Here is a 57,054-nt window from a genome sequence, read left to right on the forward strand (position 1 = left end):
TCTTGCCATGGTCAACGTGACCGATGGTGCCGATGTTGCAGTGCGGCTTATTACGTTCGAACTTTTCCTTGGCCATCGTCTCTACCTTCGCGCCGGCGGCTGATTGTTACGGGTATCACTTCGGGGGGAGCTGGAGCGGGTAGCGGGAATCGAACCCGCATCCTCAGCTTGGAAGGCTGCTGCACTACCATTGTGCTATACCCGCCCTGTAGGACCAAGAATGGGCCTAGCTGGCAGCGGGGTCGCGATCGGCTCCCGTCTCTTGGCTCGGGGGCCTCGCCCACCTTCCGGTCGTTCAGTTCATCGCGCGTGGTGGGGGAAGAAGGACTCGAACCTTCGAAGCTTTCGCAGCGGATTTACAGTCCGCCCCCTTTGCCGCTCGGGACATTCCCCCACGGCGCGATGTGAACTCCGGAAGAGGCGGCCGTATCTTCGATCTTGGCGGCCGTGTCAAACGGCTGCTGTGGATCGAGGAACAAAAGCTCTTTGAGCAGGTTCGGACGGTGCTAAGCAGCGCCGGACCGGCTCGCGGAACCTCGTGGCCCCCAAATCGGAGCGCGTCTTATAGTGTCCTCTCATTCTGAACGCAACGACCGTGGAAGGCCAAAAGCGCCAGAACGTGAAAATCGCGGCAAGCCTCAGAAAAACAAGCACTTTTCCAAGCCTCACAGCGACGAAAAGGACTGGATCTGGGGGAATCACGCGGTCGAGGCGGCGCTTTCGAACCCCGCCAGACCCGCGCCGAAGCGCCTTCTGGTCACCCCGGACCGCGCCAAGCGACTCGCGCCGAATCTCCAGCGCCACCCCGCCCTGCAGGTGATGGAGGCGCAAGATATCGCCCGCCAGCTGCCCCAGGGCGCCGTGCACCAGGGAATCGCCATGAAGGTGGACGAGCCCGAGCCGCTGTCGCTGGCCGAACTGGGCACGCCGGCCAAGGGCGTGATCGTCATGCTCGACCAGATCACCGACCCGCAGAACGTCGGCGCCATCTTCCGCTCGGCCGCCGCCTTCGGGGTGAAGGGCGCGGTGCTGCAGGACCGCCACGCCCCCGTGCTGTCCGGCGTGCTGGCCAAGACCGCCGTCGGGGCGGTGGACAAGGTGCCCTACGCGCGCGTGGTCAATCTTTCTCGGGCGCTCGAGGAACTGGCCGACCTGGGCTGGCGGGCCGTGGCCCTGGCCGGCGAGGCCGAGGAGAGCCTGGAAGCGGTGCTCGACGGCGGTCCGACCGTGCTGGTGCTCGGTTCGGAGGGCGAAGGCGTGCGGCGCCTGGTTGCCGAACATTGCGACGCGATGGGAAAAATCCCCATGCCCGGCGGCTTCGAGAGCCTGAATGTGTCCGCCGCGGCGGCGATCGCGCTCTATGAAACGTCCAGAGTTCGCGCCACGGGGGAAATCGGTTCGTAAAATACGATTAACCGTTTTGATTTCGTCGCAACGACGTGTTTTCCTCGCGGGCGATTGGCTTCGCGAGCCTTCAAGTACGACAGCTCGCGAGGGATCATAGGCATGGGATCGGGGGACCCGATGTTGCAGGTGAAGTTCAGGACGGCGGCTCTTGCCTCGTCCGCGGTGTTGGCGCTGGCCCTGACGGGCTGCGGCGCGCGGGAGCCGGCCGACACGCCGCCGACCGCCGCCAGCGAACCGGCGCCCGCGCCGGCGCAGAAGCCGGAGCTGCTGGGGGCAGCTCCGAGCGAAGCGCCGCCGTCGGAAGGCCTGCTGGGCGGCCCGGTCGCCCAGCCGCAGCCGGTGGCCGTCACCAGCAGCGATTCGCGTATCAAGACCTGGCGCCGCGCCGACGGCACCCTGGTCACGGCCATGCGGCCGATCGCCAATCCGCGCGGCTCGGGCAAGGTCGAGACGCGTCCGCACGCCAAGCCCCAAGCTACGGCAAAGCCGCACCATGCGCGCACCACCACCGTGGCCGCCGCGCGTCCCGCGCCGGTCGCGGTCGCCAAGCCGGCTCCTAAGCCCGCCGTGGTCGCCGCCAAGCCTGCGCCGAAGCCGGCCGTGGTCGCCGCGAAACCCGCGCCGAAGCCGGCTCCGGTGGTCGCCAAGGCGCCGCCGCCCGTGCAGGTCGCCAAGCCCGAGGTCCTGAAGCCCGCCGCTCCGCCCGCCAAGCCGACGGTCGTGGCCAAGGCTCCGGTGGTTCCGCCGGTCGTCGCGCCGGTCGCGGCTCCGGCCGCCGTCAAGCTGCCGCCGAAGGTCGAGAAGCTGCAGGCCGCCGTCGCGCCCGCCGCCACCAGCGGCGCGGTGCTGGCCACGGCCGAGAGCCTGAAGACCGGCAAGGAAGGCCAGGTCACCCTGTCGCTGCCCGCGACCCTGGGCGACCTGATCAAGGAACAGGCCGCCAAGTTCGGCCTGGGCAAGCCGGCCAAGAAGGTCAGCGCCTACGCCGACCTGGAAGGCCAGGGCTACGAGATCACCCCGAACGGCCGCCAGACCGCGACCGTCAAGCCGGGCGAGCCGACCACCTTCGCCTGGCAGGTCAAGCCGACGCCCGACGCCAAGGGTCAGCTGACCACGCAGTTCGGCGCGTCGCTGGACGGCGGCAAGGCGCCCCAGCCCTTCTCGCTGGGCGCGATCACCAAGCAGGTGGCCGCGGTTCCGGAGAAGGTCGAGGCGGCCGCCAAGGGCTTCAAGCTGCCGGCCTTCCTCGACCAGCAGGTCGAGGTGCCGGGCATCGGCAAGGTGCCGGGCAAGTCGCTGCTGGGCGCTGGCCTGCTGCTGCTGGCCCTGATCATCATCGTCGCCATCTCGCGCAACGCCGCCAAGGCCAAGGCCCAGGCCGAGCGTCGCCGCAAGTTCCGCACCCTGACCGACTACGGCCGCAACGAGGCCGAGTTCGACACGCCCAAGGCGCAGGACGTGGCCTATGTGAACCCGATGGTGGCCGCCGCCGGCGGCGCCGTGGCGGGCGCGGCGGCCGTGGCCGCCTTCAACCACCACGAGGAAGCCAAGGCCGAAGCGGTCGCCGAGCACGAGCCCTTCCCGGCTCCGGCCGACGACAGCCCGCAGGTGCAGCACGTCAGCGACGTCAGCCACGCCGAGCCGGTCGCCCACGCCGAGCCTCATGACGATCACGGCCACGCCGAGGATCATCATGAACCGGCCGCCGAGCACCACGATGGCCACGGGGACGACCACAAGGCCGACCATCACGAAGCGGCGGATCACCACCACCGCGAACCGGAACCGGTCCACTAAGATCGAGGGCCCGTCCAGCAGGACGGGCCCTTTTTCGTTCGCTCCCGTGCAGGGCGCGCCTCGATCGCCGTCCATGCCGCCTTGAGCGCTTGCCAGGGCGCGCCGCCTGCCCCATTGAGACCGCATGCTCGACGCGCTCTTTTCCTCCGCTAGCGGCCCGCTGACGGCCTTCCTGCAAGTCCTGATGATCGACCTGGTCCTGGCCGGCGACAACGCCGTGGCCGTGGGCCTGGCGGCGGGCGGCCTGCCGGTCAAGGACCGCAAGAAGGTCATCCTCTACGGCCTGGGCGCGGCCGTGGTGCTGCGCATCGGTTTCGCTTTGATCACCACCTGGCTGCTGGGCGTGGTGGGCCTGCTGCTGGCCGGCGGCTTCCTGCTGCTGTGGGTGTGCTGGAAGATGTGGCGCGAGCTGCGCGAGCAGGCCGCCCAGGACGCAGCCGACGCCGCGGCCATGCTCGATTCCGACCCGAACACCGAACCCCAGGCCCGGGCGCCCAAGAGCTTCAAGAGCGCCTTCCTGCAGGTGCTGATCGCCGACGTCTCGATGTCGCTGGACAACGTGCTGGCCGTGGCCGGCGCGGCCCGCGAGCATCCGGCCATCCTGGTGTTCGGCCTGCTGCTGTCGATCGCCCTGATGGGCCTGGCCGCCAACGCCATCGCCAAGCTGCTGCACAAGCACCGCTGGATCGGCTTCATCGGCCTGGCCATCGTGCTCTACGTCTCGCTGCACATGATCTGGGAAGGCCACCGCAGCGTCGTCATGGACCTGCACAAGACCGAGCAATACAACGCCGCCGCCCCGAACGTGATCGACATCAAGCCCGACGAAGTGGCCCAGCACGAGAAGCACCGCTAACCCGATGGCCAGGATCTGGACGCCCAGGACGTACCTGCCGCTGGCCGCGCTGAGCGGTTTCGTCTCGGTGGCCGTCGGGGCCTTCGCCGCCCACGGCGTGCACGAGGCCCGGCCCGTCGAGCTGCTGAAGACCGGCGCGCTCTACGAGATGACCCACGCGCTGGCGGTGTTCGCCGCCTTCGCCGTGGCGCGGGCGGCGGGGCGTTCAGGGGGCCTCACGGCCGGCCTCTTCCTGTTCGGATCGCTGGTGTTCTCGGGCACGCTCTACGCCCTGGCCTTCGGCGGGCCGAGGATCCTGGGCGCGATCACCCCGATCGGCGGCGTGGCCTTCCTGGCCGGCTGGCTGGTCCTGGCCTGGACCGCGCGCAAGGTCGGCGACGAGGGCTAGTAGCGCAGTAGCGCGACGTCCACGGCGTCGCTTCCCATGGCCTCTACGAAGGCCGTCCTGACGGCCGCCTTCAGGTCGGCCGAGGACTCGGCCTCGGGATCCATCTCGTCCGCGATCAGAACCAGGACGGCGAACCGATCCGCGTCGATGATCCCCTGCGGGGGCAGCAGATCTTCGACGTGCAGCGGCGTTCCACACAGCCCCAACTGCACGCAGAGCTTTTCCATCAGCGCCGGATAACCGATGGGCGTCATCGCGGCGCGGCCTTCTTCGGAACCGCCAGCAGGAAGATAGCCAGGGCCGAGCCGACCAGGCAGGCGAACATCACCGCCGCCACCGGGCGCGGGGTGCCGTCGTGCAGCATGCCGCCGGCCCAGGAGGCCACGGCGCCGGCCGCGAACGAGACCCCGCCCATCAGGGCCGAGATCGAGCCCGCCCGGCGCGGATCGACGCTGAGCGCGCCGGCCATGGTGTTGCCCGACATCAGGCCGTAGGTCGACAGGGCCAGGAACAGCACCGGCAGCACGGTCCACTCGCCGCCCAGGCCCGTCCACGAAAAGAAGGTCAGCACCAGGGCCAGGACCACCGAGGCGGCGCTGGCGCGCATCAGCACCTGGTCGGGCTTGAAGCGGCGCAGCAGGAAGCGGTTGACCTGGCTGGCCCCGATGATGCCGACGGCGTTGAGCGCGAAGACGATGTTGAACACCAGGGCCGAGTGGCCGTAGGTGCCCATGACGAGGTCGGGCGCGGTCGAGATGTAGGTGAACAGCACCGAGCCGTTCAGCGCCCCGGCCAGGCCGTAGCCCAGCAGGCGCTTTTCCCGCAGCAGCAGGCCGAAGGCGCGCAAGGGGTTCTCGGCGCGGGCCTGGGCGGCGGTCTCTTCCGAGCGCGACTCCTTGAGGCCCAGGGCCACCCAGACGCCGATCGCCAGGCCGAAGGCAGCCATCACCCCGAACACCCAGCGCCAGCCGGCCACGGCGTCGATCGCCCCGCCCAGCTGCGGCGCCAGCACGGGGGCGAGACCCATGATCAGGGTCATCAGCGACAGCACCCGCGCGGTCTCGGCATGGTCGAAGCGGTCGCGCACCACCGCCCGGGCCACCACCGCCCCGGCGCAGCCGCCCAGGGCCTGGACGAAGCGCGCGCCCAGCAGCACCTCGATGTTGGGGGCCAGGGCGCAGGTCAGGGAGGCGACGGTGTAGATGCCCACGCCCAGCAGGATCGGCGCGCGCCGGCCCAGGCGGTCGGAGGCCGGACCGTAGACGAACTGGCCCAGCGCCATGCCCGCGAAGAAGGCCGCCAGGGTCAGCTGGGTCTGCTCGGCGCCGACGTGCAGGCTGCGGCCGATGGCCGGCAGGCTGGACAGGTACATGTCGATCGACATCGGCGCGAAGGCCGTCAGCGCCCCCAGCAGCAGGACGAGCCGCCAGGGCGTGGCGGGCGGGGAAGCGGGAGGAGCCGAAGTCATCCCGGCCTTCTACTCCCGTCTGCCGCTACGGAAAGCCCTTATCGGTCTTGCGAGGCTGCTTCCCCGCCCGCAATCTGACCGCAGATAACATAACAAGGGAGACGCTCATGGCCGCCCATTGGCCGCAGCCGCGGTTCGCGCAGATCAACGGCGTTCGGATGGCCTATTACGAGGCCGGCCCGCGAACGGGCGTCCCCATCGTCTTCTCCCACGGCTTTCCGGAGCTGGCCTACAGCTGGCGCCACCAGGTCGCCGCGCTGGCCGAAGCCGGCCACTGGGTGATCGCCCCGGACCAGCGCGGCTACGGCCTGACCGACAAGCCCGCCGCCGTCACCGACTACGACATGGCCCACCTGACCGGCGACCTGGTCGGCCTGCTGGATCACCTGGGCGTCGAGAAGGCGATCTTCTGCGGCCACGACTGGGGCGGCATCATCGTCTGGGCCATGCCGCTGCTGCATCCGGACCGGGTGGCCGGGATCATCGGGCTGAACACCCCGTTCGTGCCGCGCCTGCCCATCGATCCCATCGAGATGTTCAAGGCGGCCTATGGCGAGGACATGTACATCGTCCACTTCCAGACGCCCGGCGCGGCCGACGCCCTGTTCGCCAAGGACGTCGACAAGACCATCCGCTTCTTCATGCGCCTGCCCGGCGACGGCGTGGTCGGCTTCTCGTCGCGCCCCGCCGAGCGGCGCTCGCTGGCCCTGCAACTGGCCCTGGAGCACTTCGACCCGGCCGGCGACGACAAGCAGTTCCTGACGGACGCCGAGCGGGCGGTCTATGTGGAGGCCTTCGAGAAGGGCGGCTTCACCGGGCCGATCAACTGGTACCGCAACTTCACCCGCAACTGGGAGCGCTCCGAGCCCCTGCCCCGCCGCATCGATGGCGTCCCCTGCCTGATGATCATGGCCGAGCACGACGTGGTGCTGCCGCCGTCGCTCGCCGACCGGATGGGCGAGCAGATCTCGGACCTGGAGAAGGTGCTGGTCGAAGGCAGCGGCCACTGGACCCAGCAGGAGAAGCCGGCGGAAGTGAACGCGGCGATCCTGGGGTGGCTGGAGCGGCGGTTTCCCGGTTAAGGGGGCGTTGGCGTCCGCTGGGCCACGCGGTACTCGCTTTTTCACCGAGCATCCCCGCGAAGGCGGGGACCCAAGCTGGCTCTCGCGATGAGGCGCGGCCGTGGATCAGCGGACTCGGCTTGGGTCCCCGCCTTCGCGGGGATGCTCGGATTAAAGTAGGGCGACCCCTCCCCCTCGCCACACGACGGCGACCGCCAGGGTTGCTAGCCTGACCTCCTTCCCCGGATTCGCCTGAAGGAACCGCCGTTGCGCGCAGCCGTCGTCCTGGCCGCTCTGATCGCGCTGGCCGGCTGTGAGCCGTCGGGACGGCCGCCCTCGACCCTCGTCGTCTGGGCCTGGGAGCGGCCGGAGGATCTGCGCTTCCTGGGCGATCGGGCCGAGGTGGCGGTGCAGACCGGCTTCGTCGAGTTGTCGGGCGATGCGGTGGAGGCGCGGGGACGGCGGTTTCCGCTGAAGGTCAGCCGGCCGCCGACCACCGCCCTGGTGCACGTGCAGATCGACCCCGACCGTCCCCTGGCGTGGACGCCCGCGCTGCGCGCCCGGACGTCCGCGGCGATCCTGCACTACGCCGCCGCGATCCCCGCCCGCCGGGTGCAGGTCGACTTCGAGGTGCGCGCCTCGCAGCGTCAGGTGCTGCTGGACGTGCTGGCCGACGTGCGGGCCGGACTGCCACCGGGAACCCTGCTGTCGATGACCGCCCTGGCCTCGTGGTGCGATACGGAGACCTGGCTGGAGCAGGCCCCGGTGGACGAGATCGCACCCATGCTGTTCCGCATGACCCAGGGCGGCGAGCCGCTGCGCCGGCGCCTGGCGAAAGGGCGCGATTTTCGCAACCCGAAGTGTCGCCAAGCTCTGGCGGTCTCCACCGACACGCCTATAGTTCGAGCGCCTCCCGGACGCCGCGTCTATCTCTTCGCCCCCCACAGCTGGAGCGAAGCCGACTTCGAGACGGCGCGACGGCAGGTTGGGGGATGGCGGTGAAGCGGCGTGTTGGGGCGGTCTTGGCCGCCGCGGTTTTCGTGGGCGCTCTGGGGGGCGTTCTGGCGGGCCAGGCCCACGGCTCGGGCTATGACGAGGACGTTCCCTGGTATCTGGATCCGCGCGGCGGCGACGCCCGCGACCTCCAGCGGCTGTATGCCGGCCAGCAGGGCGTGGTCATGGCCCGCGCGCCCCGGCCGATGCTGTTCCTGAACTGGCGGCTGCTGCACGGACTGAAGGTCGGTCCCCAGGCCGGCGCGGCGCTGTCGGACGACTGCTGCACCCCGCCGCCGGTGTTCTACGACGACAAGGGCGGCGTCTATGGCTGGCAGCGGGCGCGCGAGACCCTGCCCGGCGTCAAGTCCGAGCTGTCGTACCTGAGCGTCGAGCGCGACATCGGCAACTACCAGACCCGGCAGAACTGCTTCCGCGAGGCCTTCGACACGGCCATCGTCACCCTGCGCGACCGGACCAGGCGCTATGGCGCCTCGTCGCCCGCCGTGCGGGCCTGGCTGGACGGGCAGGACTCGGTGTTCGCCGCCTGCGGCCAGGCCGGGGTCGAGATGCCGCCGATGCTGGCCGACCAGCCCGGCTGGCTGCGCGCGGACCGGGCCTACCAGTCGGCGGCCCTGGCCCTCTACAACGGCTTCCACAACGCCGCGGCCGAGCGCTTCGGCGACATCGCCCGCGATCCCAACTCGCCCTGGCGGCCGATGGGCCTCTATCTGAAGGTCCGGGCCTTGCAGCGCGAGGCCCTGGCCAAGCCGAGCCCCGCCAGCTTCGCCCGCTCGCGCGCGGCCATCGCCGAACTGGCCGCCGCGCCGGACGGGACCTTCGGCAAGGGCGAGACCCGGGGCATGCTGCGCGCCCTGGCCTATCGCGACCAGCCGGGCCAGACCCTGGCCGATCTCGACCGCGACCTGAACCGGCAGGCGCCCTACCCGCAGATCGCCGTCGACCTGCGCGACTACCTGACGCTCGGCGCCAAGGCGTCGTCCCGGCCCGACGCGGTCGACTGGATCGAGACCCTGAAGGCGCTCGAGCCCGCCGCCCCGCTGGCCCACGCGCGCGAACGCTGGACCAAGACGCGCGACGTCGCCTGGCTGCTGGCGGCCCTGGCCCTGGTCTCGCCCGACGATCCGGCCGCCAAGGCGCTGGCCGCCGACGCCGAGAAGGTTCCGGCCGGCCCGGCCTGGCTGAGCGCGCAGTATCACCTGGTGCGGCTGACCATCGCGCAGGCCCCGCCGGCCGCGACCCGCGCCCGCCTCGACGCGATCCTGGCCCGCAAGGACCTGTCCGGCAGCGATCGCGCCCTGTTCGCCGCCGAGCGCCTGCAGGTCGCCTCCAGCCTCGCCGATTTCACAAATCACGCTACGCGCCGCCGCCTCTGCCTGGGCGACGCCGAGGCCTGCGCGCATGACGGCGCTGTCCCCTCGCGCGGCCAGGCCGACGGCTACAACGCCGAGATGATCGCCCCGCTGGCCTGGTCCGTCGGCTTTGGCGAGGAAGCCCGGGCGATCATCGACCGCCTGCCGCAGGAGCAGCGGATCGCGCTGTCGCGCAATCCCGCCCTGCCGGCCCATCTGCGCCTGGACGTGGCCCTGACCAGTTTCGCGCGGGCGGTGCAGCTGCAGGACGACGCGGCGATCGACGCCCTGGCGCGGGACCTGGCCAAGACGCTGCCCCAGCTGAAGACCGACTGGGCGCGGATCGCCGCCACCCCGCCGGGCGAAGCCAAGCGGTTCGCCGAGTTCTTCGTGCTGGCCAAGATCCCCGGCCTGCGGACCGACCTCATCGACTACATCCGCCCCACCGGCTCGCTCGCCAATTTCAGCGGCTCGTGGCCCCGCTGGATCATCGTGCCACGCGACCAGCGGCCAGCGACGGCCGCTCCGCCGAAGCTGGTCCGCTACCAGTACACCGGCGTCATCTACGGCGATCGGGACGACGAGCAGCGCTTCGGCGACCTGACCTGCCTTGGCCAGTGCGGCGCGGGCGCCTTCCCGCTGCGGCTGCCGCAGTTCGCCGCCGCCGGCCAGCCGACGGCCCTGGCCGAGCGTCGCGCCTTCCTCCCCGACAACGTGGCCGAACCGCCCAAGGGCTCGCTGAACGTCTGGGAAGAAGTGCTGGCCTACGCCCGCGCCCATCCGGAGGATCCGCGCTCGCCCGAGGCGCTCTACTGGCTGATCCGCGTCACCCGCTGGGGTCCCAACGAGGACGACATGAGCGGCCGCGCCTTCCGCCTGCTGCACGCCCGCTATCCGAAGTCGAGCTGGGCCAAGCGGTCGCCCTATCACTACTGAGCGACGCTCAGCGCCAGCGGTCGCCAGGGCCCGCGAAGAAGGTCGCGGCCAGATGCCGCCAGGGGATCACGATCGGGAAGACCACGACGAGCAGGCAGGCGAAGGCGGTGGCGGCGGTGTCTTCGTCCATCCCGCCGCTGGCCCACTTGGGGGCGGCGACGACGGCCAGCCAGATCGCCTTCCAGGCCATCTCGAACATCAGCAGCGGCAGCATGCGCAAGGGATGGCGCAGGCCCAGGATCGCCAGCAGCGACAGCGCCCCCAGCATGCACTGGACGACGCCCTCCATCAGCTCCCAGCCGGCGTGGCGCAGGACGATGCCCGGCCAGACCTGGATGCCCAGACCGACGATCAGCAGCAGATAGGCGCAGCGCAGGGCGTTGAGCCGCCAGGCGGGCAGGTCCGTCCCGTGGCTCGGGATCGAAGGCGCGAGGGCGACCATCACTCGACGTCCTTGAGGATCTTCTCGATGGCGCTCAGGCGGACCTTGATCTCGTCCAGGCCGTCGAGCACCGCCTGCTGGGCGGCGCCGCCCTGGTGAGCGGCCTTCGCTTGGGCTTGGGCCTGGGCCGCGCGGGACCAGTAGCGCATGGCGAAGATGATCAGGACGGTCGCCAGCGGCAGGCAGATCGTCAGCAGATAGATGTGCGCTTGCATGCAAGCCCCCTTATTTTTCGGGTTTCTCGGACAGCGTCGCGGCGGCGGCCGCGACGGTCTCGGGCGTGAGTTCGAGGCGGAAGTCGACGACCTCGAAATAGTTCAAGGCCTTGCCGTCGGCCGACAGCTCCAGCTGGCTCCTGACCAGGCCCGCGTCCTCGAGCTTGTTCAGGTGCAGGTGCAGCAGCGGCCGGCTGATGCCGATCTCGCGCGCCAGGCGGCTGACATAGTTGCGCCCGCCGACCTTCAGCGCCGCGAGGATGCGGAGCCGATGGGGGTTGTCGAGCGCCGACAGGATCGCCGCCAGCTCGTCGCCCGAGATCATGCTGCAAGTCCGTATTTCATATGTCAGTTATTTCTGACACATGAAACAGAGTCAAGCGGGGTTTGCCAACGGCGCCGCTCGGCACTAGCGTCCGCGCCATGATCCGTCCCTCGCTCCTGGCCCTGTCGGCCTGTCTCGCCCTGGCCCATCCCGTGATGGCCGAAAAACTCACCCCCGAGCGCCTGTTCGCCGATCCCGACATCAACGGCCCGACGGCCAAGGGCGTGGCCCTGTCGCCGGACGGCAAGCGGGTGACCTATCTGAAGGCCAAGGCCGAGGCCGCCAACGTCCAGGACCTGTGGGCGGTCGACGTGGCCGGCGGCGAGCCCTATCGCCTGATCGACGCCAACGCCCTGTCGTCGGGCGACAAGGAACTGTCGGAGGCCGAGAAGGCCCGCCGCGAGCGCGCCCGGGTGCTGGCCCGCGGCGTCGTCGAATACAGCTGGGACAGCGAGGGCCGCTTCGTGCTCGTGCCGCTGGACGGCGACCTCTATGTGGACAGCGTCGCCGACGGCAAGGTGCGCCGCCTGACCCAGACGGCCGGCGACGAGGTCGACGCCAAGGTCTCGCCCAAGGGCCAGTTCGTCTCCTACGTCCGCGACCAGAACCTCTATGTGCGCCCGCTGGCCGGCGGCGACGAGACGGCGGTGACGAGCGAGGGCAAGGACGCCGTCTCGTTCGGCGTGGCCGAGTTCATCGCCCAGGAGGAGATGAACCGCGACACCGGCTACTGGTGGTCGCCCGACGAGACCCGGATCGCCTACACCCGCGTCGACGAGAGCGGCGTCGACATCGTGCCGCGCGCCGACATCGGCCCGACGGGCGCGACCGTGGTCGAGCAGCGCTATCCGCGCTCGGGCCGCCCGAACGCCGTGGTCGAGCTGTTCGTCAAGGACCTGGCCTCGGGCAAGGTCGTGCAGATCGACCTTGGTCCGAACAAGGACATCTACCTGGCCCGCGTGGCCTGGTCGAAGGACGGCAAGACCCTCTACGTCCAGCGCCAGAGCCGCGACCAGAAGACCCTGGAGCTGATCGCGTATGACCCTGCAAAGGGTGCGGGCAAGACCATCCTGACCGAGACCGATCCGCACTGGATCGAGCTGCACGACGACTTCCGCGCCCTGAAGGACGGCAGCTTCCTGTGGTCGTCGGAGAAGTCGGGCAACAACCACCTCTATCACTACGCCGCCGACGGCAAACTGCTGGCCCAGGTGACCAAGGGCGACTGGCCGGTCGACAAGGTCGAGGCGGTCGACGAGAAGCGCGGCCTGGTGTTCTTCGGCGCCTCGATCGACACCCCGATCGAGCGCCGGCTCTATTCGGTGTCGTACGTCAAGCCCGCGGCCCCGGTCGCCATGACCCCGGCCGGCGGCTGGTGGACCGCCAAGGTCGCCGCCACCGGCGCTTTCGTCGGCTCCTACTCCGATCCCAAGACCCCGCCGCAGACCGCGCTCTACGACCCGGCCGGCAAGCGCGTGCGCTGGATCGAGGAGAACAAGCTGGGCGCCGGCCACCCCTACGCACCCTATGCCGAGAGCCACATCGTGCCGGAGTTCGGCACGCTGAAGGCCAGCGACGGCCAGGTGCTGCACTATTCGCTGCTGAAGCCGGCCGACTTCGATGCGGCCAAGAAGTACCCGGTGATCGTCTCGGTCTATGGCGGCCCGCACGCCCAGCGCGTGACCAGGAGCTGGAGCGTCAACGACGAGGCCTTCCCCAACGCCGGCTACGTGGTGTTCAAGCTGGACAACCGCGGCTCGGCCAACCGCTCGGCGGCGTTCAAGACGGCGCTGGATCGCCGGATGGGCACGGTCGAGGTCGAGGACCAGTTCGCCGGCGCGGCCTTCCTGAAGACCCTGCCCTACGTCGATCCCGATCGCCTGGGGGTGATGGGCTGGTCGTACGGCGGCTTCATGACCCTGATGATGCTGACCGCCGAGGGCACGCCCTTCACGGCCGGCGTCGCGGGCGCCCCGCCCACCGAGTGGGGCCTCTACGACACCCACTACACCGAGCAGTTCATGGGCAAGCCGGACGAGAACAAGGCCGGTTATGCGCAGTCCGACGTGCTGAACCGCATCGACCACCTCAAGCCGGGCAGCCTGATGTTGATCCACGGCATGGCCGACGACAACGTGATCTTCGAGAACAGCACCCGCGTGCTGGCGGCCTTGCAGAAGAAGGGGATCGCCTTCGAGACCATGCTCTATCCCGGCGAGCGCCACAGCGTGATCCGCAGCCGGGCTAAGGGCCTGCACGTCATGAAGACGCACCTCGACTTCTTCGACCGCAAGCTCAAGGGCGAGTAATCGAAACGAGCGGCCCCGGTTCTCGCCGGGGCCGTTTTCGCATGGAGGGTGGAGCGTGAAGCGTCTGTTGCTGCTCGGCGGGGCCGTCCTGCTGCTGGCCGTTCCGGCCCATGCCGCCCCGCAGGCCAAGCCGGGCGCGCAGGCCGAATTGCCCGCCACCCAGTCCGAAGCCGCCCAGGACGACATGTATGCGGTCGGCTTCATCGGTCCGCAGTCGGATCTGGTCGAGGAACAGGCCCAACAGACCGCCGGCGAATTCTCCGCCGAGGACTCCGTGAAAGGCTGGCTGTCGGTGCAGCACGCCATCGGTTCCGAGGTCAACGCCGTCCTGGCGTTCAATCCCGACGCCCTGGAGATCGCCCGCGCCCTCGACGCCGAGCGCAGAGCCGGCAAGGTGCGCGGCCCGCTCCACGGCCTGCCGATCCTGATCAAGGACAACATCGAGACCCTCGATCCGATAGCCACCACCGCCGGCTCGCTGGCGCTGAAGGACAATGTCACCGGCCGCGACGCGCCCCTGGTCGCCCGGCTGCGGGCGGCGGGCATGGTGGTGCTGGGCAAGGCCAACCTGTCGGAATGGGCCAATATCCGCTCGTCGCGCTCGACCAGCGGCTGGAGCGCGGTCGGCGGCTTCACCCGCAATCCCTACGCCCTGGACCGCAGCCCCTGCGGCTCGTCCAGCGGCTCGGCGGCGGCGGTGGCGGCGGGGCTGGCGCCGGCCGCGATCGGCACCGAGACCGACGGTTCGATCACCTGCCCCGCCGCCATGAACGGCCTGGTCGGCCTCAAGCCCACCGTGGGCCTCGTTTCGCGCACCCATGTCGTGCCGATCAGCCACAGCCAGGACACCGCCGGCCCGATGACCCTGACGGTGCGCGACGCGGCCCTGCTGCTGACGGCGCTGGCCGGCTCCGATCCCGCCGATCCGGCCACGGCGCAGGCCGACGCCCGCAAGAGCGACTACGCCGCCACGCTGTCGAAGGATGCGCTGAAGGGCGTCACCCTGGCGGTGGCGCGGTTCTATGCCGGCGGCTCGCCGCAGACCGACGCGGTGTTCGAGCAGGCGCTGGAAGATCTGAAAGCCCAGGGCGCGACCCTGGTCGAGGTGGCGACCTTCGACGAGGACCCGATCGGCCGGGCCGAGGGGGTGGTGCTCTACACCGAGTTCAAGGCCGACATCGCCGCCTATCTGGCCTCGACCGACCCGGCGAAGGTCAAGCCGCGCACCCTGGCCGACCTGATCGCCTTCAACGCCGCGACGCCGGCCGAGACCCACTGGTTCGGCCAGGAGACCTTCGAGAAGGCGCAAGCGTCCAAGGGACTCGACGATCCGGACTACCTGAAGGCCAGGGCCGACGCCAAGCGGCTGGCCGGTCCCGAAGGCATCGACAGGATCCTGAAGGAGACCGGCGCGGTCGCGATCATCGCCCCGACCACCGGCCCGGCCTGGACCATCGATCCAGTCAACGGCGACCACTACGGCGGCTCGGCCACCACCCTGCCCGCCGTCGCCGGCTATCCGCACCTGACCGTGCCCATGGGCCAGGTCGAGGGCCTGCCCGTGGGCCTGTCGTTCATCGGCCCGGCCTGGAGCGAGGCGCGGCTGCTGAGCCTGGGCTATGCGTACGAACAGGCGACGCTGCGGCGGAAGCCGCCGGCGTTGAAGGAGACGGTGGGGCCGTAGGCTTGACCCCTCTCTCTTTGAGAGAGGGAGGGGCCCGCCGCGAAGCGGTGGGAGGGTGAGAGGTTACACTCTCTCCGGATGAGGCGCGGACCTGACGAAGCCCTTCAAAGCTCAAAGCCAAATCCATCGTCATCCCGGAAAGCGCGCAGCGCTTATCCGGGACCCAGGGGACTGGACTGGGCGGCTCGATCAAGCGTCCCAGCGGTCGCCGGGGCATTGCGGCGGCCCCTGGGTCCCGGCTCTACGCGCTTCGGCCGGGATGACGGCATGGGGAAGTTGGGGTTTTCCTGCCAGCGGTGAAACCTCTCACCCTCCCACGCCTTCGGCGCGGGCCCCTCCCTCTCTCTATGAGAGAGGGGTCGCACGGCGCGTCACACCTTCGGGCGGATCACGTCGATCGGCGGCGGGGGCGGCGTTACTTCGGAGGACCGGGGCGGCGGGGGCGGGCTGTGGCCGTGCGGGGTGGCGCAGGCGGTCAGCAGGGCGGCGGCCAGACCCAGCAGCGCGAGACGCTTCAGCATCCGCGGGTTCCGGGGAAGAGGCCAAGGCCGGCGCGGAAGCAGCGGTGTTCGCCGCGCGGATCCCAGTATTCGGTCGAGCCGTCGGTGCGCTTGATGGCCCAGCGCTCGCCGGTCTGGCCGTCGCGGCCGACCACGGCGATGTCGCCCGGGCCGCGCGAGGTGACCGCATAGCCGTCGCCGGTGAGGGCGTCGGAAGCGCAGGACTCCGTCACGCCCGGCTTGGACAGGTCGCCGCGCAGGCCGGCCGACGAGCCGGTGCGCTGGTTGTAGGCCGAGACCTCGGTGCCGCCCTGGCCGCTGACGAACACCTGGGTGCCGGTGGCGCGGTCATAGGTCATGACGTCGGGCGCCTGGCCTGTCAGGGGCGCGCCGCAGGGACCGCCGCGGCCGGCGGGACGCTTGGCGGCGACGGGACCGGGACCCGGCTGGGCCTGGGCGAGGCCGGCGGCGGCCATGGTGAGCGCCAGGGCGCCGATGGCGAGCGTGCGGATCATCGCGGAGCTCCTTGAGGGGCCGGAACCGGACCGCCGGCGGCGGCCGAGGCGTCGTAGGGATCGGCGGGACCGCCGGCCAGGGCGGCGGGCGCGGGACCGGCCAGGGTGGCGACGGCGCTGGTCGGCCAATAGCTGTCGTAGTCCTGGCGGGCGCGGTCGCGCGGCGTGCGGAACAGTTCCGGCGCCTCGAACCACGGACGGCAGGTCAGGGCGCCGTCGAAATAGCCGGTGATCAGGGCCTCGCAGCCGCCCGGGCGGGCGAAGACGCGGTTGTCGCGGGCGCGGATCTGGGCGCCGCTGTCGGCGAACAGCCCCGCGCGCATCACGCCGGCGATGGCGTTGTCTGAGGCGAAGACCACGCCCGAGGCGGCGTAGATGCCGACGTCGGCGGCTTCCAGCTGGCCGTCCAGCACGCGCAGGTCGGCGCCTTCCAGCACCACCGCCCAGTCGCTGTCGCGGACCACGGGGCGCTGCAGGGTGGTCTCGCCGCCGCTGATGTAGATGCCGCGCGAGAAGCCGTCGGTCGACAGGCCGTCGATCTGCACCAGTTGATCCCGGTTGACGCCGGTCAGCACGAAGCCGGCCGAGCCGCGCACGCGCGACGAGCCCGTCCAGTCGCCCAGGCGCACCACGCGGACGTCACGCAGGCGGCTGTCGCGGCCGGTCTCGACGGCCATGCCGATGGCGGTGGCGGCGACATCGACGTCCTGGGCCTGAAGGCCGCCCGACAGCTTGACCACCGGGGCGCGGGTGCGGCCGACGAAGGCGGTCTGGTAGAGCTCCACCCGGCTGTCGGCGACGTCGATGGCCGAGCCCTCGCCGTCGTAGCGCACGACCACGCCCTTGAGGGCCAGCTCGGTGGCACGGCCGACGATGCACGAGGCCGTCCCGCCCCGCGTCGATTCCAGGCCGAGGTTCTCGAGCACCACATAGGCCACGCCCGGGGCGATCCGGATGCAGGGCTGGTCGGCCGGGGCCATCAGAATCGGCCGGGCGCGCGATGGGCTGTAGTCGCGGGCGACGATGTGCACCGCGCGGGTGACGTTCAGCGTCTCGACGCAGGCCCCGCCGTTGCGCGAGATCAAGGTGAGGGTGTCGCCGTCGTAGAGGCGCGAGAGCACGTCGCTGACCTCGCCCGGATAGGCGACGTCGCAGTCGACGCTGGTGCGGTAACGCTCATAGGGGCGCGAGGGATAGTAGGGCCGGCGCGGCGGCTTGCGCTTGGGGACATAGCCCTTGCAGCCGTGCGACAGGGCCGGCTGGATCAGCAGGCCGAAACACGGGCGGATCTGCTGATCGACCTTGGCGTCCGGCGAGGCCAGGGCGGCTTGCGGCGCGCCGACGGCGGCCAGGCTGAGAGCGACGAGTCCCGCCGCGAACAGGCGAAGGCGTCTCATCGATAGTCCCTTTCAGCGTTCGACGGGCCGGGAGCGTTCGCGGGGCCGGCATAGGGCCTGGCCTCGTACGGCCTGGGCCGCTCGCCCGGCGCGCGGGGCGGGCGCGAGACCTGGGCCAGCAGCTGCTGCAGGCGCCAGACCGACGGCTTGAAGCCGGCCAGGGCGCCGTCCAGCTGGTAGACCACCGCCTTGGCGCGGTCCTGGTCGGCCACGCCCTGCAGGCCCAGCGAGAAGAAGGTCGACATGGCGTACTTGGCCTCGGGCGAGCCCTGGCGTTCGGCCTCCTCGTACCAGTGGTAGGCGCGGGCGTAGTCGCGCGGAACGCCGACGCCCTCAGAGTACATCACCGCCAGGACGAGCTGGGCCTTGGACGAGCCGTTGACGGCCGCGTACTGCACCGCCCTCACCTTCTCGATCGGAGTCAGGCGGCCGGTGGTCGGGCGGCCGATCGAGGCCTGGAAGGTCTGGGCGTCGCCCGACGCCAGCAGCCGCTCGTCGAGCAGCGGCGCGGGGATGATCCGCAGATAGGCCAGGGCCTCGCCGATATGGACGAAGGGCAGCTCGTGCAGGCGGGCCAGGGCCGCCTCGCGAGCTTCGCCCGACGGATCGCTCTCGTCGGAATGGGGCACGCCGGAGTCCGGGGAGTCGGCCGGATAGAACTCGTAGGGCGGGATCCAGCGCTTGGCCTTGCCCTCGACGAAGCCGCCGTAGGAGGCCCGCTGCGGCGAGGAGCGCTCGAAGTCCTTGAGCATGACGTAGGCCGAGACATCGCCGGTCTGCACCGCCAGGTAGTTGTAGAGATAGGCGTCGACGTCGTTGCGGCGGAAGAGATCGAGCGCGGCCGGCGCGCCGACATGCTTGCGGTCGCCATAGGCCTCGACGGCCTGGAGGTTGTCGGACGGCTCGCCATAGGGGCCGAAATAGCCGTCGTGCATGCGCGCCAGGGCGCGGAAGCCGTCGGCCCCCTGCGTCGACAGGATGTAGATCACCCGGTTGCGGACCTGCTCGCGCTCCTCGGTCGACATCCGCGACAGCTGGCGGTCGAGGGCGCCGTAGGCGGCGTGGCGCTCATAGGCGCGGCAGTCGTCGAAACGCGACAGGGCCTTGCCCGGCTTGCCGCGCGGCTCGTAGGCGGCGATCGGGGCGTAGCCTGCCGGATTGGCCAGGGCCATGGCGTACCAGGTGGCCGCCTCGACCGGATCGTCGAGGTTCTTGTCGACGGCCCGCTGGCCTTCGTAGCGGCGGGCCAGCTCCAGCTGGGCGAAGAAGTCGCCGCGGAAGCCGCCCTGGCGCAGGTTGCGGATCTCGATCTGCTGCTGGTTGAACTGGCCCGAGACGCCCTGGGCCGCCTGCGGCCGCGGGCAGGCGCCGGCGCGCTTGGCGAACAGCTGGTTGGCCGAGAAATCGCAGCCGAACAGCGGCATGGCGACCAGGGTCGCGGCGGCCACGCCGAGCGGCAGGCGACGGGTCGGCCCAAGGCGCGTCCACGGCCGGGTAGTCATCCACGACCGCGCGGCTCGCCCCAGGTGAAGCCCCCGATCGAGGAGGGTCGAAACAGCGTCGCTGGCCTCGTGCATCGCTCCCCTCCAGCCCCGCCGTTAACCATAGATCGGAGTCACTCATGAGCCGTCGGCGACGACGCTGTCAAGCTCGCCAGACCGCCGTTCGACCACTGTCGGTCGCCATGCCTTAATTGGAACGTGGAACAGGCGCGTTGCCCGGCTAATTCCGTGTAATCACACGATTTTCGCCTGTCAGGGGATCGTCATTTTTCGCGTGTGGGGCGAGTTTGCGAGGCGCGGTCGCCCGGGCGATTCTCGCGGTTCGAGACCCCTCTCTCATGGAGAGAGGGAGGGGCCCGCCGCGGAGCGGTGGGAGGGTGAGAGGTTTCACCGCTGGCCGGCGAACCTCGGGTTTTCCACGAGATGGTTGCGAGGGAGGGAACAGGCGATCTCGACGGGGCGGCGGCGACCGTCCGACCGTGTTTCGATCGGCTGGCTTTGTTACCTCTCACCCTCCCACGCCTTCGGCGCGGGCCCCTCCCTCTCTCAAAGAGAGAGGGATTGTCGGCCCCTCACCTGCCCGTCGGCATGTCCTTGAACGCCACGTCCTTGTCGACGCGGACGTCGCCAGGCAGGCCCAGGACGCGTTCGGCGATGATGTTCTTGAGGATCTCGTCGGTGCCGCCGGCGATGCGCAGGCCGGGGGCCCACATCAGGCTTTGCTGGAAGGCCGCGCCGGCGGCGGCTTCGGGGCCGGTGAGAACGCCGTACTCGCCCTGCATCTCGACGGCGGTGTTGGCCAAATCCTGCAGCTGGTTGGCCGAGATGATCTTGCCGATCGAGCTTTCCGGTCCCGGGGTCTGGCCGCGCGACAGGGCGGTCATGGTGCGGAAGCGGGTGAACTTCAGCCCCTGGGAGGCCACGAACCAGTCGGCCAGCTTCTCGCGGAAGGCGTCGTTCTTGAGCGCGGGACCATCCTCGCCCGGCAGGGCGCGGGCCAGTTCCAGCACCTCGCGATAGTTGGGACCGGCCGAGCCGCCGACGGCCAGGCGCTCGTTCATCAGGGTGACGAGCGCGACCTGCCAGCCCTGCCCGACCTCGCCCAGGCGCTGGCTGTCCTTGACGCGAAGGTCGCTGAAATAGACCTCGTTGAAGTCGCGCCCGCCCGACATCTGGTGGATCGGCCGGCACTCGACGGCGGCGTCGCGCATGTCGATCCAGAACATGGTCAGGCCCTTGTGCTTAGGCACGTCGGGGTCCGTCCGTGTAAGGAGAATGCCGAAGTCGCTGTAGTGGGCGCCGGTGGTCCAGACCTTCTGGCCGTTGATCACCCACTCGTCGCCGTCACGCACAGCGCGCGTGCGCAGGGCCGCGACGTCGGAACCGCCGGCCGGTTCGGAGAACAGCTGGCACCAGATCTCCTCGCCCTTCACGGCCGGCGAGACGAAGCGCTTCTTGGTGTCGGTGTCGGAGAAGGCCATGACCGTGGGCACGCACATGCCCAGGCCGATGGTGAAGTAGCCGTAGGCGACGCCGGCCTTGCCCTCCTCCTGGCCGAAGATCACCGACTCGATCGGCGTGCCCCCGCCCCCGCCGACCACGGCGGGCCAGGTGATGCAGGCGTAGCCGGCCGCGGCCTTGCGAGCCTGCCAGGCCTTGGCGGCGGCCATGTGCTCGGGGGTGTTGGGCTTGGGTTCGCCGTGCTGCGCCTTGTGGGCGGCGGCGGCCTCTTCCAGCCAGGCGCGGGCCTTGTCGCGATAGGCGGCTTCGGAGGGGGAGTCGTTGAAGTCCATGATCGCTCTCCTTAAGCCGCGTTCTTCTTCTCGAGCTCGCTCACCAGCCGCTCCTTCCAGAGCCGGGGCGAGCCGGCCACGAGGGAAAGCTGCCGCGAGCGGCGGTAGTAGAGGTGGCAGTCGACCTCCCAGGTGAAGCCCATGCCGCCGTGCACCTGGACGCTCTCCTTGCTGGCGAACCAGAAGGCTTCGGAGGCGGCGATGCGGGCGGCGGCGGCGGCCGTGGGCAGTTCGGGGGCCCCATTTTCTTTGAGGGTGGAGGCGTTGAGGGCCCAGGCGCCGTAATAGGCGTTGGAGCGGGCGACCTCGTTCTTGACATACATGTCGGCCAGCTTGTGCTTGATCGCCTGGTAGCCGGCGATCACCCGGCCGAAGGCGTAGCGGCCCAGGGCGTAGTCCTTGGCCATCTCCAGGCAGCGGTCGGCGCCGCCCAGCTGTTCGAAGGCCAGCAGCACGGCGGCGCGGTCGAGGATGGCCTGGACGAGGTCGAAGCCCTCGCCCGCCGCGCCCAGCCGCTCGGCGGCTGCGCCGTCGAAGGTCAGGCGGGCGACGCCGCGGGTGGGATCCAGGCTCTCCAGCGTCTCGCGCTTCACCCCGGCGCCGGTCAGGTCGACCAGGAAGAGGCCCGGCTTGCCGCCTTCGGACGCCAGGACGATGGCCGTGTGGGCGATGTCGCCGTCGGTGACGGGGATCTTCACGCCGGTGAGCTTGCCGCTCTCGACCTTGCTCGACAGCGCCGAAGGGGTGAGCACGCCGGGGCCTTCGCTGACGGCCAGGCAGCCGATCAGCTCGCCGGAAGCGATACGCGGCAGGATGGCGGCCTTCTGGGCGTCGGAGCCGTGGGCCATCACGGCCTCAGCCAGGACGTAGACGGTGGAGGCGAAGGGGATCGGGGCGACGGCGCGGCCCAGCTCCTCGGCGATGGCGCAGAGCTCGACGCGGCCCAGGCCCAGGCCGCCGTGCGCCTCGGGAATGGCGGCGCCCAGCCAGCCCTGCTCGGCGACGGCGGCCCAGAGGGCCTGGTCATGGCTGCGGGCCGGATCGTCCAGCACCCCGCGCACCACCGCGGGCGGACAGCGGCCGCTCAGGAACTTGCGGGCCTCGTCCTTGAGGAACTTCTGGTCGTCGGAATAGTCGAAATCCACGGCCGTTTCTCTCCCTTGGCCGTTCTATCGACGGCCGTTGGAAACGACGATGACCGAGCTTGCGCCCCCTGGAAAGATTGACCCGGCGTCAAGAATTTCAGGTTCTTATGCGACCCGAGTATTCGCAGCCCCCAGTTCCTAGCCGAAGTTCCGGAGTCCCATGGCCAAGACCGTCTACCAGCGGAACCAGAAGGTTTGGGTCGAGAGCGTCGGCGCCTGGGCGACGATCGAGAAGATCGTGCCCATCTGGGCCAAGGGCTTCGACGAGCCCGTGCGGGTGACCTACGACGTCGGCCTGGGCCGCGAATTCCTGGCCCACGAGCTGAAGCCCGAGGACAAGATGGACCCGCAGGAAGGCGGCGTCCTGTCGAACTGGCGGGTGCTGCGGGCCCGCAACAAGTGGCAGCAGGAGGGCGACTGCCTGCACCACCCCTTCCCCGGCACCTATCCGGTGGTGGTCACCGATCCCAACGACTGGGGCGGCTGGCGCACGCCGGGGGCCGAGTACGACCGCGACCCGCGCAAGATCGAGTTCCAGGCCAAGCTGATCGCCACCGCCCCGCGCCTGCACGCCCTGGCCCGCGAGATCGTGACCCTGGTCGGCGACCACCCCGAGGACGCGCCCCCCGCCCTGCTGGCCCTGGCCCAGAAGGCCGCGGCCATCGAGCGGGAGCTGCACGAGACGCCGTCGGCGGGCGGGACGGTTGAGGGCTGAGGCCCCCTATCCTCCCGTCATTCCCGCCCTTGTGGCGGGAAACCCTGGTTCCGCTGACACGTGAGGCGCAAGCGGCGTGCTGAGCACGCCGCCACTACTGCCTTTGCGGCTGACAGAGGGTTTCCCGCCACAAGGGCGGGAATGACGGGAGTTTTGAGATTGTCCGGGGTCTAGAACCGCCGCCCGATCCCCACCGACACCACCGTCGGATCCAGGTTGACCTTGGACTTCAGCGCGCCGCCGTTGATCTTGGCGTCGGTCTCGAACCACACCTTCTTGACGTCGAGATTGACGACGTACGGCCCCTTCACGGCGATGTCGGCGCCGACCTGCAGGGCGTAGCCGAAGCCGTCGTCGAGATCGACGGTGAAGCCGTTGCGGTCCTTGCCGCTGTAGAACAGCATGTAGTTCAGCCCCGCGCCGACATAGGGATTGAACCGAGCCTTGGGCGCGAAGTGGTACTGGGCCGAGACCACCGGCGGCAGCACCCAGGTCTTGTGCACGACGACGTCGGTTCCCGGCCCCACGGCCTTGATCGTGTGCTGGGTGGTGCCGGCGATCACCTCGACGGCCAGCTTGTCGGTGATGAAGTAGGAGACGCCCAGGGTCGGCTTGACGTCGTCCTTGACGTCGGCCTTCAGGCCGGTGGCCGCGCCGGCCGAGGTGACGATCGGGTCGCCCGCGTCGGGCAGCACGCCGGTGGCGCGCAGGTTGACCTGCCAGGTCCCCTTGGCGGCGGGCGTGAAGGCCTCCTGGGCTTGAGCGGCGCCGGTCGCGGCGGCGAGCGTCAGGCCAGCCAGCAGGGCGAGGCGGAGGGCGGTCATGGTCTTATCCCCTTGGAGTGCGACGCGTCGAGGCGTCGCCAGGGGTGATGCGCCCGCCCGCTGGGCCGCACATTGATCCGCCTCAAGCTTGTTGGGATCCGCCTCAAGCCCGCGAGAAGGCGCCCTCCTTCCAGGCGCGCCAGGCCAGCCAGCCGACGACCAGCGCGCCGCCGACCAGCAGCGGGACCGAGCTTTCGGGTCCGCTCGACCCGCGCAACCAGGAGACCAGCGCGCCGCGCTCGGGCTCGGAGATGAAGGCGGCCGTGCCGTCGTAGCCGCCTTCCAGCGCATAGCCGCCGGTCACCAGATGGACGAGCGCGCCCCAGGCTCCGGCCAGGCCCATGCCAAGCCATAGACGCTGATTGCGCAGATAGGCCAGGGCCAGGATCGCCCCGCCGAGCAGCGCGCCCAGGCGCTGGGCGAGCAGCAGCGGACCGTCCGAGGCGGGGTAGAAGCAGGCGACCAGCACGGCGGCGAGAACGACGGCCGGGATCGGGCCGAGGGCCTTGGCCAAGAGCCGGGTCAGCACGCCCTGGACGACGACGGCCATCACCACGCCGCCGGCGATGCCGGTGACGAGACGGTCCGGAATGGCCCAGCGCCAGTCCACCAGCGACGGCGGCCCCCACGTCACCGCGCCGATCAACGTCAGCACGGCCATCAGCAGGGCGAAGGCGGCGGCGGCCAGACCGGCCCCGCGCGCGGCTTCGCGCCAGGCACCGTTCGGCGCCAGTTCGGTGCGGTCGCGCTTCTCGACCAGCCGCACCAGCACCGAATAGGTGCTCAAGACCGTGAACGCCCCGCACAGCAGGGCGATCGGCGCCTGCTTCAGCAGCACCTCGTCGACCTGGGTCAGCGACTCTTCGGGCCGCATCACCCCGTAGAGGTAGAGGCCGATCATGCCCAGGCCGAAGGCCACGATCGCGCCGGCGACGGTGACGATCAAGGCCAGGGCCAGCGCCCAGGCGACGGTCGCGGCGCGACGTCCCGGCGAAAGGCCGGGCGCAGGTTCCGAATTGGCGATCTCTGACACGTGAAAACACCCCCGATTGAGTCGCCAACCTAGCCGATAAATCGACAAACCGCGCAACCGGCGGCCTCGCCCCGGCCCCGACGGGCGACTACATTGGCCGCATGCGCACCGAAACGCCCCAGCCGATCCGGCTCTCCGACTATCGTCCGTTCCCGTTCGAGATCGAGACGACGCACCTGTCCTTCCAGCTGGAGCTGTCGGCCACGCGCGTGACCGCGACGCTGCAGGTGCGCCGCACGGGCGCTGCCGGCGAGCCGCTGTCGCTGAACGGCGAGCGCCTGGCGCTGAAGGCGATCGCCATCGACGGCCAGGCCCTGAGCGCCAACCAGTACGAGCTGGACGACGAGCGCCTGACCATCGCCGACGTCCCCGACGCCTTCGAACTGGTGACCGAGGTCGAGATCGATCCGTCGGCCAACAAGGCGCTGATGGGCCTCTACATGTCGGGCGGCCGGTTCTGCACCCAGTGCGAGGCCGAGGGCTTCCGCACCATCACCTTCTTCCCCGACCGGCCGGACGTGCTGAGCCGCTACACCGTGCGGATCGAGGCCGACGCTTCGTTCGAGCACCTGCTGAGCAACGGCAACCTGATGGAGGCCGGCCAGCTGAAGAACGGCCGCCACTTCGCCGTCTGGAACGACCCCTTCCCCAAGCCCGCCTACCTGTTCGCCCTGGTCGCCGGCCGGCTGGACGTGCTGGAGGACGACTTCGTCACCATGAGCGGCCGCACCGTGGCGCTGAAGGTGTTCGTCGATCCCGGCCAGGCCTCGCGCGCCGCCTATGCCTTGGACGCCCTCAAGCGCTCGATGAAGTGGGACGAAGAAGCGTTCGGCCGCGAATACGATCTGGACCTCTTCATGATCGTGGCCGTGCGCGACTTCAACTTCGGGGCCATGGAGAACAAGGGGCTGAACATCTTCAACTCCTCGCTCCTGCTGGCCGAGCCGGAGACGGCGACCGACTTCGACTACGAGCGCATCGAGAGCGTCGTCGCCCACGAATATTTCCACAACTGGACCGGCAACCGCATCACCTGCCGCGACTGGTTCCAGCTGTGCCTGAAGGAAGGCCTGACGGTCTTCCGCGACCAGAGCTTCAGCGCCGACATGCGCGGCGCGGCCGTGCAGCGGATCAAGGACGTAAAGGCCCTGCGCGCGCGCCAGTTCGCCGAGGACGCCGGTCCGCTGGCCCACGCCGTGCGGCCGTCGAGCTATCTGAAGATCGACAACTTCTACACCGCGACCATCTACGAGAAGGGCGCGGAGATCATCCGCATGCTGAAGACCATCCTGGGCGCCGACGCGTTCCGGGCCGGCCTGGACCTCTATTTCGAGCGCCACGACGGCGAGGCGACGACGGTCGAGGCCTTCATCGCCTGCTTCGCCGAGGCTTCGGGCCGTGACCTGTCGTCGTTCTTCTCCTGGTACGAACAGGCCGGCACGCCGTCGGTGTCGCTGACCCACGCCTATGACGCGGCCGCCAAGGCGCTGTCGATCACCCTGAGCCAGAAGACCGCGCCCACCAGCGGCCAGCCGGTCAAGAAGGCCCTGCCGATCCCGGTGACCATCGGCCTGCTCTCGCAGACCGGCGCGCCGCTGCGCGACAGCGAGGTGGTGCTGCTGGAGGGCGAGAGCCTGACGGTGCGCTGGGAGGGCGTGGAAGAGGCACCGGTGATCTCGGCCCTGCGCGGCTTCTCGGCCCCGGTGACCCTGACCACCGACGCGCGGCCGGCCGACGCTTATGTGCTGTTCGCCGCCGATCCGGATCTCTTCAACCGCTGGGAAGCTGGCCAGGGCCTGGCCCGTGGGCTGATCCTGGCCCGCGCGGCGGGCGCTCCCGACGAGGTCGGCGAGGAGCGCTACGCCCAGGCCCTGGGCCAGGCGCTGGACGACGCCGCCGCCGATCCGGCCTTCAAGGCCCTGCTACTGGCCCTGCCGAGCGAAGGCGATCTGGCCCTGGCCGTCGATCCGGCCGATCCGGGCGCGATCCACGCCGCTCGCGACGCCTTGCGCGCCCGCATCGCCGTGCACCTGGGCGAGCAACTGGCCCGCATCCACGGCGCCATGCAGAGCGACGGCGAGTTCTCGCCCGACGCCGCCTCGGCCGGCCGCCGGGCCCTGCGCAACGCCTGCGTCGACCTGCTGGCCGCCGACCCGCACGCCGACAACGTCCAGCGTATCGTCGGCCATTTCGAGGCCGCCGCGGCCCTGACCGACGCCATGGGCGGCCTGTCGGCCCTGCTGGCCTTGGGCGGCGAGCCCTGCGAGAAGGCGCTTTCGGCCTTCCACGCCAAGTGGCGGCACGAGCCGCTGGTGCTGGACAAGTGGTTCTCGGTGCAGGCCCGCGATCCGTCGGAGGGGGCGCTTGCACGCGTGCTGGCCCTGACCGAGCACGAGGACTTCGACGCCGGCAATCCCAACCGCTTCCGCGCCCTGGTGCAGGGCTTCGCCAGCGCCAACCCGGCGCGGTTCCACGACCCCAGCGGCGCGGGCTACCGCTTCCTGGCCGACCAGATCCTGATCGTGGACAGCTTCAACCCGATGACGGCGGCCCGCCTGGTCGAGCCCCTGGGCGGCTGGCGGCGCTATGTCCCCGCGCTAGGCGACCTGATGCGGCGGGAGCTTGAGCGCGTGAAGGCCGCGCCGGGCCTGTCGAAGAACGTGCTGGAGCTGGCGGGGCGAGCGCTGGATTGACCACGAGATCCCTCTCCCCTTGCGGGAGAGGGTGGCCTCCCGGAGAGAGGTCGGGTGAGGGGTCGATAGCCCTGTCCGCTGCGAAAGGCGGATCGGCTGGATGCGGCGGTCAGGGTTTGAGAGACCCCTCATCCGTCGGCCTTCGGCCGCCACCTTCTCCCGCAAGGGGAGAAGGAAGCCCTCTGGCGCGAGCCTGGGGTGATTCTTCCGCGCAACGGTTGCGACCAAAGCGCTCAGCCCCCAGGGAATCGGGCCTCGCCAGGGTGACGCCGACCGAACGGGTACGGTAGATTCACCATAGTCGGCGAACTGACTCGCCGGGGGTGTGGGAGCTTTAAGCGTTGCGGATTGGCGGGGCGAAACCCGGGAGGACGGCGAAGGCCGGACTTTCGGCTGCGGGCGCGGCTCGCATGCGCGCCGCCCGGTCGTCGCAGGCCTATGTCCGCGTCGTGATCCTGGCCGCACTGCTGCTGCTGGCCGTCTACACCGCCCTCGGCGTCGTCAAGCTCCAGAAGGAAGCCGCCGCCCCGCCCGGCGGCGCGGCCCTGGCCGCCCAGGCCCAGATCCTGTCGGGCAAGGTCGAGACCAATCTCGCGGCCCAGCGCGCCGGCCTGTCGGCGGCGGGCGACCTGCTCGAACGCGACCCGACCTCGGCCATGGACGCGGCCGAGACCGCCCTGCGCGCCGCCGGCGGCGAGGCCATGGCCGTCGCCGTGGCCACCACCGGCGAAGTCATGGCCGTGGCCGGCCGCGATCCTTCGGCCGACTGGCGCGAAGCGGCTCGCGCCGCCGCCGCCTCGGGCCGCAGCGCCTGGATCGGCGGCGTCGGCCGCAGCGGCCGCCTCTATGTGGCCATGGCCGCCCAGACCTCGGCCGGCCGCGGCTACGTCATCGCCGCCGGCGATCCCTCGCGCCTGCTGGGCGAGCCGGACAAGACCCGGTCCAACGCCCTCTTCCTGCCGGACGGCGGCCTGCTGGTCGGCGTCGGCCGCGCGGTGCAGGGCGCCGCCAGCCTCGACCAGGCCTACGCCCTGTCGGTGGAGGACCTGCAAGGCGGGGCCGCCGCCCTGACCGGCCGGGGCGTCGACGGCTCGGGCCTGGACGTGGCCTTCGAGCCCCTGGCCCAGGGCGCCCTGATCGCCGCCGTCAGCGCCCCCAGCCACACCGTCGCCAATGTCGACCGCCGCCTGATGGAAGGCGCGCTGACCCTGCTGATCCCGCTGGCCGCCGGCATCGCCCTGGCCTTGATCCTGATGCTGCAGAGCCGCCGCGCCGAGGCCGCCCAGCGCGAGTTCATCGACAGCGAGCAGCGCTTCCGCCTGGCCGTCGAGGCCGCCCGCTGCGGCATCTGGGAATGGGACCTGCGCTCGGACGAGGTCTACATGTCCGACGTCACCGGCGCGATGTTCGGCTGGGGCGGCGGCGGCGTCGCGCCCGGCGAGGACCTGGTCGAGCGGATTTCGTCGGACCACCGCGACCGCGTGCGCCAGGCCCTGGCCAACGCCGCCCAGTTCGGCGCCTTCGACGTCTCGTTCCGCATCCCCGCCCGCGAGCACGGCGGCCGCTCGATCTGGGTGGACGCCCGCGGCCAGGGCTTCGGCAAGCCCGGCGAGGACGGCTATTCGCGGATCATCGGCGTGGCGCTGGACGTCACCGAGGAGCGCCTGGCCCAGGCCCGCGCCCAGGCCGCCGAGAACCGCCTGCGCGACGCCATCGAGAGCGTGTCGGAGGCCTTCGTGCTCTGGGACCGCCAGGGCCGCCTGCTGATGTGCAACAGGAACTACCGCAGCGTCTTCTCGCTGGAGCCGCGGATCCTCAAGCCGGGTGCCGCCCGCGCCGAGGTCAACCGCTTCGCGGCCCTGGCCATCAAGCAGGAGATCCCCGACCCGACCGGCGCCAAGGGCGTGCGCGAGGCCGAGATGAACGACGGCCGCTGGATCCAGATCAGCGAGCGGCGCACGGCCGAGGGCGGCCTCGTAATGACCGCCGCCGACATCACCGCCATCAAGACCCAGGAAGAGGCCCGTCGCCGCAACGAGGAGCAGCTCCAGAACGCCGTCGCCGGCCTGGAGCGCAGCCAGGAGCAGCTGGCCGAGCTCGCCCGCAAGTACGAGATGGAGAAGGTCAAGGCCGAGGGCGCCAACAAGGCCAAGAGCGAGTTCCTGGCCAACATGTCCCACGAGCTGCGCACGCCGCTGAACGCCATCAACGGCTTCTCCGAGATCATGATGAACGAGATGTTCGGCCCGCTCGGCGACCAGCGCTACAAGGGCTACAGCCTCGACATCCACAATTCCGGTCAGCACCTGCTGGCCCTGATCAACGACATCCTCGACATGTCGAAGATCGAGGCCGGCAAGATGAACCTGAAGTTCGAGCCGCTGCACCTGGAAGACGTGACCGAGGACGCCGTGCGCCTGGTGCGCAATCGCGCCGAGGCCGCCGGGCTGAAGCTGGAGGTCGACTTCCCGCCCCTGCCCGAGATCGAGGCCGACTACCGCGCGGTCAAGCAGGTGCTGCTGAACCTGCTGAGCAACGCCATCAAGTTCACCCCGCGCCAGGGCCGCGTCACTGTGCGCGCCGAGATCCGCCGCGATCCGCTGGGCGAGCGGGTGAAGGTGTCGGTCACCGACACCGGCATCGGCATCGCCGCCGAGGACCTGGCCCGCCTGGCGCGTCCGTTCGAGCAGGTGGAAAGCCAGCACTCCAAGACCACGCAGGGCACGGGCCTGGGTCTCGCCTTGACCAAGTCGCTGGTCGAGATGCACGACGGCGCCCTGGAGATGGTCTCCAACCCGGGCGAAGGCACCACGGTCAGCTTCATCCTGCCGGTCAGCCAGAGCAGCCCGATGCAGATGCGCGACTACGCGGTGGCGTAGAGACGTGCCGCCGACAAAAATCACCCGACAAGCTTGACCGGTCGCGGCAACAGCTAAACTCTCACTTGCAGTAGCAGGAGAGACTTCTTCAAAATGGTGCGTTTTCCCTATGCGTGCGGGCTCGCCTGCGGACTGGCGCTTCTGGCGCTTTCGACGGCCGCGGCCGCGGCCGAGCCCGACAAGACGCAGGCTCTCCAGGACGTTGTCGTTTGGCAGGGCCAGCCGTTCGTGCCGAACCAAGGCACAACTTACATCGGCGAGTTGCGGCTGAAGCCCGGCGCGCAGATCTTCACCAACGGCTTCCCGGTGAAGCTGGTAATCGAGCTCTTGATCATCGAAGACACGGCCCAGCTAATATCCCCTGGCCCCTCAGAGGCGACAATGGGAGAGAGCGCTGGCCTAGTCGAGTTGGTGGTCCAGAACGTGGAGGGCAAGGGCCTCTCGATCCTCAACGCCGGAGTGGCGGGCGCGCCAGGCTCCAATGCACCGCCACGCGACCCATCCGCCTGCGCCGCCGACGCCGCCGCCTCGGCCGGCAACCCTGGCGGCCCGGGACAAAACGGCGGCGACGCGGCCAATGTCTCCATAGTCACCTCCTCGCAGTCGGCCTGGGCGGCCTTCTCGGTGCTCACCGACACGAACGCCGCCGGGCAGCCTCAAAACTGCGGCGGCCAGATCTGCGGGGTCTCGGAGGCCTAGGCGGCGCGGGCGGCGCGGGTGTTCCCGTCAAGCCCGCATGCGACAGCAAAGCCCTCGGACCGGACGGACCCCCAGGCGCGACGGGGTCGACGGGCCGCAATGGGAAGGTCTCCTTCAATTGGTCCGTCGCCATGCCCGAGCGTTCGCGGCAGGATTCGCTGACAGCTTCCCGCAGGGAGTGAAAGGCCATGCCCGCCATTTCCGGAACGCCCGTCGCCTTCGTCCACGTCAGCGACCGTCAGCGCGCGCTCGACTTCTATGTCGAGAAGCTGGGCCTGGCGGTGCATAGCTCCGATCCGTTCGGCGACTTTCTGGGAGCGGGCGACGCGCTGATCCGCCTGACCGCCCTGCCCGACTTCAAGGCCGGCGCGCACCCCGTGTTCGGCTGGAACGTCGAGGACATCGAGGCCGCCGTGCGGACCCTGGCCGGCCGGGGCGTGGTCTTCACGATCTACGAGGGCTTCGGCCAGGACGCCCTGGGCATATGGACCGCCCCCGGCGGCGCGGCCAAGGTCGCCTGGTTCGCCGATCCCGACGGCAACGTGCTGAGCCTGTCGCAGGCTTGAGGCGACGCACGTTCCGCGACACTCTCCGCGCCGTTTCGCGCGTAGGGCTTCCCGCGCGGTTTCGGGGAAATGACTGAATGAGCGGCGCCCTGGTGCTGATCCTGTCGTCGGCCGCCGCCGCCATCGGCCTGTTCGCGGCGACGCAGCTGGTGCTGCGGCCCGGCTGGCGGAAGGCTCCCGCGACGGCGCTGGCGGTGTTCCTGCTGCTGAGCGCGCTATCGGGCGTCGACCTGATCCTAGATCGCGGCGGCGTCTATGCCGCAGCGCCGTGGGCCACCGGCCTGCTGTGGTCGACCTCGCTGTTCCTGGGGCCGGCGATCCTGGCCTATGTGGTGGCCATGACCGGGGATCCGGAGGCGGGGTGGAGCCCGGTGCGGATCGCGCGGCTCTGCTGGCCGGCGGGGATCGCCCTGCTGCTGGCCCTGCCGTTCTTCGCCCTGCCGATCCCCACGCGGATCGCCATCTACACCGGCGTGGGCGCCGAAACCGACGCCTGGGCCGGCCCGCTGCAGCTGGCCTTCGTGGCGCTGTTCCTGGCGACGACCCTGGGCTACCTGGCCGCCGCCTTCCGGGTGATGGGACGGCACGTGCGGCGGGTGCGCGACCTCTTCTCCAACATCGAGAACCGCACCCTGAGCTGGCTGCGGGTGCTGCTGCTGGTGATGCTGGCGGCCTGGATCTGGGGGGCGGTGAAGTCGGGCCTGGCGCTGAACGTCGCCCACGCCGATTGGCTGGACGTCGCGGGCGCGGCGGTGGAGCTGGCCTGGACCGCGGCCATCGGCCTCTTTGGCCTGTCGCAGCAGCCGATCTTCACGCCCCAGACCGAAACGCCCAAGGCCCTGCCGCCGGCCGAGAAATACGCCCGCTCGGCGCTGCCCCAGACCCGCCAGGTCGAGATCGCCGCGCGGCTGGACCGGGCGATGGCGGCTGACGCCCTGCATCGCGATCCGCTGCTGTCGCTGAGCGCCCTGGCCACCCGCATCGGCGTCTCGCCCAACCACCTGTCGCAGGTGCTGAACGAGCATCTGGGCCAGAGCTTCTTCGACTATGTGAACCGCTGGCGGGTCGATGAGGCCGTGGAGCGGATCCGCACCACCGACGAAGCCATTCTCTCGATCGCCTACGAGGTGGGGTTCAACTCGCGCTCGACCTTCAACGCCGCTGTGAAAAAGCACGCCGGCCGGCCGCCCAGCGCCTTCCGCCCCGCCGCCTGACGCGCCCCTCCAGCAATGTCCGGTCCGGCAGGATCGGAAGCCCGCCCCCTTCGAGCCTACCCGTCCGGACGACGCCCGACGGCGCCTGCTCCAGCCTCGTGACTGTCACCTCCCCCTTCGAGAGAAACAGTCATGATCCTCCGCCTGAAGGGCGCCGCCCTGGCCGCCTGCACCCTGGCGCTCCACCCGTTCGCCGCCCATGCGCAGACCGAAGAGCCCGACCATCTGCTGCTGCTCGGGGCCGGCGTCTACGCGACGACCAATCCTTACGAGTCCGCCCGTAAGAAGACCGAGACCGGCGTCCTGCCGCTGTTCTTCTACCAGAACCGCTACCTGACCGCCGACCTGTCGGGCCTGGCGGTGAAGGCCTACGAGACCAAGCATTTCAAGCTGGAGGGGCGCATCAGCCCGCGCTTCCAGCTGGTCGATCCGAAGGACACCCGCGACTTCGCCTTCCTGGAGCGCGACACCGGCGTCGATGTCGGCGCGCGGTTCAGCGGCATGGCCGGCCCCGCGACCCTGAGCCTGGAGCTGCTGGCCGACGCCACGGGCGAGACCGAGGGCCAGGAGATCAATCTCAACCTGACCCTGGCGGCCCAGCCCACCGAACGGCTGTCGCTGGAGGCCGTGGCCGGCCTGTCGTGGAAGGACGAGAAGCTGGCCACCTGGCTCTATGGCCTGCGCGAGAACGAGGTCGCCGCTGGCCGGGCCTATGAGTTCGGGCGCACCGCCCGGGCGCCGTCGGGCGGAGTGGTCGTGCCCTCGCTGGGGGTCCAGGCCCGCTACCAGCTGACCGAGCGGCTCTATGTGATCGCCGCCGCCGAGGTCGAGGTGTTCGACGACGACATCAAGGACAGCCCCCTGATGGACAAGGGCCAGACGGCCGCCGGCTTCGTCAGCCTCGTTCGCCGGTTCTAGGCGTGCGCCCGGTGCACGCCTCGCGCATTTCGGTCGTACCCAGCGGGCTGACCCTGGCCTGGGAGACCTTGCTGATCCTGCTGATCTGGGGGGCCGCCGTCGCGCCGATGGCGGTGCTGGCCTGGGTCGTCGCGCCCCGGCTGATGACGCCCGGCGATCCGCTGCCGGGGCTAGTGTTCTGGCGCATGGTGGTGGTCGGCATGGCCTGGCAGAGCGTGCTGGCCCTGGTCGTTCTGAGGCTGGAGGGCGTGCCCTTCACCCTGCCCGCCCTGCGTCGGCGGCTGTGGCTGAAGGCGCCGACCTGGCGGTCCAGCGGCCGGCCGTTCGCCTCGGCCTTCCTGCTGGTTCCGCTGTTCGTGGGCCTGGGCTTCCTGGGCGACGAGGCGATCGGGGCGCTGTTCCAGGCCACGCCCCTGGGACACCGGCTGGCCGAGGCGACGCCAGCCTTCGCCCAGATCGAGCACCTTATCACGCCCGACGCCAGGGGCCGCTGGGACATCCTGGCCCTGGCCCTGGTCTCCAGCCTGTTCAACTATGCCCTGGGTGAAGCCCTGCTGTTCCACGGCGTGCTGCTGCCGCGCATGGAGCGGGCCTGGGGGCGCTGGGCGTGGCTGGGCAACGGCCTGCTGTTCGCCGGCTATCACGTGCACAAGATCTGGATCATGCCCGGCCTGGTGATCAGCTGCCTCTGCTACAGCCTGCCGGCCCAGGCCTTCCGCTCCAACTGGCTGGCCGTTGTGATCCACGGTGTGGAAGGCGTGGTGCTGATCGCCGCCGTGCTGATCGTCATACTGCAGCCGTGAGCGCGCCGTCGGGCGCGCCGAGCCTGGACACCAGCGCCGTCCCCGCCGGATCGAGGCCGACGACGGACACCACCGCGCCCTGGCGGCGATAGCGCGACACCACCTTGTCGAGCACGCCGACGGCGGTCAGGTCCCACAGGCGCACGCCGGCCATGTCGATCTCGACCCGCTCGGGATGGCCATGGAACTCGAAGCTGGCGGCGAACAGCTCGGCCGAGACGAAGAACAGCTGGCCCTCGACGACATAGCGGCGGACCGTCTCGGTGCTGTCCGCCCGCTCCTTCACCGCGATCATCTTGCCCACCTTGCGGGCGAAGAACAGCACGCTGAGCAGCACGCCCAGGACCACGCCCTTGGCCAGGTCGCGGGTCGCCAGCACCGTCACGGTCGTGGCCAGCATGACGATCGTCGACTGCACCGGCGTCGAGCGCAGCTTGCGCACCGAACTCCAGTCGAAGGTCGTGAACGAGACCATGATCATCACCGCCACCAGGGCGGCCATCGGGATCCTGGCCACCCAGTCGCGCAGCACCAGGATCAGGATCAGCAGGAAGAGGCCCGCCCAGAAGGTCGACAGGCGCGAGCGGCCGCCGGACTTCACATTGATGATCGACTGGCCGATCAGGGCGCAGCCGGCCATGCCGCCCAGCAGCGGCGAGACGAGGTTTGCGATACCCTGGCCGCGTGTCTCGCGGTCCTTGTCCGACGGGCTGTCGGTGAGGTCGTCGAGCAGGTTGGCGGTCAGCAGGCTCTCCAGCAGGCCCACGAAGGCCAGGGTCAGCGACACCGGCGCGATGATCCTCAGGGTCTCGAGCGTCAGCGGCACGGCCGGCAGGTGGAACCGCGGAAGGGCCGTGGGCAGCTGGCCCATGTCGCCCACGGTGCGCACCGGCAGGTTCAGGGCGATCGCCACGGCGCTGAGCGCCAGGATCGCCACCAGCGACGACGGGACCGCCTTTGTCAGGCGCGGGAAAAGATAGATGATCGCCAGGCCCGCTCCCACCAGGGCGAAGGTCTGCCAGTTGCCGCCGATCAGCTGGGGCGTTTGCGCCATGAAGATCAGGATCGCCAGCGAATTGACGAAGCCGCTCATCACCGAGCGCGAGACGAACTTCACGTAGCGGCCCAGGCGCAGGGTCCCGATGACGATCTGGATGGCGCCGGTCAGCAGGCTGGCGGCGAACAGGTATTCGATGCCGTGCTCGCGCACGAGGCCGCCCATCAGCAGCGACATGGCCCCGGTGGCGGCCGAGATCATCGCCGGACGGCCGCCGACGAAGGCGATGGTCATGGCGATGACGAAGGAGGCGTAGAGGGTCACGGCCGGGTCGACGCCGGCGATGAACGCGAAGGCCAGGGCCTCGGGGATCAGGGCCAGGGCGACGACCGTACCGGCCAGCAGGTCGCGACCAGGATTGGCGAGCCATTGCTGGCGCGTCTTGGCGAGGAAGCTCATGGAGATCTGTCTTGGGTGCGGGTTTCCCGAGGGATCGGCGCCCGGGGTAGCCATCCGGCGAGGCCGGATCCGTTGTGCGGCCTGCTGATGCCGCATCCGGCGGCGCGGGGCAAGCCTGACCGCCGCGAACCATTTTTTGCGTCCCGACTGGCTCCACGTGCGGTTTCATGCTCCGCCTGCGTCAAGCTAAGGGGGCCAGCGAAACAAGCGCCCCGCTTTGGTGGATGGGGAGTGCGATGACGCGACACGTAGCGATGGCCGGGGCCGCCCTGGCGCTGGTGATGACATTTGGCGGCCAAGCCGCCTATTCCGCAGAGATCACCCCGCCCGCCCAGGCCTTCGCCCAGGATCCCGGCAGCGACTACTTCCTGGCCGACTACACCGCCTACGAGGCCTATCTCAAGACCCTGGCCGGCCAGTCGGACCGCATGAAGCTGGTCGACATCGGCAAGTCGGAAGAAGGCCGCACCCAGTGGGTCGCGATCGTCTCCTCGCCGGCCAACCTGGCCAAGCTGGACGAATACAAGGAAGCCGCCCGCAAGCTGGCACGCGGCGAGGTCACCCGCGAGGAGGCCGAGAAGCTGGCCGCCACCGGCAAGGCCGTGGTCTGGATCGACGCGGGCATGCACGCCACCGAGACGGTGACCTCGCAAGGCCAGATCCAGGTGCTCTACCGGATGCTGACCAAGACCGATCCGGAGACGATGCGCATCCTCGACGACGTCATCGTGCTGTTCGGCCACGACAATCCGGACGGCATGGAGCTGGTCTCGGACTGGTACATGCGCAACGCCGATCCGCAGAAGCGCGAGTTCAACTCGATCCCGCGCCTGTACCAGAAGTACGTCGGCCACGATAACAACCGCGACAGCTTCATGTCGCAGATGTCCGAGACCACCAACGTCAACAAGGTGCTGTTCCGCGACTGGTATCCGCAGATCATCTACAACCAGCACCAGCCGGCCCCGAACGGCATGGTGGTGTTCGTCCCGCCGTTCCGCGACCCCTTCAACTACAACTACGACCCGCTGGTCATGACCTCGCTGCAGGAGGTGGGCATGGCCATGCACAGCCGCCTGGTGGCCGAGGACAAGCCGGGCTCGGGCGCCCGCAGCGCCGCCCCCTACTCGACCTGGCACAACGGCATGGAACGCTCCATCGCCTACTTCCACAACGCCGTGGGCCTGCTGACCGAGATCACCGGCGGTCCGACGCCGATGCCGCTGAACCTGGTGCCCGAGGTGCAGCTGCCCAACGGCGACCGCCCCATGCCCGCCCCGCCGCAGACCTGGCACCTGGCCCAGACGGTCGAGTACCAGTGGAGCCTGGACCGGGCGGTGATGGACTACGCCTCGCGCAACCGCGAGCGGATGCTGTTCAACATCTGGAAGATGGCCAGCAACTCGATCGCCAAGGGTTCGAAGGACAGCTGGACGATCACCCCGACCGAGATCGACGACCTGAAGGAAGCCGGCGCCAAGGTGAAGTTCGAGGGCAAGGTCACCGGCTCGGCCACCTCGGCCGCCGTCGATCCGTCGCTCTACAAGACCATCCTGCAGGCTCCGGAGAAGCGTGATCCGCGCGGCTACATCCTGACCGCCGACCAGGCCGACAAGCCGACGGTGGTCGCCTTCCTCAACGCCCTGATCAAGGCCGGCGTCGACGTCGATGAGGCCACCAAGCCATTCACCGTGGCCGGCAAGACCTATCCGGCCGGCTCCTATGTGGTGAAGACCGCCCAGGCCTATCGCCCGCACGTCCTCGACATGTTCGAGCCGCAGGACCACCCGCACGACGCCGAATATCCGGGCGGCCCGCCCAAGGCGCCCTACGACGTCACCGGCTACACCCTGGCCTACCAGATGGGCGTCAAGTTCGACCGCGTGCTCGACGGCTTCGACGGGCCGTTCCAGCGCGTGCCCGACCTGATCGCCGTCAAGCCGGGCGCGGTGAAGGGTTCGGGCAAGGCCGGCTGGCTGATCGACCACGCCCCCAACAACGCCTTCACCCTGACCAACCGCCTGCTGAAGGCCGGCGCCCAGGTCTCGTGGCTGAAGGACGGCGCCAAGGCCGGCAAGCAGAGCTTCGCGGCCGGGGCCATCTGGGTGTCCTACTCGCCCGCCGCCGCGACCGTGATCGCCGACGGGGTCAAGGAACTGGGGATCGACGCCTGGGCGACGGGGTCCAAGCCCGGCGGCAAGGCCATCGCCCTGAAGCCCGTGCGCATCGGCCTGGTGGACGTCTATGGCGGCTCGATGCCCTCGGGCTGGAACCGCTGGATGTTCGAGAAGTTCGAGGCCCCCTTCCAGGTGGTCTACCCGCAGCGCCTCGACGCCGGGGACCTGGCCAAGGACTTCGACGTGCTGGTGTTCGCCGACGGCGTGGTGCCCGCCCCGGCCGGCGGTCCGTTCCGCGCCGGCCGCGGCTATCCGCAGCCCAAGCCCGAAGAGATCCCGGCCGAGTACCGCCCGTGGCTGGGCACGGTGACCGACGAGACCACCCTGCCGCAGCTCAAGGCCTTCGCCGAGCAAGGCGGCACGGTGATCGCCATCGGCGCCTCCACCCGCCTGGCCACCGCCTTCGGCGCGCCGGTGGACGTGGCCACGGCCAAGAGCGAGGGCGGCAAGCTGGTGGGCCTGTCGACCAAGGAGCTCTACATCCCCGGCTCGGTGCTGCGGGCCAAGGTCGACGTCACCCAGCCCCTGGCCTACGGCATCCCGGCGGACGTGGACATCTTCTACGACCGCTCGCCGACCTTCACCCTGAAGTCGGACGCCAAGGGCGTTGCGCGAGTCTCGTGGTTTGATGGCGACAAGCCCCTGCGCAGCGGCTGGGCCGTCGGCCAGGACAAGCTGAAGGACACCACGGCGATCCTCGACGTCGACGTGGGCAAGGGCAAGCTGTTCGTCATGGGCCCGGAGATCACCCAGCGGGCGCAGTCGTTCGGGACCTTCAAGTTCCTGTTCAACGGGCTGCTGTACGGGCCGGCGGTGAGCGCGGGGAAGTAGTTCCAACCACCGTAACCCCCCCGCGAAAGCGGGGGCGCAGGTGTTTTATCGTCGAGCGCCACGCGTTTCAGAAAAAGCCTGGGTCCCCGCCTTCGCGGGGATTTTACGGAACGAGATATGGAAAAGCCCCGGTCGCAGGACCGGGGCTTTTTAGACCCCCTCAGTCGCTCCGCGACAGCTCCCCCAGTGGGGGAGCATCTACTTGGCGCGGCGCTTCCAGATCCTCCCCCTCTGGGGGAGGTGGCCCGGAGGGCCGGAGGGGGTCTTCGGCGTCAGCGAATAACCCGCGCCCCAGCGCCCTGCACCAGGGCCTCGACCTCCTTCAGTCGCACCATCGAGGTGTCGCCGGGGGTGGTCATGGCCAGGGCCGCGTGGGCCGCGCCGTAGTCGACGGCGGCTTGCGGGCCCAGGTTCTCCATCAGGGCGTAGGCCAAGCCCGAGGCGAAGCCGTCGCCGCCGCCGATGCGGTCGTAGATGGCCAGGCCATCGCGCATCGGGGCCTCGTAGAAGCCGCCGTCGGCCCACAGGATCGCGCCGAAGTCGTTGACGCTGGCCGAGCGCACGGCCCTCAGGGTGGTGGCCAGAACCTTCAGGTTCGGGAAGGCCTTCACCGCCTGCGGGGCCAGGGTCTTGAAGTTGGCCGGATCGGTGGGGGCCAGCCCCTTCACCAGGCCGTCGATCTCCATCCCCAGGCAGACCACGAAGTCATGATCGTTGCCGATCATCACGTCGGTCATGGCGGCGATCTTGCGGTTCAGGGCCTGGGCGGCGTCGAGGCCGCCTCGGTCCTTCCACAGCGAGGCGCGGTAGTTCTGGTCGAACGAGACGATGACGCCGTGCTTCCTGGCGACCTCCAGGGCCTCCAGCACCACCTCGCCGGTGTTGGACGCCAGGGCCGTGAACACGCCGCCGGTGTGGAACCAGCGCACGCCTTCCTCGCCGAACAGCCGCTCCCAGTCGATCTCGCCGGGACGCAGCTGCGAGGCGGCCGAGTTGGCGCGGTCGGAGACCCCCAGGGCCGGACGCACGCCGAAGCCGCGCTCGGTGAAGTTCAGCCCGACCCGGGTGTTGCGGCCCAGGCCGTCGAACGGCCGCCAGACGACGTGGGACATGTCCACGCCGCCCTGGCCGATCAAGTCCTGAACCAGCCAGCCCAGATCGCTGTCCGGCAGGGCCGTGGCGACGGTGGAGCGTTTGCCCCAGCACTTGCTCATGCCGCGGGCGAAGTTGTACTCGCCGCCGCCTTCCCAGACCTGGAACTGGCGGGCGTTGCGCACCCGCCCGTCGCCGGGATCGAGCCTCAGCATCACCTCGCCGAGGGCCGCGCAGTCCCAGCGGGTCTCCGACGCCGGGCGAAGCTTAAGGATCGGATCGCTCATCAGGCCTTGCCGCGCACCTTGGCGATCAGGTCGACCGTCTCGCGCACCTTCTTGGAGATGCCCGCGTAGTCCTTGGCGTCGAGGGCTTCCTGGGTGATCAGCTTGGAGCCCATGCCGGCGGCGACGATGCCCGCGCCGAACCACTTCTTGATCGAGGCCTCGTCGGGATCGACGCCGCCCGTCGGCATGATCTTGGTCCAGGGCATCGGGCCCATCACGGCCTTGATGAAGTCCGGGCCGCCGACCGACGAGCCGGGGAACACCTTGACGATCTCGCAGCCCAGCTCCTGGGCGTAGGAGATCTCGGTCGCCGAGCCGCAGCCGGGGCTGTAGGGGATCATGCGGCGGTTGCAGAGCTTGGCGACGTCGGCGTTGACGATCGGGCTGACCATGAACTTGGCGCCGTTGGCGATGTAGAGGCCGGCGGTCGGCGCATCGACGATCGAGCCGACGCCCATGATCACGCGCGGATCGGCCGAGGCGAAGTGCTTGGTGACTTCGTAAAAGACGTTGGCGGCGAAATCGCCGCGGTTGGTGAACTCGATGCAGGGCGCGCCGCCGTCGGCGCAGGCCTGGATGACGTTCTTACAGATCTCGACGTCCGGGTGGTAGAACACCGGCACCACGCCCTGGGTCTCAAGGGCCTGCAGCACCGCCATACGGTTCTTCAGCATTCGCGTACTCCTCCCGGAAGGGATGGTCTTGCGCGATGCGCCGCTGAGCGCCCCGCGCGTGGAAGATCTGTTCGGCGATCCCTTAGCCCGCGCGCGCGGCTTGCGCCACAGGCCGAGGCTGCCGCCACGTCAATTTCAGCCGCCCTGCCCTGAAGGTCAGAGCGAGACAAAATGAAGGGCGCCGAGCCTAAGCCCGACGCCCTGGAAAAGTTTGCGCAGGAGCGAACTCAAAGAGCCGCAGGACGCCCGGTCGCGCGAGGCGGACCAAAACGTCATGACACCGGTATCAAATCGAGCTCGGCTCGCGTTGTCACCGGTGTCATGAACAGATAAGCGCAGTTTCGGCATTTGAGCAAGCCTGTAGAAAACGCTGGGCGCGAGCGGCTGAGTTTTTTGACGGGCGCGCCGATTTGGTGATCAGCGCGCCCCTTTTCCGGTCAGCCGGTGTTGCGCAGGCCGGCGGCGATGCCGGCCACGGTCAGCTGGATGGCCAGGCGCACGTCCTCGGCCTGCTCGCCGCCGCGACGGCGGGCCAGCAGTTCCAGCTGCAGGTGGTTCAGCGGATCGACCGAGTGGCCGGCCAGGGTCACCGACTCGGCCAGCTCCGGCTGGTTGTCGAGCAGGCTCGAACCGCCGCGGATGGCCAGGGCGATGGTCTGGGCCGCGTCATGCTCGCGTTTGATCGCGTCGAAAATACGCTGGGCGTTGTCCTGGTCGGGCGACAGGGCGACGTAGCGGGCGGCGATGCCCATGTGGCTCTGAGCGAGCGCCAGCTCCATGTTCGACAGCAGCGAGGCGAAGAAGTCGAAGCCGCCGGCCAGGTCCTGCAGCTGGCCGGTCGACAGGCCCGCCCGCTCGACGCCCGAGGCGAAGCCGTACCAGCCCGGCAGCATGAAGCGGGCCTGCGACCAGGAAAACACCCACGGAATGGCCCGCAGATCCTCGATCTTGCGGCTGGCGGTGCGGCTGGCCGGACGGCTGCCGATGTTGAGGCCGACGATCTCGCCGATCGGGGTGGCCGACCAGAAGAAGTCCTCGAAGGCCGGGTCGTCATAGACGAGCGCGCGGTAGCCCTCGAACGAGGCCTGGGCCAGGGCCGTCATCGCGCCCTCGACCTTGGGGTCGGGACGGTGGGCCGGGCGCTGGCTGGACTGCACCACCGCGGCGGCCAGGCCGTCGAGGTTGCGGCGAGCCGTGGGCTGGTCGCCGAAGCGGCGGGCGATCATCTCGCCCTGCTCGGTCATGCGGATGCGGCCCTGCACGGTGCCGGCCGGCTGGGCCAGCACGGCCTCGGCGGCCGGTCCCCCGCCCCGCCCGACGCTGCCGCCGCGGCCGTGGAACAGCTGGATGCCGACGCCCATGCGGTCGGCCTCGAACGCCAGCGCCGAGGCCCCGCGCGCCACGCCCCGACGGGAGGCGACATAGCCGCCGTCCTTGTTGCTGTCGGAGTAGCCGAGCATGATCTCCTGCACCGGCCGGTCGCCCAGGATGGTGCGGCTGATCGGCAGCTCCAGCCACTGGCGCAGCACGCGCGGACCGTTCTCCAGGTCCTCGATGGTCTCGAACAGCGGGGCGATCTTCAGCGACGAGCGCGGCGCCGCGCCGCCCCAGACCAGGCCGACCTGCTTGAGCAGGACGAGCGGCTCGAGGATGTCCGACAGGGTGGCCGACTTGGAGATGATGTAGGCGCCGATGCAGGCGTGGCCGTAGTCGCGCACGGCCTGGGCCGCCGCCTGCATGGTGGCCAGTTCCTTGGCCGTCTCCTCGCTGTAGGCGGTGAACGGCGAGACCAACGGCCGCTGGTGCGACAGCTCCTCGATCAGCAGGGCCGAGCGGGCTTCCTCGTCGAGGTCGAGATAGCGCACGCCGGTGCCGGCGCGGCGGTAGAGCTCGTCGATCGTGCGTTCGTGGACGTCGGCGTTCTGGCGCAGGTCCAGGCTCATCAGGTGGAAGCCGCAGGCCTTGGCGACGGCCACCAGGGTGCGCAGGGACGAGCCGACCAGGCGCTCGCCGCCGCTGGCCTCCAGCGAGTCGATGATGATCTGCAGGTCGGCGACGAAGGCGTCGGGATGGTCGTAGGGCGCGACGTCGGTACGGCTGGTGGCGTAGGCCACCCACTGGTTGGTCAGCTTTTGCGACACGGCCGTGAGGCGGTCGAAGATCAGCTCCAGGGCCAGGCGGTAGGGCTCGTCCAGGCGATGCACCGACGGATCCTTGGCCTGGGAGGCCAGGTTCAGCAGTTCCTGCGAGACGGGGGTGTAGGCGGTCGAGACGGCGAGGTTCGACCACAGCTTGCGCACCTCGCCGGCGTACCAGTCGAGGATCACCCGCGACTGCGACGACAAAGCCAGCTTCAGGGTCTCGCCGTTGACGCCCGGGTGGCCGTCGCGGTCGCCTCCCAGCCACGAGCCCATCTTCAGCAGCGGCGCGATGTGGCCGTGGCTGCCGATCTTGCCCGACCATTCCTCGTAGAGATCCACCATGGCCGGCAGGATCGAGGTGCGGACGATCGACAGGGCGTTGCGGATCTCGTCCTTCACGGTGATCCGCTCGGGCCGGTAGAGACGCGTGCGCCACATCAGGGCGATCTCGCGGAACAGGCGCTCGCGGATGTCGGCTTCCAGGTCGGCCGGCAGGTGATGGCGACGCAGGGTCATCAGCCGCGAGATCTCGGTCTCGCGGTCGACCATGCTGCGGCGACGCACTTCGGTCGGGTGGGCGGTCAGCACCGGCACCACGTTCATGGCGGCGAACACCTTGGCCAGCTCGGCGTCGGTCTTGCCCTCGGCCTTCAGCGCCGCGACGGCGTCGACCAGAGTGCGGGCGCGCTCGTCGCCCGGCTGGGCGTCGGCCTCGGCGTGGCGGCGGCGACCGGCGACGTCCTCGCCGATATTGGCCAGCAGCGAGTGGCTGGCGAAGGCGCGGGCCAGGAAGATGGCCTGGTCGTTGGAGAGGTCGGCGAACAGGTGGTCGAGGCCGGGCGCCTCGCCGTCGGCGGTCTCGTGCGAGGCGGCCTTGCGGGCCTTGGTCACCAGCTCGCCGGCCTCGTCGCCCTCCAGATAGGCGATGGCCTCGATCAGGAGATCGCCGAGCAGATTGGCGTTCCGCCGGACATCACGGCTGGTGGGTCGGTCTGAGCCGAGGGAGAGGGCCGAGTCGCGCATGCGCATGCTCCATCACCGCCGCGAGAAGGAGCGGCGGATCGTCAGGACTGTAAGAACTGATCTAACGGTTCTCGCGTCCAACCCGGCCCGGACGAACGCTGTGCGGGCTCTAGCGCCCTTCGTCGCTCGGGGGAAGCCGGACGGCGATATGGTTGCGCTACCATTGTTCATTGGCGCGCATTTTGTGCGTGAGACGGTGCAGTTTCGTCCCTACCTGTCCTGGAACGGAAAATCCCCGCGAAGTCGCCTTCGCGGGGATCAAAACGTTCGGTCGTCCCGAAGGCTGTAAGCCTTTAGCGGGCCAGCCAGCCGCCATCGACCGGCAGGGTGACGCCCTGGATGTAGTCGGCGGCCGACGAGGCCAGGAACACGGCAGCCCCGCCCAGGTCTTCCGGACGACCCCAGCGGCCGGCCGGGATGCGAGCCAGGATCGAGGCGTTGCGGTCGGCGTCGGCGCGCAGGGCCTCGGTGTTGTTGGTGTCGAAATAGCCCGGCGCGATGGCGTTGACGTTGATGCCCTTGGTCGCCCACTCGTTGGCCAGGATCTTGGTCAGGCCGGCCAGGCCCGACTTGGCGGCCGTGTACGACGGCACGCGGATGCCGCCCTGGAACGACAGCAGGCTGGCGATGTTGATCACCTTGGCGCCGGTCCCTTGAGCGAGCGCCTGCTTGGCGAAGGCTTGGGTGAGGAAGAAGACGACCTTCAGGTTGGTGTCGATCACCGCGTCCCAGTCGGCTTCGGAGAATTCGATCGAGTCGGCGCGGCGGATGATGCCGGCGTTGTTGACCAGGATGTCGACCTTGCCGAGGGCGGCGACGGTCTCGTCGACCACGCGCTGGACGGGCTCGATGGTCGAGAAGTCGGCCTTGATCGACACGAACTTGCGGCCCAGGGCCTCGACGGCGGCCTTGGTCTCGGTCGGTTCGCTGCGGCCCGCGGCGGCGATGTCGGCGCCGGCCTGAGCGAGCGCGATGGCGATCCCCTGCCCGATGCCGGTGTTGGCGCCGGTGACGAGCGCGACCTTGCCTTCGAGGCTGAACGGATTGGCCATGGTGCTTAGTTTCCTGATCCCGATTGCTTCATCCCGGGCGGCTCGAAAGCCGCTCGGGACCCAGGGGCGGCGACACGCGCGGCCCCTGGGTCCCGGCTCTTACGCTCCACTTCGGCCGGGATGACAACCGAAGCAAAACTGGAAGGGGCTTTGGCCCTACTTCAGCTGGCAGATGTCCAGCACGTTCATGTCGGTGTAGTCGAGGTTCTCGCCGCCCATCGCCCAGATGAAGGTGTAGTTGGCGGTGCCCGAGCCCATGTGGATCGACCACGGCGGGCTCATGACGGCCTCTTCGTTGGCGATCACGATGTGACGCATCTCGTCCGGCTCGCCCATGTAGTGGAACACCCGGTCGTTCTCGCCGAGGCCGAAGTAGAAATAGGCTTCCGAACGGCGGTCGTGCAGGTGGGGCGGCATGGTGTTCCAGACGCTGCCCGGCTTCAGCACGGTCATGCCCAGCAGCAGCTGGGCCGACTTGCAGGTGGTCGGCACGATGTACTGGTAGATGGTGCGCTCGTTCGAGGTTTCGAGAGCGCCGCGCTCCAGCGGGATGGCGTCGGCGAAGGCCAGCTTCTTGGTCTCGAACGCGGCGTGGGCCGGCAGGCTGACCAGGTAGAAGCGAGCGGCTTCGCCGCCCGTGCCTTCGAAGGTCACTTCCTTGGCGCCCATGGTGACGTACAGGCCGTCACGCGGAACGATGTCGTAGGCGACGCCGTCGACGGTGATCTTGCCGGTGGTCTCGCCGACGTTGATCACGCCCAGCTCGCGGCGCTCCAGGAACGGGTGGCCGGCGGCCGAGGCCGGTTCGGTCTGGTCGGGCAGCTTCACGGCGCCCACGGCGACCACGCCGCCGACGACGAAGCGTTCGGCGTGGTTGTAGTTGAGGACGACTTCGCCTTCGACGAAGAGGTCCTGCATCAGGTAGCGATCGCGCAGGTCGTCGTTGCTGACCGCGAACATCATGTCCGGATGGGTGGCGTGGTAGGTCTTGGCGAACATCGAGTTTACTCCGGAAGTGGTGTTCTTATTCGGCGGCGAGCGCCGGGGCCGGTAGCGGCCGCGGCTGATCGAGCTTGTAGGCCTTCTTAGGCAGATTGTACGTCAGGTCTACGATGAGCTCCTGAGCTTCCACCAAATCCATGCGGTGCTCGCTCACCATGCGCGCCAGGAAGGCGCTGTCGACACGACGGGCGACATCGTGGCGGGCGGGGATCGACAGGAAGGCGCGGGTGTCGTCGTTGAAGCCGACGGTGTTGTAGAAGCCGGCGGTCTCGGTGACCTGCTCGCGGAAGCGCATCATGCCTTCCGGGCTGTCATGGAACCACCAGGAGGGACCAAGCTTCAGCACCGGATAGTGGCCGGCCAGCGGGGCCAGTTCGCGGCTGTAGGTCGTCTCGTCCAGGGTGAACAGGATGATCGACAGGCGCGGGTCGTTACCCAGGCGGGTCAGCAGCGGCTTCAGCGCATCCACGTACTCGGTGCGCATCGGGATGTCGGCACCCTTGTCGCGGCCGTGGCTGTCCAGCAGGCCGACATTGTGATTGCGATGCGAGCCGGGGTGGATCTGCATCACCAGGCCGTCCTCGAGGCTCATCTTGGCCATCTCGGTCAGCATCTGGGCGCGGAACAGCTCGGCCTTCTCAGGCGTGACGTTCCCCTTCACCAGGTCGGCGAACAGGGCTTCGGTCTCGGCTTGCGACAGGTCGGCCGTGGCGGCGGTCGGGTGGCCGTGGTCGGACGAGGTGGCGCCGGCCTCGATGAAGGCCGCCCGGCGGATGCGGTGGGCTTCGAGATAGCCCTTCCAGCTGTAGACGTCCTGGCCCGAGATCTCGGCGAAGCGTTCGAAGGCGCGCGGGCTGCGCTCGTCCTCGAAGTCGATGACCGCGTCGGGGCGATAGGCGGTGATGACGTGGCCGCCCCACCCGCTCTCGCGGATCGCCTTGTGATGCTTCAGCGGATCGTGCGGACCCTCGGTGGTGGCCAGGGTCTCGATGTTGAAGCGGTCGAACAGGGCGCGCGGGCGGAAGGCGTCGGTGGCCAGGGCCTCGTTGATACCGTCGAAATAGGCGTCGGCGTTGTCTTCGCCGAGGAACTCGGTGAAGCCGAACACCTTGGAAAACACGTGGTTCAGCCAGATCCACGACGGCGTGCCGCGGAAGAGGTGGAAGTTCTTGGCGAACACCTTCCAGGCCGCGCGCGGATCGGTGGCCGGCACGCCGGACTTGCGGGGGACCTTCAGGTCGTCCAGCGCCACGCCCTGGCTGTAGAGCATGCGGAAGACGTAGTGGTCGGGGGCCAGCAGCAGGTCGGTGGCGTCGCGGAACGGCTCGTTGGTCGCGAACCAGGCCGGGTCGGTGTGGCCGTGCGGGCTGATGATCGGCAGGGCCGCGACGGTGGAATAGAGCTCGCGGGCGATGCCGCGCACGGTCGGATCGGCCGGGAACAGACGATCGTCGTGCAAGATCAGGGGGCGGGCCATGGCGTGTCTCCTCGTCCCTTCGCCTCGAACCCTAGCGGGTCGCTTCGAGGCGCTTGGTAACCGGTGTCAGAACTTGGTGCAAGGTGCAGGGCGCGGCGCGCACCCTACACAGGTTTGGGAGCGGCGGAAGACTCGCGCACCACCAGATAGGGGATCGTGGTCGCCGGATCGCCCGGTTCCTTGCCCTCGCGGGCGATCAGCTTCTCGGCGGCCATGCGGCCGACCTGGCGCGTCGGGATGTGGACGGTGGTCAGCGGCGGCCAGACGGCCTGGGCGATCTGGAAGTCGTCGAAGCCGACCACGGTCAGGTCCTCTGGCACCGTCAATCCCGCACGGCGGGCGGCCTGCAGCACGCCGGCGGCCATTTCGTCGTTGCCGGCGAAGATGGCGGTCGGACGCGGGGTCTTGGCCAGCAGCGCCTCGCCGGCGGCCAAGCCCGATTCGAAGGTGTAGGCGCCCTGCACCACATAGTCCGGGTCGAGCTTCAGCCCCGCCGCCGCCAGGGCGTCCTCGAAGCCCCCTCGCCGCTCGTGCGACGAACGGAAGCTGGGCAGGCCGGTGATGAAACCGATGCGCTCGTGGCCAAGGCCGACCAGATGCTCGCCCATGGCCTGGGCGCCCAGCCGATCGTGGCCGACGATCATGTGCTCTTCCTCGTCCAGCGGGACCGAGGCGATGCGGATGTATTCGCAGCCGATGTCGCGCAGCAGGTCGGCGACGCGCTCGTCTTCGGAAACCGACGGCGGCAGGATCACCCCGAACAGCTTCTGCCGCTCGATGAACATCCGCACGTCCTGCAGGAAGGTCGGGCTGGAGCGGTCGCAGGGGTGGACCACCAGCTCGAAGCCCGAGCCGCGCATGCCGTCCAGCAGGCCAAGCTGCATGTTGACGACGTACTGCGGGTTAGGGTTGTCGTAGATCATGCCGATCAGGAACGAGCGGCGGAACGCCAGGCCCCGGGCCTGGGGATCGGGGGCGTAGCCCCACTCGGCGATCACCGCCTCGATCCGCTGGCGGGTTTCCTCGCGCACGAACGGCGACTGGTTGATGACCCGCGAAACGGTCTTCTTGGAGACCCCGGCCAGGCGGGCGATGTCATTGATGGTGGCGCGGCGACGACCGCTTTCCAGCGCGGCGTTCACATCCGTGTCGTCGGCGGACTTGTTTGGCGTCTTAGACGAGGTCACGGCGTTTCCATGCAGTGGTTTTCGTTTTTTGTCATACTCCAGCGTCTGGAGCGTCGCTAATCAAGCGGCAAAAAGCACGCTGGCGAAGCTCTTGACACCGGTTTCCACTCCCTTAGGACCGGATGGCAGCACAAAAAGTCGCAAAGACAAAGACCCAGATGAGCGAAACAGCCTCCCTCCCCGGCGAATCGATCCACGGCGTCGACCCGCGTGACCACGTCGCCACCGCCCTACGCCCCCTTGGCGTCGGCGAAACCGTGGATCTGCACGGCCAGTCGATCCTGGTGCGCAGCGACATCCCCAAGGGCCACAAGATCGCCGTCCGCCCCGCAGCCAAAGGCGAGGACGTACTGAAGTACGGCTGGCCGATCGGCCGGGCGACCGCCGACATCGCCGTCGGCGACCACGTGCACGTCCATAACGTCGAGACGCGGCTGGAGGGCGTCGAGGGCTACGCCTACGCGCCCGCCGCGACCGACAACACCGAAGTGGTCGGCGAGCGCAGCTTCATGGGCTACCGCCGCGCCAATGGCCGGGTCGGCACCCGCAACGAGATCTGGGTGCTGTGCACCGTCGGCTGCGTGGCCAACACCGCCCGCCGTATCGCCGAGAAGGCCAACGCCCGCTTCGCCGGCCGCGTCGACGGGGTGTTCGCCTTCCCTCACCCGTTCGGCTGCTCGCAGCTGGGCGATGATCTCTCCCACACCCGCCAACTGATCGCGGGCCTGGCCGCCCACCCCAACGCCGGCGGCGTGCTGATCCTCGGTTTGGGCTGCGAGAACAACCAGCTCAAAGCCCTGCTCGACAGCGCCCCGGACCTGGATCCCGCCCGCCTGCGCTCGTTCACCACCCAGTTCGTCGAGGACGAGTACGAGCAGGGCCTGGAAGCCATCGAGGAACTGGTCGCCATCGCCGAGCAGGACCGCCGCGAGCCGGCGCCGATCTCCGAACTGGTGGTGGGCCTGAAGTGCGGCGGCTCGGACGGCTTTTCGGGCGTCACCGCCAACCCGCTGGTCGGCCGCATCGCCGACAAGGTGGCCGCGGCCGGCGGCACGCCGGTGCTGACCGAGATCCCCGAGGTGTTCGGGGCCGAGAACGTGCTCCTTCAGAGGGCCGCGAGCCGCGAGATCTTCGACGAGGCCGTCGCGGTGATCGACGACTTCAAGCGCTACTTCATCGACAACAACCAGCCCATCTACGAGAACCCCTCGCCCGGCAACATCGCCGGCGGCATCACCACCCTGGAGGAGAAGTCCCTGGGCGCGGTGCAGAAGGGCGGCCGCGCGCCGCTGGTCGAGGTGCTGCGCTACGGCGAACGCGTGGGCCCGCACGGGCTGACGCTGCTGGAGGCGCCGGGCAACGACGCGGTGTCGTCCACCGCCCTGACGGCGGCCGGCGCCACGGTGATCCTGTTCACCACCGGCCGCGGCACGCCGCTGGGCTTCCCCGCCCCGACCCTGAAGATCGCCTCCAACAGCGCCCTGGCGATCCGCAAGCCGTCATGGATCGACTTCGACGCCGGGGTGGTGCTCGACGGCCAGACCATGGACCAGGCCGCCGACTCCCTGCTCGACCTGGTGGTCGCCACCGCCTCGGGCCAGGAGACCAAGGCCGAGCGCAATGGCGAGCGCGAGATCGCCATCTGGAAGTCGGGGGTGACGCTCTAGGCGCGTCTCGGCGCCAGTCCCCGCAAGGCCAGGCGCGCCGCTTCGCGCAGTTCGTTCTCGCCCGCCCCGCCGCGCGCGGCCACCTTCAGGCCCGAGCGCAGGGTCAACAGCATCCGGGCGGCCGCCTCGGCGTCGAGTCCGGCGTCGAACGCGCCCGTGGCGATCCCGCCCTGCACGCGGCCGGCGAAGGCGGCGACGACGGCGCGGGCGGCCTCGTCGTTGAGGGCGTTGACCTCGGGATCCGAGCGGCTGAACTCGACGATCGAACCGACGCCCAGGCAGCCGCTTTCCAGCTCATCGGAAGACCCCAGCCCGACCAGCAGCGCGGCCTCAATGGCATCGGCTGCGTCGTCGTGGGCGGCCAGCGCCCCGGTCATCTGCGCCAGAGAGCCGGCCGCATAGCGGCGCAGGGCCTCCAGGAACAGACGGCGCTTGTCGCCGAACGCCCCGTAGAGGCTCTGGCGGCCGATGCCCATGCCCTCGATCAGGTCGCTGGTCGAGGCGGCCTCGTAGCCGTGGCGCGCGAACACCTTGATCGCGCTGGCGATCGCTTCGTCCCGGTCGAATTCAGAAGGCCTGGCCATGATCGCATCCTAGCGATCTTGATCGATCAGTCCAGAATTATTCTTGACTGATCGATCCCGAATGCACAGTTATTATGGACCAATCAGTCCGTAACGGAACACCGCCATGACCACCGCCTCTTCCTCCCCTGCCCCCGCCCTGGTTTTCGGCGGCTCGCGCGGCATGGGCGCCGCCATCGTCCGACGCCTCGCCGCCGAGGGTCGCCCGGTCGCCTTCACCTACGCCAGCTCGCCGGGCAGCGCCGCGGCCCTGGCCGCCTCCGTCGAGGAGACCGGCGGAACGACCCTGGCCCTCCAGGCCGACAGCGCCGACGCCGAAGCGGTGCGCGCCGCGACCCTCGCCGCCGTCGCGCGGTTCGGAAAGCTGGGGGTGCTGGTCGTCAACGCCGGCGTGCTGATCCCCGGCGCGATCGACCAATACGCCTTCGACGATTTCGACCGCATGCTGGCGGTCAATGTGCGCGGCGTGTTCGCGGCCATCCGCCATGCCGCCCCGCACCTGCTGGACGGCGGCCGCATCGTCACGATCGGCAGCAACACGGCCGAGCGGATCGGCGCGCCCGGCTCCAGCGTCTACGCCATGACCAAGGCGGCCGTGGCCCAGCTGGTGCGCGGCGCGGCGCTCGACTTCGCCCCGCGCGGCATCACCGTCAACAACGTCCAGCCGGGTCCGGTCGAGACCGACATGACCGCCGGCCTGATGGACTACATCACGCCCCGCCTGCCGCTGGGCCGCATCGGCAAACCCGAGGAGATCGCCGACCTGGTCGCCTGGCTGGCCGGTCCGACCGCCGGCTACATGACCGGCGCCAGCCTGACCATCGACGGCGGCTGGACGGCCTGAAGCCCAAAGGCCCTGGCGCGACGGCGGCGCCTAATCCGGGACCGAGAAGTTGACCGGGATGAGGATCGGCTCGTCGGTCGGGGCGCCGTCGATCGTCTCCGGGCTGAAGCGGAACAGCCGGCTCATCTTCAGCGCCGCCTCGCCGAAGCCGTATTCCAGCGGCGATTCCGACAGCAGCGTGCAGTCCTCCACCCGGCCCTTCACGATCCGGGCGCAGCTGAGCTCGGCCTTGCCGCCGACCTCCATGCGCTGGGCGCGATCGGGGTAGTAGCGGGCGGCGGAGTCGGCATCCATGCCGGCGCGGATCAGGGGCCGGTAGTCGATGACTCCCGGCCCCGGCTTGGACAGGTCGGGCTCCGAAGCGACGATCGAGGGCTTGCCGAACTTGCCGACCGGCACGTCCAGCAGCACGGTCGCGCCGATCGTCGAGCGGCCCTCGTCGGTCCAGAGCTGGGACACGACCTTGGCGAGCCGCGCCCGCGCGTCGATCTCGGCCCCGGCGTCGCCGGCCGTCAGGCTCAGGATCTCGCAGCCTTCCAGCTTTCCGCTCAGGCCGACCCGGCAGCGGGCCCGCGCCTCGCCCGCGACCGGCGGCTTTCCGTCCGGCCTCGGCGTCGGCGTCGCGTACGGCATGCTCATCCAGTAAGGCCGGCCCTCCGGGTTTCCGAAATCGATCACGACCGCCTGGGGCGTGAGCACCGGGGCGGTCGGAGCCTTCTTGCGGGCGCTCGACGCGGCGGAGGCCGCCCGCGGCTCGAGCCGGAAAGCCGAAGCCAATCCCAAGGCGGCCTCGCCGAAGCCCTCGCCCTTCACCGTCTCGGCGATCACGCGGCAATCCTGGAGCCGGCCTTCGTCGTTGGCCATGCAGCTGAGGCGGACCAGTCCCTTCACCCCGCGCTGCCGGGCCGAAGGCGGATAGGCCGCCAGGACGTCGGCCTGGCTGGGCGCGGCGCGCCACGCCAGGGTGGGCTGATAGGGCGCGCCCTCGAACGGGCGGCAGCGATAGTCGCAGGAGAAGAACACCTTCACGACGGTGGTCATGGGAACCGGAACGCCGTTCCTGCGCCCCGGCTGGAAGCGATAGAGCGGCGCCACGCTCAGGGCGGCGGGGCCCAGGTCCTGCGCCACGCTGCGTTGCGACAACACTCCGCAATCCTTGGCGCGCCCCTCCAGCGTCACCGTGCACAGCAGGTCGACACTGCCTTCGAGGCCGCTGAAGCGCGCCGCCGCCGGCCAGGCGGCGTGCAACGCGTCCTGAGAGGGCTGCTCCACCTCCAGCGGGGCAACGTATTCGACCCCGCCCGCATGGAACACCCGCGCCTTGGGGGCGATGAACTGCACGGTGATGGTGCGCGAGCCGGTCACGGCCCGGGTTCTCGGCGCGACTTCGTAGCGCTTGACCATGGCCAGCGCCGCCGGGCCGAAGCCCTCGCCCGCGGGCGTCTCCGACGTCAGGGCGCAGCCCCAGACGCGTCGCTCGGCCGACTGGCAGGTCACGACCGCGACGCCGTCCAGGCCCTTGGCCTTGGCGGCGGTCGGATAGACGCCCTGCACCTCGTCATAGCGATAGGTGAAGACCGGATCGCCGGTTCCCTCCTGCGCGGCGGCGGCGCCGCCCATCCCCGCCCAAGCCAAGCCGATCCAGGCCAGGGCTGCAAAGGCGCCGGCCTTCCCGGTCGTACGATAGGTCATGATCCACCCCGAAACTCGCCTCAACCTATGGACGGCGACGACGATTGCCAAGCCACCGATCGGCGAGTTCGGGAAGCGAAGGAACGGGCGGCGCGATGCGCCGCCCTCCCCGCGTCAGTGCGCGGCGTCCTTGGCCTTTTCACCGGCCTTTTCCGCCTGGTCGCCGGCCTTCTCGGCGGTCTCGCCGGCGGCGGCGGCCGCGTCGCCCGCGGCCTTGGCCGTGCTGGTGTCGCCGGCGGCCGCGGCCTGGGCGCTGGCGTCGGCGGCGGTGTCGGCGGCGCTGGAAGCCTGGGCCGCGGCGTCGGCGGCCTTCTGGCTCTCGACCGAGGCCTCGGCGGCCTTTTCGGTCTTGTTCTCGCAGGCGGTGACGGTCAGGGCGACGGCGGCCAGGCCGATGAGCAGGGTGTGACGCATGTGAACTCTCCCAAACGAGCTTCGCCGGTCTGTCGCCGGCTTGGCTCAACCCGCATGCGGCGGCGTTCGTTCCGCCGCCCTCCGCTCAGGCCTTCGGGCATGAAAAAGCCCGGCGGCGTCCCTTCGAACGCCGCCGGGCCGGTCTCTTCAGCGAAAGCGCGTCCTTAGAAGCGCTTCGTCACCTGCACCCCGTAGGTGCGCGGTTCGTTGACGAAGGCGGTCAGGTTGTTGAAGTCGATCGCGCCGATGACGTTGGCTTCGTCGGTCAGGTTGCGGACGTAGACCGCCGCTTCCAGGCCCTGGGCCGGGTTGCGCCAGCCGGCGCGCGCGCCGCCTTCGAAGTTGGTGTCCTGCATGAACTCGACCGATTCATAGAGGAACAGGTTGAAGTCCTTCTGCATGACCCAGTCGGTCGATGCGAAGAGTTCGGTGCCGTTGCTCAGGCCATGCACGTAGTTCAGCGTGATGTTGGCCGTGTACTTCGGGGCCTGCGGGAACGGGTTGCCGTCGATGTTGGCGCGACGGGTCGTGCCCACCGTGACGATCGGATCGGTGACCGTGCAGTTGGCGCCGCAGAAGGCGACCAGCAGATCCTTGTCCTTGATCTCGGTGTGATTGTAGGCGAACCCGCCGGCCAGGCTGAAGCCCGCGCCCAGATAGACGTCGCCGTCGAGTTCCAGGCCGTAGCCCTCGCCCTTGTCGGCGTTGATCAGCTGGTTGAAGTTGCCTTCGCCGCCGATGGCCGTGAACTGCGGGTCGGTGACCTCGTAGTAGTAGACCGTGGCGTTCAGGCGAGCCTTGCCCTGCCAGAGGCGCGACTTCAGGCCGGCCTCGTAGGACATCACCGTCTCGGAATTGGCCGCCGTGATCAGGTCGGACGAGGTGATCCGGCCTTGCAGCGACGGACCGCGATAGCCCTTGGCCACGCGGGCGAAGGCGTTCAGGTCGCTGTTGATTTCATACAGCGCGCTGAGGTCCCAGCTGACCTGCTCGTCGCCGACCGAACGGCGCACGTTCGACAGCGGCAGGGCCGTGCTGGTGCTGCCGGCCGGGATGATCCGGTCGCCGTGGAAGTCGCGGCTGTCTTCGGTGTAGCGCAGGCCGCCGGTGATCTTCAGCGCGTCGGTGACCTTGTAGTTGGCCTGGCCGAACACCGACCAGGATTCCGAGCGCTGGATGATGTCGCCGATGACGATCGGGTTCAGGCCGCCGACGCCGTTGAAGGTGCCCGAGACGAGGTTGAAGCGCTCGTCCCAGAAGAAGGCGCCGACCTGCCAGCCGAGGCGGCCGTCGCCGTTCGAGGCCAGGCGCACTTCGATGGTCTTCTGGTCCAGATCGCTCGACAGGGTGCCGGTCTCGGAGTTGAACGGCGTCTTGTAGGGCGCGGTCGAGGCGGCCGAGGCCACGCCGCCGTCGATGTCGCCGTCGCCGGCCGAGCGGCCCTGATAGGCGCTGACCACGCCGGTCAGGGTGACCGGGCCGAAGTCGTAGGCCGCCTGCAGGCTCTGCGAGGTGGTGTGCTGCTTCTGCGGGTTGTTGCGGCCGCCGTCGTAATAGACCGTGTCGCGGTCGAAATTGCCGTTCAGCTCGTTGGAGCCCTTGGTCAGCACGTTGGCGCGGTTCAGCGTGCCGGTGCCGGTGTAGTTACGCGACTGCAGGGTCAGCAGGGTCGACAGGCGGTCGGTCGGCTTCCAGGCAACGTGCACGCGGGCGGCCGTGTCGTCGAAGCGGCCCAGGTCGTCGCCGTCGCCGGCGAACGAGGGGTTGTAGGCGTTGTTGACCCAGTCGTCGCGGTGGTTCCACAGGCCGGCGATGCGCACCGACAGGGTGTCATTGACGGGGATGGTCACGCCGGTCTCGGCGCGCACCGCGCCCAGGTTGCCGTAGGCGATCGAGCCGAAGCCGCCGAACTCGCCGCCCGGCTTGACGGTGTCGATCTTGACCACGCCGGCCGGGGTGTTGCGGCCAAACAGCGTGCCCTGCGGGCCGCGCAGCACTTCCAGTTGGTCGACGTCGAACAGCGGGAAGCCCTTCAGGTAGACGTTCTCGAGCACGACGTCGTCGAGCACCACCGAGACCGGCTGCGAGGCGTTGAAGTCGAAGTCCACGTTGCCGAGGCCGCGGATGTAGAAGCGCGGGGCGTAGCGGCCGTTGGAGCTTTCGATCTGCAGGCTGGGCACGCGGGCCGAGAGCGACAGCACGTCGCCGCCGCCGGCCGACACGGCCGCCAGGGTCTTGCTGCTCATCGCGGTGACGGCGAACGGCACGTCGCGGATGTTTTCGCTGCGACGCTGGGCGGTGACGACGATCTCCTCGGTCACCGTGGCGTCGGAGGCCGGCGCTTGCTGGGCCAGGGCCGGAGCCGAAACCATCAGGGCCAGGGCGCTGACCGACAGACCAAGCCAGTTCTGATGATGTTTCATGGTGGTATCCCCTTAAAAATTCGGGGAGGACCTACGCCGCAACGTTGCAACACCGCCAACAAAAACCGGCGCTATTGCTTGAATTTTTCAAGACAACTCGAACACCGAGCGGCGAACACTGATTTCCGTTGCGAAAACACTACACCGCAAACCACGATCGAACGGCAATATATGACCCGCGCCCGCCACAACGAGGCCCGTGCGAGACGCCTCACCCACGTACGTAAGAAAAGAGTTACCTCACAAAACTCCGTTCACGGACTATCACTCCATGAACTTTCCAGGGCAGGCCCGACGACCGGAGAGGTCGCGTCCGCCGCTCAGACCGACATCATGGCGTCCCAAACCACGCTGCGCCACGTCCGAACCCTGCGGATTTCGACTCGGATCGTTTCCGGAGCGGCGCCCGGGCGGCGCACCATCCGCACCACGAGGTCATGAGAGGCCGAAGGCGTGGCGATCGGCGGAACGGTGAACCCACACACCGTGTCGGGCGCGGCGCAGAGCCCGCAATCCTCCCCATCGACGCCGGGCCGGCCGGGCGCAGGCTCCAGCCGGGCCGACACCGGCCGCTCGCCGCC

General features: G+C 69.5%; 46 protein-coding genes, 2 tRNA genes, 1 pseudogene and 1 other annotated feature (1 of these 50 only partly in view). Of the genes and pseudogenes, 20 read left to right on the forward strand and 29 right to left on the reverse strand.

Going from position 1 to position 57,054, the window contains the following annotated elements:
- The 3 genes from AC07NG_RS15325 to AC07NG_RS15335 all read right to left on the reverse strand — a co-directional run.
- The coding region (locus AC07NG_RS15325) for a hypothetical protein (RefSeq protein ID WP_334349513.1) at window positions 1-76 on the reverse strand (76 nt) is incomplete at its 3' end.
- Between the two features lie 55 nt (window positions 77-131).
- Window positions 132-205, reverse strand: a tRNA-Gly gene (locus AC07NG_RS15330).
- Between the two features lie 105 nt (window positions 206-310).
- Window positions 311-394 (reverse strand) — tRNA-Tyr (locus AC07NG_RS15335).
- 173 nt (window positions 395-567) lie between these two features.
- On the opposite strand from AC07NG_RS15335, the gene rlmB reads away from it, so the two are divergent.
- From rlmB to AC07NG_RS15355, 4 genes are all read left to right on the forward strand, one after another.
- Entirely contained in the window at window positions 568-1,404 is an 837-nt protein-coding gene (gene rlmB / locus AC07NG_RS15340; protein ID WP_492857010.1) for a 23S rRNA (guanosine(2251)-2'-O)-methyltransferase RlmB, read from the forward strand.
- Window positions 1,405-1,506: 102 nt separating this feature from the next.
- Window positions 1,507-3,204 (forward strand): stalk-specific protein StpX, encoded by a 1,698-nt coding sequence (stpX, locus tag AC07NG_RS15345; protein WP_494594915.1) that lies wholly within the window; start codon window positions 1,507-1,509, stop codon window positions 3,202-3,204.
- Window positions 3,205-3,328: 124 nt separating this feature from the next.
- The gene (locus AC07NG_RS15350; RefSeq protein WP_487291039.1) at window positions 3,329-4,060 is read left to right on the forward strand and encodes a TerC family protein; all 732 of its coding nucleotides are present in this window, start codon (window positions 3,329-3,331) and stop codon (window positions 4,058-4,060) included.
- A gap of 4 nt (window positions 4,061-4,064) precedes the next feature.
- Window positions 4,065-4,448: a DUF423 domain-containing protein gene (locus AC07NG_RS15355; RefSeq protein ID WP_494594917.1), complete on the forward strand. Its 384-nt coding sequence runs from the start codon at window positions 4,065-4,067 to the stop codon at window positions 4,446-4,448.
- On the opposite strand, the gene AC07NG_RS15360 is transcribed toward AC07NG_RS15355, so the two are convergent.
- Both AC07NG_RS15360 and AC07NG_RS15365 read right to left on the reverse strand, forming a co-directional pair.
- A complete protein-coding gene (locus AC07NG_RS15360) occupies window positions 4,445-4,702 on the reverse strand; it encodes a hypothetical protein (RefSeq protein ID WP_494594918.1) in 258 nt (85 codons plus the stop codon). The two genes, AC07NG_RS15355 and AC07NG_RS15360, sit on opposite strands and share 4 nt — an antisense overlap.
- Entirely contained in the window at window positions 4,699-5,916 is a 1,218-nt protein-coding gene (locus AC07NG_RS15365; protein WP_494594920.1) for a multidrug effflux MFS transporter, read from the reverse strand. The genes AC07NG_RS15360 and AC07NG_RS15365 overlap by 4 nt, the downstream gene beginning before the upstream one ends.
- Before the next feature lie 107 nt (window positions 5,917-6,023).
- Between AC07NG_RS15365 and AC07NG_RS15370 the strand changes: the two genes are divergently transcribed.
- From AC07NG_RS15370 to AC07NG_RS15380, 3 genes are all read left to right on the forward strand, one after another.
- Window positions 6,024-6,998 carry an alpha/beta fold hydrolase gene (locus tag AC07NG_RS15370; protein WP_494594921.1) on the forward strand — a complete coding sequence of 325 codons (975 nt, stop codon included), beginning with the start codon at window positions 6,024-6,026 and terminating at the stop codon, window positions 6,996-6,998.
- Window positions 6,999-7,244: 246 nt separating this feature from the next.
- Window positions 7,245-7,979 (forward strand): hypothetical protein, encoded by a 735-nt coding sequence (locus AC07NG_RS15375; RefSeq protein WP_494594923.1) that lies wholly within the window; start codon window positions 7,245-7,247, stop codon window positions 7,977-7,979.
- Between the two features lie 20 nt (window positions 7,980-7,999).
- A complete protein-coding gene (locus AC07NG_RS15380) occupies window positions 8,000-10,279 on the forward strand; it encodes a tol-pal system YbgF family protein (protein WP_494594924.1) in 2,280 nt (759 codons plus the stop codon).
- A gap of 7 nt (window positions 10,280-10,286) precedes the next feature.
- Here AC07NG_RS15380 and AC07NG_RS15385 read toward each other — a convergent pair whose 3' ends face one another.
- From AC07NG_RS15385 to AC07NG_RS15395, 3 genes are read right to left on the reverse strand one after another with little or no spacing between them, the layout of a single operon-like run.
- Window positions 10,287-10,721 (reverse strand): hypothetical protein, encoded by a 435-nt coding sequence (locus tag AC07NG_RS15385; RefSeq protein ID WP_494594926.1) that lies wholly within the window; start codon window positions 10,719-10,721, stop codon window positions 10,287-10,289.
- Window positions 10,721-10,936, reverse strand: coding sequence for a hypothetical protein (locus AC07NG_RS15390; RefSeq protein WP_494594927.1), 216 nt, complete (start codon window positions 10,934-10,936; stop codon window positions 10,721-10,723). Before AC07NG_RS15390 ends, AC07NG_RS15385 begins: the two co-directional genes overlap by 1 nt.
- Before the next feature lie 10 nt (window positions 10,937-10,946).
- A complete protein-coding gene (locus tag AC07NG_RS15395) occupies window positions 10,947-11,261 on the reverse strand; it encodes an ArsR/SmtB family transcription factor (RefSeq protein WP_487291031.1) in 315 nt (104 codons plus the stop codon).
- A gap of 98 nt (window positions 11,262-11,359) precedes the next feature.
- On the opposite strand from AC07NG_RS15395, the gene AC07NG_RS15400 reads away from it, so the two are divergent.
- Both AC07NG_RS15400 and AC07NG_RS15405 read left to right on the forward strand, forming a co-directional pair.
- Window positions 11,360-13,570: a S9 family peptidase gene (locus AC07NG_RS15400; protein ID WP_494594929.1), complete on the forward strand. Its 2,211-nt coding sequence runs from the start codon at window positions 11,360-11,362 to the stop codon at window positions 13,568-13,570.
- Window positions 13,571-13,625: 55 nt separating this feature from the next.
- On the forward strand, window positions 13,626-15,254 hold the full coding sequence (locus AC07NG_RS15405) for an amidase (protein WP_494594931.1): 1,629 nt from the start codon (window positions 13,626-13,628) through the stop codon (window positions 15,252-15,254).
- Window positions 15,255-15,625: 371 nt separating this feature from the next.
- Here AC07NG_RS15405 and AC07NG_RS15410 read toward each other — a convergent pair whose 3' ends face one another.
- From AC07NG_RS15410 to AC07NG_RS15435, 6 genes are all read right to left on the reverse strand, one after another.
- Entirely contained in the window at window positions 15,626-15,775 is a 150-nt protein-coding gene (locus AC07NG_RS15410; protein WP_494594933.1) for a hypothetical protein, read from the reverse strand.
- Window positions 15,769-16,269 carry a hypothetical protein gene (locus AC07NG_RS15415; RefSeq protein WP_494594934.1) on the reverse strand — a complete coding sequence of 167 codons (501 nt, stop codon included), beginning with the start codon at window positions 16,267-16,269 and terminating at the stop codon, window positions 15,769-15,771. Before AC07NG_RS15415 ends, AC07NG_RS15410 begins: the two co-directional genes overlap by 7 nt.
- Entirely contained in the window at window positions 16,266-17,666 is a 1,401-nt protein-coding gene (locus tag AC07NG_RS15420; protein ID WP_494594935.1) for a hypothetical protein, read from the reverse strand. Before AC07NG_RS15420 ends, AC07NG_RS15415 begins: the two co-directional genes overlap by 4 nt.
- Window positions 17,663-19,243 (reverse strand): tetratricopeptide repeat protein, encoded by a 1,581-nt coding sequence (locus tag AC07NG_RS15425; protein ID WP_492856997.1) that lies wholly within the window; start codon window positions 19,241-19,243, stop codon window positions 17,663-17,665. Before AC07NG_RS15425 ends, AC07NG_RS15420 begins: the two co-directional genes overlap by 4 nt.
- 497 nt (window positions 19,244-19,740) lie before the next feature.
- Window positions 19,741-20,961 (reverse strand): acyl-CoA dehydrogenase family protein, encoded by a 1,221-nt coding sequence (locus AC07NG_RS15430; RefSeq protein ID WP_494594937.1) that lies wholly within the window; start codon window positions 20,959-20,961, stop codon window positions 19,741-19,743.
- A gap of 11 nt (window positions 20,962-20,972) precedes the next feature.
- Window positions 20,973-22,106 carry an acyl-CoA dehydrogenase family protein gene (locus tag AC07NG_RS15435; RefSeq protein ID WP_494594939.1) on the reverse strand — a complete coding sequence of 378 codons (1,134 nt, stop codon included), beginning with the start codon at window positions 22,104-22,106 and terminating at the stop codon, window positions 20,973-20,975.
- Window positions 22,107-22,266: 160 nt separating this feature from the next.
- Here AC07NG_RS15435 and AC07NG_RS15440 point away from each other — a divergent pair, with 160 nt between their 5' ends.
- Window positions 22,267-22,821 carry a hypothetical protein gene (locus tag AC07NG_RS15440; RefSeq protein WP_494594940.1) on the forward strand — a complete coding sequence of 185 codons (555 nt, stop codon included), beginning with the start codon at window positions 22,267-22,269 and terminating at the stop codon, window positions 22,819-22,821.
- 170 nt (window positions 22,822-22,991) lie between these two features.
- Here the strand turns inward: AC07NG_RS15440 and AC07NG_RS15445 are convergent, their stop codons facing one another.
- On the reverse strand, window positions 22,992-23,645 hold the full coding sequence (locus AC07NG_RS15445; RefSeq protein WP_494594942.1) for an OmpW/AlkL family protein: 654 nt from the start codon (window positions 23,643-23,645) through the stop codon (window positions 22,992-22,994).
- A 103-nt stretch (window positions 23,646-23,748) separates the two neighbouring features.
- Window positions 23,749-24,678 carry a CPBP family glutamic-type intramembrane protease gene (locus tag AC07NG_RS15450; protein WP_492856993.1) on the reverse strand — a complete coding sequence of 310 codons (930 nt, stop codon included), beginning with the start codon at window positions 24,676-24,678 and terminating at the stop codon, window positions 23,749-23,751.
- Window positions 24,679-24,779: 101 nt separating this feature from the next.
- Here AC07NG_RS15450 and pepN point away from each other — a divergent pair, with 101 nt between their 5' ends.
- From pepN to AC07NG_RS15485, 7 genes are all read left to right on the forward strand, one after another.
- The gene (pepN, locus tag AC07NG_RS15455) at window positions 24,780-27,371 is read left to right on the forward strand and encodes an aminopeptidase N (protein WP_494594943.1); all 2,592 of its coding nucleotides are present in this window, start codon (window positions 24,780-24,782) and stop codon (window positions 27,369-27,371) included.
- Window positions 27,372-27,781: 410 nt separating this feature from the next.
- Window positions 27,782-30,250, forward strand: a complete 2,469-nt coding sequence (gene pleC, locus AC07NG_RS15460) for a cell cycle histidine kinase PleC (RefSeq protein ID WP_494594945.1) — start codon at window positions 27,782-27,784, stop codon at window positions 30,248-30,250.
- A 93-nt stretch (window positions 30,251-30,343) separates the two neighbouring features.
- Entirely contained in the window at window positions 30,344-30,949 is a 606-nt protein-coding gene (locus tag AC07NG_RS15465) for a hypothetical protein (protein ID WP_494594947.1), read from the forward strand.
- A gap of 188 nt (window positions 30,950-31,137) precedes the next feature.
- Entirely contained in the window at window positions 31,138-31,515 is a 378-nt protein-coding gene (locus AC07NG_RS15470; protein WP_494594949.1) for a VOC family protein, read from the forward strand.
- Window positions 31,516-31,592: 77 nt separating this feature from the next.
- Window positions 31,593-32,729 carry a helix-turn-helix domain-containing protein gene (locus AC07NG_RS15475; RefSeq protein WP_494594951.1) on the forward strand — a complete coding sequence of 379 codons (1,137 nt, stop codon included), beginning with the start codon at window positions 31,593-31,595 and terminating at the stop codon, window positions 32,727-32,729.
- A 132-nt stretch (window positions 32,730-32,861) separates the two neighbouring features.
- Window positions 32,862-33,647, forward strand: coding sequence for a MipA/OmpV family protein (locus AC07NG_RS15480; protein ID WP_494594952.1), 786 nt, complete (start codon window positions 32,862-32,864; stop codon window positions 33,645-33,647).
- An 11-nt stretch (window positions 33,648-33,658) separates the two neighbouring features.
- Window positions 33,659-34,450 carry a CPBP family glutamic-type intramembrane protease gene (locus AC07NG_RS15485; RefSeq protein WP_494594953.1) on the forward strand — a complete coding sequence of 264 codons (792 nt, stop codon included), beginning with the start codon at window positions 33,659-33,661 and terminating at the stop codon, window positions 34,448-34,450.
- Here AC07NG_RS15485 and AC07NG_RS15490 read toward each other — a convergent pair.
- Window positions 34,434-35,906, reverse strand: coding sequence for a SulP family inorganic anion transporter (locus AC07NG_RS15490; protein ID WP_494594955.1), 1,473 nt, complete (start codon window positions 35,904-35,906; stop codon window positions 34,434-34,436). The two genes, AC07NG_RS15485 and AC07NG_RS15490, sit on opposite strands and share 17 nt — an antisense overlap.
- Before the next feature lie 20 nt (window positions 35,907-35,926).
- Window positions 35,927-35,980, reverse strand: a sequence feature (sul1 is cis-regulatory element that is thought to sense ions involved in sulfur or methionine metabolism; They are found in Alphaproteobacteria).
- A gap of 159 nt (window positions 35,981-36,139) precedes the next feature.
- Here AC07NG_RS15490 and AC07NG_RS15495 point away from each other — a divergent pair.
- Window positions 36,140-38,914 (forward strand): annotated as a pseudogene (locus tag AC07NG_RS15495) (M14 family metallopeptidase); the annotation flags it as partial.
- Between the two features lie 272 nt (window positions 38,915-39,186).
- Here AC07NG_RS15495 and AC07NG_RS15500 read toward each other — a convergent pair.
- The 7 genes from AC07NG_RS15500 to AC07NG_RS15530 all read right to left on the reverse strand — a co-directional run bounded on the left by AC07NG_RS15500 (window position 39,187) and on the right by AC07NG_RS15530 (window position 48,849).
- Complete coding sequence (locus tag AC07NG_RS15500; protein WP_494594957.1) at window positions 39,187-40,293, reverse strand: PfkB family carbohydrate kinase; 1,107 nt, start codon at window positions 40,291-40,293, stop codon at window positions 39,187-39,189.
- A complete protein-coding gene (locus tag AC07NG_RS15505) occupies window positions 40,293-40,967 on the reverse strand; it encodes a bifunctional 4-hydroxy-2-oxoglutarate aldolase/2-dehydro-3-deoxy-phosphogluconate aldolase (RefSeq protein ID WP_058348668.1) in 675 nt (224 codons plus the stop codon). The genes AC07NG_RS15500 and AC07NG_RS15505 overlap by 1 nt, the downstream gene beginning before the upstream one ends.
- A 437-nt stretch (window positions 40,968-41,404) precedes the next feature.
- Window positions 41,405-44,131, reverse strand: coding sequence for a phosphoenolpyruvate carboxylase (gene ppc, locus AC07NG_RS15510; RefSeq protein WP_494594959.1), 2,727 nt, complete (start codon window positions 44,129-44,131; stop codon window positions 41,405-41,407).
- 293 nt (window positions 44,132-44,424) lie between these two features.
- Window positions 44,425-45,183 (reverse strand): 2-dehydro-3-deoxy-D-gluconate 5-dehydrogenase KduD, encoded by a 759-nt coding sequence (gene kduD / locus AC07NG_RS15515; protein WP_487291008.1) that lies wholly within the window; start codon window positions 45,181-45,183, stop codon window positions 44,425-44,427.
- A gap of 156 nt (window positions 45,184-45,339) precedes the next feature.
- Window positions 45,340-46,182 (reverse strand): 5-dehydro-4-deoxy-D-glucuronate isomerase, encoded by an 843-nt coding sequence (gene kduI, locus AC07NG_RS15520; protein WP_487291007.1) that lies wholly within the window; start codon window positions 46,180-46,182, stop codon window positions 45,340-45,342.
- 25 nt (window positions 46,183-46,207) lie between these two features.
- A complete protein-coding gene (uxaC, locus tag AC07NG_RS15525; protein WP_494594962.1) occupies window positions 46,208-47,662 on the reverse strand; it encodes a glucuronate isomerase in 1,455 nt (484 codons plus the stop codon).
- A 104-nt stretch (window positions 47,663-47,766) separates the two neighbouring features.
- Entirely contained in the window at window positions 47,767-48,849 is a 1,083-nt protein-coding gene (locus AC07NG_RS15530) for a LacI family DNA-binding transcriptional regulator (RefSeq protein ID WP_110120131.1), read from the reverse strand.
- Between the two features lie 158 nt (window positions 48,850-49,007).
- Here AC07NG_RS15530 and AC07NG_RS15535 point away from each other — a divergent pair, with 158 nt between their 5' ends.
- The gene (locus AC07NG_RS15535) at window positions 49,008-50,516 is read left to right on the forward strand and encodes a UxaA family hydrolase (protein WP_494594964.1); all 1,509 of its coding nucleotides are present in this window, start codon (window positions 49,008-49,010) and stop codon (window positions 50,514-50,516) included.
- On the opposite strand, the gene AC07NG_RS15540 is transcribed toward AC07NG_RS15535, so the two are convergent.
- Complete coding sequence (locus AC07NG_RS15540; RefSeq protein ID WP_494594966.1) at window positions 50,513-51,100, reverse strand: TetR/AcrR family transcriptional regulator; 588 nt, start codon at window positions 51,098-51,100, stop codon at window positions 50,513-50,515. The genes AC07NG_RS15535 and AC07NG_RS15540 overlap by 4 nt on opposite strands.
- 106 nt (window positions 51,101-51,206) lie before the next feature.
- Here AC07NG_RS15540 and AC07NG_RS15545 point away from each other — a divergent pair, with 106 nt between their 5' ends.
- Window positions 51,207-51,944 carry an SDR family oxidoreductase gene (locus AC07NG_RS15545; protein WP_494594967.1) on the forward strand — a complete coding sequence of 246 codons (738 nt, stop codon included), beginning with the start codon at window positions 51,207-51,209 and terminating at the stop codon, window positions 51,942-51,944.
- 30 nt (window positions 51,945-51,974) lie between these two features.
- Here the strand turns inward: AC07NG_RS15545 and AC07NG_RS15550 are convergent, their stop codons facing one another.
- The 4 genes from AC07NG_RS15550 to AC07NG_RS15565 form a co-directional block, all read right to left on the reverse strand.
- Window positions 51,975-53,636, reverse strand: coding sequence for an energy transducer TonB (locus tag AC07NG_RS15550; protein ID WP_494594968.1), 1,662 nt, complete (start codon window positions 53,634-53,636; stop codon window positions 51,975-51,977).
- A 114-nt stretch (window positions 53,637-53,750) separates the two neighbouring features.
- The gene (locus AC07NG_RS15555; RefSeq protein ID WP_492856976.1) at window positions 53,751-54,050 is read right to left on the reverse strand and encodes a hypothetical protein; all 300 of its coding nucleotides are present in this window, start codon (window positions 54,048-54,050) and stop codon (window positions 53,751-53,753) included.
- Between the two features lie 164 nt (window positions 54,051-54,214).
- Window positions 54,215-56,473 (reverse strand): TonB-dependent receptor, encoded by a 2,259-nt coding sequence (locus AC07NG_RS15560; RefSeq protein WP_494594970.1) that lies wholly within the window; start codon window positions 56,471-56,473, stop codon window positions 54,215-54,217.
- 320 nt (window positions 56,474-56,793) lie between these two features.
- Window positions 56,794-57,054 carry the 3' portion of a hypothetical protein gene (locus AC07NG_RS15565; RefSeq protein WP_494594971.1) on the reverse strand. 231 nt of this gene lie beyond the right edge of the window, so only the last 261 of its 492 coding nucleotides appear in the window; the start codon falls outside the window, past its right edge; its stop codon occupies window positions 56,794-56,796.

Source organism: Caulobacter sp. GW821-FHT10C03, from assembly GCF_059415485.1.

Excerpts from the sequence above, each read along its gene's own strand:
- AC07NG_RS15365 (WP_494594920.1), bottom strand. The coding sequence starts at position 5,916 with ATGACTTCGGCTCCTCCCGCTTCCCCGCCCGCCACGCCCTGGCGGCTC.
- AC07NG_RS15415 (WP_494594934.1), bottom strand. The coding sequence starts at position 16,269 with ATGATCCGCACGCTCGCCATCGGCGCCCTGGCGCTCACCATGGCCGCC.
- AC07NG_RS15410 (WP_494594933.1), bottom strand. The coding sequence starts at position 15,775 with ATGCTGAAGCGTCTCGCGCTGCTGGGTCTGGCCGCCGCCCTGCTGACC.
- AC07NG_RS15475 (WP_494594951.1), top strand. The coding sequence starts at position 31,593 with ATGAGCGGCGCCCTGGTGCTGATCCTGTCGTCGGCCGCCGCCGCCATC.
- pleC (WP_494594945.1), top strand. The coding sequence starts at position 27,782 with ATGCGCGCCGCCCGGTCGTCGCAGGCCTATGTCCGCGTCGTGATCCTG.
- AC07NG_RS15400 (WP_494594929.1), top strand. The coding sequence starts at position 11,360 with ATGATCCGTCCCTCGCTCCTGGCCCTGTCGGCCTGTCTCGCCCTGGCC.
- AC07NG_RS15550 (WP_494594968.1), bottom strand. The coding sequence starts at position 53,636 with ATGACCTATCGTACGACCGGGAAGGCCGGCGCCTTTGCAGCCCTGGCC.
- AC07NG_RS15535 (WP_494594964.1), top strand. The coding sequence starts at position 49,008 with ATGAGCGAAACAGCCTCCCTCCCCGGCGAATCGATCCACGGCGTCGAC.
- AC07NG_RS15480 (WP_494594952.1), top strand. The coding sequence starts at position 32,862 with ATGATCCTCCGCCTGAAGGGCGCCGCCCTGGCCGCCTGCACCCTGGCG.
- AC07NG_RS15370 (WP_494594921.1), top strand. The coding sequence starts at position 6,024 with ATGGCCGCCCATTGGCCGCAGCCGCGGTTCGCGCAGATCAACGGCGTT.
- AC07NG_RS15560 (WP_494594970.1), bottom strand. The coding sequence starts at position 56,473 with ATGAAACATCATCAGAACTGGCTTGGTCTGTCGGTCAGCGCCCTGGCC.
- AC07NG_RS15430 (WP_494594937.1), bottom strand. The coding sequence starts at position 20,961 with ATGGACTTCAACGACTCCCCCTCCGAAGCCGCCTATCGCGACAAGGCC.
- AC07NG_RS15500 (WP_494594957.1), bottom strand. The coding sequence starts at position 40,293 with ATGAGCGATCCGATCCTTAAGCTTCGCCCGGCGTCGGAGACCCGCTGG.
- AC07NG_RS15420 (WP_494594935.1), bottom strand. The coding sequence starts at position 17,666 with ATGAGACGCCTTCGCCTGTTCGCGGCGGGACTCGTCGCTCTCAGCCTG.
- AC07NG_RS15445 (WP_494594942.1), bottom strand. The coding sequence starts at position 23,645 with ATGACCGCCCTCCGCCTCGCCCTGCTGGCTGGCCTGACGCTCGCCGCC.
- kduD (WP_487291008.1), bottom strand. The coding sequence starts at position 45,183 with ATGGCCAATCCGTTCAGCCTCGAAGGCAAGGTCGCGCTCGTCACCGGC.
- AC07NG_RS15545 (WP_494594967.1), top strand. The coding sequence starts at position 51,207 with ATGACCACCGCCTCTTCCTCCCCTGCCCCCGCCCTGGTTTTCGGCGGC.
- AC07NG_RS15350 (WP_487291039.1), top strand. The coding sequence starts at position 3,329 with ATGCTCGACGCGCTCTTTTCCTCCGCTAGCGGCCCGCTGACGGCCTTC.
- AC07NG_RS15395 (WP_487291031.1), bottom strand. The coding sequence starts at position 11,261 with ATGATCTCGGGCGACGAGCTGGCGGCGATCCTGTCGGCGCTCGACAAC.
- AC07NG_RS15505 (WP_058348668.1), bottom strand. The coding sequence starts at position 40,967 with ATGCTGAAGAACCGTATGGCGGTGCTGCAGGCCCTTGAGACCCAGGGC.
- kduI (WP_487291007.1), bottom strand. The coding sequence starts at position 46,182 with ATGTTCGCCAAGACCTACCACGCCACCCATCCGGACATGATGTTCGCG.
- AC07NG_RS15425 (WP_492856997.1), bottom strand. The coding sequence starts at position 19,243 with ATGCACGAGGCCAGCGACGCTGTTTCGACCCTCCTCGATCGGGGGCTT.
- AC07NG_RS15385 (WP_494594926.1), bottom strand. The coding sequence starts at position 10,721 with ATGGTCGCCCTCGCGCCTTCGATCCCGAGCCACGGGACGGACCTGCCC.
- ppc (WP_494594959.1), bottom strand. The coding sequence starts at position 44,131 with ATGCGCGACTCGGCCCTCTCCCTCGGCTCAGACCGACCCACCAGCCGT.
- uxaC (WP_494594962.1), bottom strand. The coding sequence starts at position 47,662 with ATGGCCCGCCCCCTGATCTTGCACGACGATCGTCTGTTCCCGGCCGAT.
- AC07NG_RS15440 (WP_494594940.1), top strand. The coding sequence starts at position 22,267 with ATGGCCAAGACCGTCTACCAGCGGAACCAGAAGGTTTGGGTCGAGAGC.
- AC07NG_RS15360 (WP_494594918.1), bottom strand. The coding sequence starts at position 4,702 with ATGACGCCCATCGGTTATCCGGCGCTGATGGAAAAGCTCTGCGTGCAG.
- AC07NG_RS15490 (WP_494594955.1), bottom strand. The coding sequence starts at position 35,906 with ATGAGCTTCCTCGCCAAGACGCGCCAGCAATGGCTCGCCAATCCTGGT.
- AC07NG_RS15390 (WP_494594927.1), bottom strand. The coding sequence starts at position 10,936 with ATGCAAGCGCACATCTATCTGCTGACGATCTGCCTGCCGCTGGCGACC.
- AC07NG_RS15555 (WP_492856976.1), bottom strand. The coding sequence starts at position 54,050 with ATGCGTCACACCCTGCTCATCGGCCTGGCCGCCGTCGCCCTGACCGTC.
- AC07NG_RS15470 (WP_494594949.1), top strand. The coding sequence starts at position 31,138 with ATGCCCGCCATTTCCGGAACGCCCGTCGCCTTCGTCCACGTCAGCGAC.
- AC07NG_RS15540 (WP_494594966.1), bottom strand. The coding sequence starts at position 51,100 with ATGGCCAGGCCTTCTGAATTCGACCGGGACGAAGCGATCGCCAGCGCG.
- AC07NG_RS15465 (WP_494594947.1), top strand. The coding sequence starts at position 30,344 with ATGGTGCGTTTTCCCTATGCGTGCGGGCTCGCCTGCGGACTGGCGCTT.
- pepN (WP_494594943.1), top strand. The coding sequence starts at position 24,780 with ATGCGCACCGAAACGCCCCAGCCGATCCGGCTCTCCGACTATCGTCCG.
- AC07NG_RS15355 (WP_494594917.1), top strand. The coding sequence starts at position 4,065 with ATGGCCAGGATCTGGACGCCCAGGACGTACCTGCCGCTGGCCGCGCTG.
- stpX (WP_494594915.1), top strand. The coding sequence starts at position 1,507 with ATGGGATCGGGGGACCCGATGTTGCAGGTGAAGTTCAGGACGGCGGCT.